44 protein-coding genes (2 of these 44 cut by a window edge) are annotated in these 57671 nt (G+C 46.2%); 22 read left to right on the top strand and 22 right to left on the bottom strand.

What is annotated here, in order from left to right:
* Positions 1-1047, top strand: partial view of an ApeA N-terminal domain 1-containing protein gene (locus tag AC1XUF_RS24705; RefSeq protein ID WP_483344531.1) — the 3' portion only. Its footprint begins 219 nt before the window's first position; 1047 of the gene's 1266 nt are visible here — the last part of the coding sequence; its start codon lies off the left edge, out of view; its stop codon occupies positions 1045-1047.
* Between the two features lie 152 nt (positions 1048-1199).
* Here AC1XUF_RS24705 and AC1XUF_RS24700 read toward each other — a convergent pair whose 3' ends face one another.
* Positions 1200-1481 (bottom strand): DUF4143 domain-containing protein, encoded by a 282-nt coding sequence (locus tag AC1XUF_RS24700; protein ID WP_483344530.1) that lies wholly within the window; start codon positions 1479-1481, stop codon positions 1200-1202.
* A gap of 16 nt (positions 1482-1497) precedes the next feature.
* Complete coding sequence (locus AC1XUF_RS24695; RefSeq protein ID WP_483344674.1) at positions 1498-1722, bottom strand: AAA family ATPase; 225 nt, start codon at positions 1720-1722, stop codon at positions 1498-1500.
* A 544-nt stretch (positions 1723-2266) separates the two neighbouring features.
* Here AC1XUF_RS24695 and AC1XUF_RS24690 point away from each other — a divergent pair.
* The 3 genes from AC1XUF_RS24690 to AC1XUF_RS24680 all read left to right on the top strand — a co-directional run bounded on the left by AC1XUF_RS24690 (position 2267) and on the right by AC1XUF_RS24680 (position 5080).
* Positions 2267-3007 (top strand): hypothetical protein, encoded by a 741-nt coding sequence (locus AC1XUF_RS24690; protein ID WP_483344529.1) that lies wholly within the window; start codon positions 2267-2269, stop codon positions 3005-3007.
* 292 nt (positions 3008-3299) lie between these two features.
* Positions 3300-4022: a hypothetical protein gene (locus AC1XUF_RS24685; protein WP_483344528.1), complete on the top strand. Its 723-nt coding sequence runs from the start codon at positions 3300-3302 to the stop codon at positions 4020-4022.
* A gap of 299 nt (positions 4023-4321) precedes the next feature.
* Positions 4322-5080, top strand: coding sequence for a hypothetical protein (locus AC1XUF_RS24680; protein ID WP_483344527.1), 759 nt, complete (start codon positions 4322-4324; stop codon positions 5078-5080).
* A 94-nt stretch (positions 5081-5174) separates the two neighbouring features.
* On the opposite strand, the gene AC1XUF_RS24675 is transcribed toward AC1XUF_RS24680, so the two are convergent.
* A complete protein-coding gene (locus AC1XUF_RS24675; protein WP_483344526.1) occupies positions 5175-7658 on the bottom strand; it encodes a glutaminase family protein in 2484 nt (827 codons plus the stop codon).
* A gap of 233 nt (positions 7659-7891) precedes the next feature.
* Positions 7892-9994, bottom strand: coding sequence for a protein-disulfide reductase DsbD family protein (locus tag AC1XUF_RS24670; protein WP_483344525.1), 2103 nt, complete (start codon positions 9992-9994; stop codon positions 7892-7894).
* A 141-nt stretch (positions 9995-10135) separates the two neighbouring features.
* Between AC1XUF_RS24670 and argB the strand changes: the two genes are divergently transcribed.
* Both argB and AC1XUF_RS24660 read left to right on the top strand, forming a co-directional pair.
* Positions 10136-10921 carry an acetylglutamate kinase gene (argB, locus tag AC1XUF_RS24665; RefSeq protein WP_483344524.1) on the top strand — a complete coding sequence of 262 codons (786 nt, stop codon included), beginning with the start codon at positions 10136-10138 and terminating at the stop codon, positions 10919-10921.
* 98 nt (positions 10922-11019) lie between these two features.
* A complete protein-coding gene (locus tag AC1XUF_RS24660) occupies positions 11020-11472 on the top strand; it encodes a response regulator (protein WP_483344523.1) in 453 nt (150 codons plus the stop codon).
* Here AC1XUF_RS24660 and AC1XUF_RS24655 read toward each other — a convergent pair.
* Positions 11438-11842 (bottom strand): hypothetical protein, encoded by a 405-nt coding sequence (locus AC1XUF_RS24655; RefSeq protein ID WP_483344522.1) that lies wholly within the window; start codon positions 11840-11842, stop codon positions 11438-11440. The two genes, AC1XUF_RS24660 and AC1XUF_RS24655, sit on opposite strands and share 35 nt — an antisense overlap.
* 65 nt (positions 11843-11907) lie before the next feature.
* Between AC1XUF_RS24655 and AC1XUF_RS24650 the strand changes: the two genes are divergently transcribed.
* From AC1XUF_RS24650 to AC1XUF_RS24630, 5 genes are all read left to right on the top strand, one after another.
* Complete coding sequence (locus AC1XUF_RS24650; RefSeq protein WP_483344521.1) at positions 11908-13236, top strand: cytochrome c; 1329 nt, start codon at positions 11908-11910, stop codon at positions 13234-13236.
* A 29-nt stretch (positions 13237-13265) separates the two neighbouring features.
* On the top strand, positions 13266-16610 hold the full coding sequence (locus AC1XUF_RS24645) for a VCBS repeat-containing protein (RefSeq protein ID WP_483344520.1): 3345 nt from the start codon (positions 13266-13268) through the stop codon (positions 16608-16610).
* The gene (locus tag AC1XUF_RS24640; protein WP_483344519.1) at positions 16607-17932 is read left to right on the top strand and encodes a vanadium-dependent haloperoxidase; all 1326 of its coding nucleotides are present in this window, start codon (positions 16607-16609) and stop codon (positions 17930-17932) included. The genes AC1XUF_RS24645 and AC1XUF_RS24640 overlap by 4 nt, the downstream gene beginning before the upstream one ends.
* Positions 17933-18062: 130 nt before the next feature.
* A complete protein-coding gene (locus tag AC1XUF_RS24635) occupies positions 18063-21395 on the top strand; it encodes a SusC/RagA family TonB-linked outer membrane protein (RefSeq protein WP_483344518.1) in 3333 nt (1110 codons plus the stop codon).
* A 42-nt stretch (positions 21396-21437) separates the two neighbouring features.
* The gene (locus AC1XUF_RS24630) at positions 21438-23135 is read left to right on the top strand and encodes a SusD/RagB family nutrient-binding outer membrane lipoprotein (RefSeq protein WP_483344517.1); all 1698 of its coding nucleotides are present in this window, start codon (positions 21438-21440) and stop codon (positions 23133-23135) included.
* A 120-nt stretch (positions 23136-23255) separates the two neighbouring features.
* On the opposite strand, the gene AC1XUF_RS24625 is transcribed toward AC1XUF_RS24630, so the two are convergent.
* From AC1XUF_RS24625 to argH, 4 genes are all read right to left on the bottom strand, one after another.
* Positions 23256-23978: a hypothetical protein gene (locus tag AC1XUF_RS24625; protein WP_483344516.1), complete on the bottom strand. Its 723-nt coding sequence runs from the start codon at positions 23976-23978 to the stop codon at positions 23256-23258.
* 94 nt (positions 23979-24072) lie between these two features.
* Positions 24073-24591 (bottom strand): redoxin family protein, encoded by a 519-nt coding sequence (locus AC1XUF_RS24620; protein ID WP_483344515.1) that lies wholly within the window; start codon positions 24589-24591, stop codon positions 24073-24075.
* 97 nt (positions 24592-24688) lie between these two features.
* Positions 24689-25297, bottom strand: coding sequence for a hypothetical protein (locus AC1XUF_RS24615; RefSeq protein ID WP_483344514.1), 609 nt, complete (start codon positions 25295-25297; stop codon positions 24689-24691).
* Positions 25298-25692: 395 nt separating this feature from the next.
* A complete protein-coding gene (argH, locus tag AC1XUF_RS24610; RefSeq protein ID WP_483344513.1) occupies positions 25693-27030 on the bottom strand; it encodes an argininosuccinate lyase in 1338 nt (445 codons plus the stop codon).
* Between the two features lie 231 nt (positions 27031-27261).
* On the opposite strand from argH, the gene tnpA reads away from it, so the two are divergent.
* Positions 27262-27696, top strand: coding sequence for an IS200/IS605 family transposase (tnpA, locus tag AC1XUF_RS24605; protein ID WP_483344512.1), 435 nt, complete (start codon positions 27262-27264; stop codon positions 27694-27696).
* A gap of 33 nt (positions 27697-27729) precedes the next feature.
* On the opposite strand, the gene AC1XUF_RS24600 is transcribed toward tnpA, so the two are convergent.
* The gene (locus AC1XUF_RS24600; RefSeq protein ID WP_483344511.1) at positions 27730-28263 is read right to left on the bottom strand and encodes a C40 family peptidase; all 534 of its coding nucleotides are present in this window, start codon (positions 28261-28263) and stop codon (positions 27730-27732) included.
* Positions 28264-28519: 256 nt separating this feature from the next.
* On the opposite strand from AC1XUF_RS24600, the gene AC1XUF_RS24595 reads away from it, so the two are divergent.
* From AC1XUF_RS24595 to AC1XUF_RS24575, 5 genes are all read left to right on the top strand, one after another.
* On the top strand, positions 28520-29686 hold the full coding sequence (locus AC1XUF_RS24595) for an AIR synthase related protein (RefSeq protein ID WP_483344510.1): 1167 nt from the start codon (positions 28520-28522) through the stop codon (positions 29684-29686).
* A gap of 151 nt (positions 29687-29837) precedes the next feature.
* On the top strand, positions 29838-31577 hold the full coding sequence (locus AC1XUF_RS24590; RefSeq protein WP_483344509.1) for a PQQ-dependent sugar dehydrogenase: 1740 nt from the start codon (positions 29838-29840) through the stop codon (positions 31575-31577).
* Between the two features lie 107 nt (positions 31578-31684).
* Positions 31685-33337: a T9SS type A sorting domain-containing protein gene (locus AC1XUF_RS24585; RefSeq protein WP_483344508.1), complete on the top strand. Its 1653-nt coding sequence runs from the start codon at positions 31685-31687 to the stop codon at positions 33335-33337.
* A gap of 96 nt (positions 33338-33433) precedes the next feature.
* On the top strand, positions 33434-35689 hold the full coding sequence (locus AC1XUF_RS24580) for an ATP-binding protein (RefSeq protein ID WP_483344507.1): 2256 nt from the start codon (positions 33434-33436) through the stop codon (positions 35687-35689).
* An 8-nt stretch (positions 35690-35697) separates the two neighbouring features.
* The gene (locus AC1XUF_RS24575; protein ID WP_483344673.1) at positions 35698-36327 is read left to right on the top strand and encodes a response regulator; all 630 of its coding nucleotides are present in this window, start codon (positions 35698-35700) and stop codon (positions 36325-36327) included.
* Positions 36328-36405: 78 nt separating this feature from the next.
* Here the strand turns inward: AC1XUF_RS24575 and AC1XUF_RS24570 are convergent, their stop codons facing one another.
* Both AC1XUF_RS24570 and AC1XUF_RS24565 read right to left on the bottom strand, forming a co-directional pair.
* On the bottom strand, positions 36406-37230 hold the full coding sequence (locus AC1XUF_RS24570) for a hypothetical protein (RefSeq protein ID WP_483344506.1): 825 nt from the start codon (positions 37228-37230) through the stop codon (positions 36406-36408).
* A 1-nt stretch (position 37231) separates the two neighbouring features.
* Positions 37232-38116, bottom strand: coding sequence for a DUF488 domain-containing protein (locus AC1XUF_RS24565; protein ID WP_483344505.1), 885 nt, complete (start codon positions 38114-38116; stop codon positions 37232-37234).
* A gap of 359 nt (positions 38117-38475) precedes the next feature.
* Between AC1XUF_RS24565 and AC1XUF_RS24560 the strand changes: the two genes are divergently transcribed.
* The gene (locus AC1XUF_RS24560) at positions 38476-38634 is read left to right on the top strand and encodes a hypothetical protein (RefSeq protein WP_483344504.1); all 159 of its coding nucleotides are present in this window, start codon (positions 38476-38478) and stop codon (positions 38632-38634) included.
* Positions 38635-38641: 7 nt separating this feature from the next.
* On the opposite strand, the gene AC1XUF_RS24555 is transcribed toward AC1XUF_RS24560, so the two are convergent.
* The 4 genes from AC1XUF_RS24555 to AC1XUF_RS24540 form a co-directional block, all read right to left on the bottom strand.
* Positions 38642-39139 (bottom strand): molybdopterin-dependent oxidoreductase, encoded by a 498-nt coding sequence (locus tag AC1XUF_RS24555; RefSeq protein WP_483344503.1) that lies wholly within the window; start codon positions 39137-39139, stop codon positions 38642-38644.
* Position 39140: 1 nt separating this feature from the next.
* Entirely contained in the window at positions 39141-40214 is a 1074-nt protein-coding gene (locus AC1XUF_RS24550; protein ID WP_483344502.1) for a cytochrome-c peroxidase, read from the bottom strand.
* Complete coding sequence (locus tag AC1XUF_RS24545) at positions 40211-42199, bottom strand: TonB-dependent receptor plug domain-containing protein (protein ID WP_483344501.1); 1989 nt, start codon at positions 42197-42199, stop codon at positions 40211-40213. The genes AC1XUF_RS24550 and AC1XUF_RS24545 overlap by 4 nt, the downstream gene beginning before the upstream one ends.
* 71 nt (positions 42200-42270) lie before the next feature.
* Positions 42271-42615: a winged helix-turn-helix domain-containing protein gene (locus tag AC1XUF_RS24540; RefSeq protein WP_483344500.1), complete on the bottom strand. Its 345-nt coding sequence runs from the start codon at positions 42613-42615 to the stop codon at positions 42271-42273.
* A 292-nt stretch (positions 42616-42907) separates the two neighbouring features.
* Between AC1XUF_RS24540 and AC1XUF_RS24535 the strand changes: the two genes are divergently transcribed.
* Positions 42908-45097: an ArnT family glycosyltransferase gene (locus AC1XUF_RS24535; RefSeq protein WP_483344499.1), complete on the top strand. Its 2190-nt coding sequence runs from the start codon at positions 42908-42910 to the stop codon at positions 45095-45097.
* Positions 45098-45202: 105 nt separating this feature from the next.
* Here the strand turns inward: AC1XUF_RS24535 and AC1XUF_RS24530 are convergent, their stop codons facing one another.
* Entirely contained in the window at positions 45203-46114 is a 912-nt protein-coding gene (locus AC1XUF_RS24530; protein ID WP_483344498.1) for an RHS repeat domain-containing protein, read from the bottom strand.
* A gap of 214 nt (positions 46115-46328) precedes the next feature.
* On the opposite strand from AC1XUF_RS24530, the gene AC1XUF_RS24525 reads away from it, so the two are divergent.
* Together AC1XUF_RS24525 and AC1XUF_RS24520 are read left to right on the top strand one after the other, a co-directional pair.
* A complete protein-coding gene (locus AC1XUF_RS24525; protein WP_483344497.1) occupies positions 46329-47360 on the top strand; it encodes an SGNH/GDSL hydrolase family protein in 1032 nt (343 codons plus the stop codon).
* A gap of 177 nt (positions 47361-47537) precedes the next feature.
* Positions 47538-49019, top strand: a complete 1482-nt coding sequence (locus AC1XUF_RS24520; RefSeq protein ID WP_483344496.1) for a glycoside hydrolase family 130 protein — start codon at positions 47538-47540, stop codon at positions 49017-49019.
* On the opposite strand, the gene AC1XUF_RS24515 is transcribed toward AC1XUF_RS24520, so the two are convergent.
* The 3 genes from AC1XUF_RS24515 to AC1XUF_RS24505 all read right to left on the bottom strand — a co-directional run bounded on the left by AC1XUF_RS24515 (position 49008) and on the right by AC1XUF_RS24505 (position 55237).
* Positions 49008-50018, bottom strand: a complete 1011-nt coding sequence (locus AC1XUF_RS24515) for a glycosyltransferase family 4 protein (RefSeq protein ID WP_483344495.1) — start codon at positions 50016-50018, stop codon at positions 49008-49010. The two genes, AC1XUF_RS24520 and AC1XUF_RS24515, sit on opposite strands and share 12 nt — an antisense overlap.
* Entirely contained in the window at positions 50015-52258 is a 2244-nt protein-coding gene (locus AC1XUF_RS24510; protein WP_483344494.1) for a glycosyltransferase family 4 protein, read from the bottom strand. Before AC1XUF_RS24510 ends, AC1XUF_RS24515 begins: the two co-directional genes overlap by 4 nt.
* Positions 52259-52531: 273 nt before the next feature.
* Positions 52532-55237 carry a 3-keto-alpha-glucoside-1,2-lyase-like domain-containing protein gene (locus AC1XUF_RS24505; RefSeq protein WP_483344493.1) on the bottom strand — a complete coding sequence of 902 codons (2706 nt, stop codon included), beginning with the start codon at positions 55235-55237 and terminating at the stop codon, positions 52532-52534.
* A gap of 109 nt (positions 55238-55346) precedes the next feature.
* Here AC1XUF_RS24505 and AC1XUF_RS24500 point away from each other — a divergent pair, with 109 nt between their 5' ends.
* Entirely contained in the window at positions 55347-56324 is a 978-nt protein-coding gene (locus AC1XUF_RS24500) for a GntR family transcriptional regulator (protein ID WP_483344492.1), read from the top strand.
* Positions 56325-56372: 48 nt separating this feature from the next.
* Here AC1XUF_RS24500 and AC1XUF_RS24495 read toward each other — a convergent pair whose 3' ends face one another.
* Both AC1XUF_RS24495 and AC1XUF_RS24490 read right to left on the bottom strand, forming a co-directional pair.
* Complete coding sequence (locus AC1XUF_RS24495; RefSeq protein ID WP_483344491.1) at positions 56373-57344, bottom strand: hypothetical protein; 972 nt, start codon at positions 57342-57344, stop codon at positions 56373-56375.
* Positions 57345-57574: 230 nt separating this feature from the next.
* A protein-coding gene (locus AC1XUF_RS24490; RefSeq protein WP_483344490.1) for a hypothetical protein crosses the window boundary here: on the bottom strand, positions 57575-57671 show its 3' end. The gene runs 290 nt beyond the window's last position; the window shows 97 of its 387 coding nt (coding positions 291-387); its start codon lies beyond the right edge, outside the window; the stop codon is at positions 57575-57577.

Genomic DNA, 57671 nt, shown 5'->3' with positions numbered 1-57671 from the left:
ACTTCGATTAGGACTGATTCGAAGACGCAAGTGAAGTGCGTGATAAGATTTATTTTGATAGGAGTTCATGTAGATACTATTGAACATCTAAAATTTAATAAGGTTACAGCAGGTATCTACAATCTTGCGGAGTGGGTGGGAGTAACTGGCTTGAATGTACAAGATGAAGTATTAGATAATCGGAAAATAAGAGTGGACTATTCTGCTCCGAAAAATATAACATTTGAAATAGATCAATCCACTCAAGGAAGTTTATCCTTCGACCGTGAGAATATTAGCAGACATAAAGCGCCCTTTGAAATTAACTTAGTGCACACAACTCGACTGGAAATCGTTTGTAATGAACAATTGACCCTGAAAGAAATTCTCAGAAAGGTAACTGCATTTCAGAATTTTATGATCTTGGGATTATATCATCCCACTTATATTACTCAGATATTTATTGGGGGTTTAGATTTTGTGAGGCATTACGAAGGCTTTGGAGACATGCCTAAACAGATTGAAGTTCTTGCTGCCAGTCAGTATCGTGTTGATTCTTTTAAAGCTAAGCGGGACAAATATGAAGTTTTATTCTTATTTGCAGATATCCGAGAACAATTTCCAAATATGATACGAATATGGTATGAGAAGTATGAATTACTTGATCATATTATGTATTTGCTATTTCAACAGTTTTACACTCACCGAAATTTTTCAGATGATTCTTTCCTAAATTTAGCAAGAGCGATTGAGTCCTACCATGAAAGGACTCGCGGCCTGACTAAGATGCCGGAGGCGGATTATAGGAAGTTGAAAGAGGATTTACTGATTTCGTCTGATAACCAGTATCATGATTGGCTTACTGGCGTTTTTGCATTTGGAAATTCGGTGTCACTACATATGCGTTTGGAAGATCTTCTCTCAATATTTGAGAATTCAAGCTTAAAATGGATAGTAATGGATCGAGAACGTTTTATCAAGGAGGTGAAATGGTCTAGAAACTATTACACCCATCTAGGGAAGGCCTTAGAGAAGAAGGCGCTCAAGGGATACGCCTTGTATAAATAAGTTTGAGATTGAAATTAATCTTAGTTGTCACATTTTTGCTTGAGATGGAAATTGATTTGAAAACTATATCAAAGTGGATTGGAAGCAGAACTCATAAATTTATCTAGTCAAAAACCGGAAGATTAGGTGTTGCTTATCTTAAATTTTAAATCCTAACTTTCCCTAATTATCTTCTGAATCACCCCCATCATCTCCCTCAACGGAACAACCTTCACATCCCCGGAAATCACATAACTACTCTTCCCCGGAAAAACAAAATACTTATGCGTGGCCTGGATATCTTCGCAGCCAATACTGAAACCTTTGGTAACAACGGGAGTCAGGGATCTTTTGATTTCGATCGCAATTCTTGTCTGGTGATTGATTTCCAGGACAAGGTCAATTTCTGCTCCGGCTGCGGTGCGATAATAATAGGGGATAACCCAGTCAGGCAAAACCGAAAGCAGGTTTTCAACCCAGGATCAAAAACTGCCCCGATTTTTGACCTGCTCTTCTTCGCCGGTCGATAACTCCTCTTAGCACCGTAAATATTTCCGGCGTTCGCTGAATTTCGTCGAGAATAATGGTTCGGTCTGAATGCGAATCAAAATAAAGTTCTGGTTCACTCAGTTGAGCAATATCGGAAGGTGATTCAAGGTCGAGGTAAATGGGTTCAGGAGAAATCTTTTCGGTAATCTGAAAGGCAAGTGTCGTTTTGCCAATTTGCCGTGGCCCGAAAATGCCTACAGCAGGAAATTGTTTCTAAAGATCAAAAATCTCATTTTTTGCCTCACGCTCTATCATCCTTGTAAATTTAATGTCGAGCGTTAAATTTACAAGGATAAATAAAAGTTCTGTGGATATCGGGTTTAATATTTCTCCCACTTCTCCAAACGTTCATCCCATAACCCCCCATGACCAACGGGTAATGCACTGTCTTGCCCTGATCCTATTGAATATTGAATCCGAATAAATAACACGCTAACCAACCTCCAGATTAGTAATAATTGTAAGCTTTGTCGCTTACTTTTCAAGACTACCTCGTAACATTTAAAGCTAAATCGAAAGAAGTATTAGTAATACCTCCTATTCGAAATTTACTATTCGGTCAAGTTCTCTTCCTTTTTGCCGAGGAATAAACGAAGTCTTCCTTACAGTCATTTTCGAGGATTTTGAGCCGCTTAACGCATTGTTTTGTAGCCTGCAACAAAACAAATGTTTAACTACAAAATCCAGAAAAATGAAATTAGTACAAAAATTATCTATTGGCCTGAGCTTCGCTTGTTTAATGATGATGAGCAGCTGTTCGAAGGAAGATGTGCAAACACCTGAACCAAAAGTGGAGAGCGAGAATACGAATTCGAATCTGAAGACGGAAGCGCTTCCTTGGATTCCGCCGACGAAGGCGTTCACAGGTATCAATATTTTCCCGAACTTCTGGGAAATACGTACGCTCGACAGTGGCGATCCCAACAAATACCCGTCGGGAACCTCCAACTTTTCGCGGCCATGGGGGAATATCTCATTACAATGGAAGGAATCATTTCCGGTCCTTCCTGGTCAACCCTGGAACACATTTGTTACGGTTACATCTTCTACAACGGATAAATCGAATAAAAGTAAGCTGGCCAAAGTTGGAACAACCATACGCTTCCTCAAACCGGGAGCTTATTACTACCTTACATTTTATGTTGCTTCCGCCCGTCCTCAATTGGACGGATCCGGCAAGCTCCCAACTTTTGTCGGCAATTGTAATATTGCTATAAAGAGTCCAAATTCCGGACAAGTTGCGGCTTCTCAATATTTCGATATCAATATGCTGGCGTTCTCACCAAATGTCTGGATTAAAAAGACTATCCTATTTAGGGCATCTAACGAGGAAATGAGGTTTGATTTCAGTGCGACGTCTATTCAGGACGGAAAAACAGCATACGCACACCTTTTTATTGGCCAGGACGCAATTTGGGAGAAAGGGTTTTAGAAGATTTAACTTTGAAGCTCAATATCACAAAGGCCGCCTCAGATTTTCGAGGCGGCCTTTGTTTTTGCGGGGCTAATCTACAATGAATTCTCTTTGGCAATTGCGAGGTAATTCGCACGATCAATCTGTAATAAGTACAATTACCTATCACCCATCTCTATGCCAAAAAGCGGGCACCTCCGAAGAATAAATGAGCCCCTCCGCAGGCTCAATTTAATGGTTATCTTCTTTTTAGCCGACCTTTCTTGTGGTCTATAAAGGAAATGAATGTTTAATTAAAATTTGTAAGAAAATGAGTTTAGTACAAAAATTACCCATCGGTCTGAGCCTGGTTTGCGCCATTATAATGGCCAGCTGCTCCAAGGAAGATGTTCAGACACCGGCACCCAAAGTGGAGAGCACGAGTACAAATTCCAGCCTCAAGGTAGATGCTACTGCTGCACCCTTTCTGGCACCAACAAAGTGGTATATGGGGGTCGATATTCTTCCCGTAAACTGGATCAGGAATAACGTCGGATTTTCTAGCGATATGGTTAAATATCCGACGGGCGTTTCAAGCATGTCGAAGTTATGGGGGGATCCTTCATTACCGTTTGTGCAAAGCTTGCCCCTTATTCCATGGGCTCCATCTACCACCACCTTTATTACGGTGACCACTTCTGGTACCTGGGATAAAACAAGAAAAGCTTCCGTAAAAACCATCATCAAGAATCTGACGCCCGGGAAAAAATATGCTTTTACCGTGTATGTGGCTTCGTCTCTTCCCAAAGCGGTTGCCAATATGCCTGTTGCCACTTTCGCCAAATCATGCCTGATAAGTGTGGGAAAGGTGGCACCTCAGGAGACTGTGGTGGACCTGACCAATTACAAAAACTGCTGGCTTCAGAAAATCATCACTTTCACAGCACTCGGCTCAGAAGTGGATGTTGCATTCTCCGCATCACCTAGCCAGAACGGCCCGTATTCCTACGCGCATCTTTTAGTTGGTGACAATGCGCTCAAAGAAGTGAATTAGTGAAGGTTTGCTGATTGTATTCAAAGCAAATGCCGCACCGGATATTCCAGGGCGGCATTTTTTATTGACCGGTGCGGTCGGTACCAAAAGTAATGATTACCCATCAATCGAAATAACTCTCAAAGCTATTTTTAGTAATAGCTGCTAGGCAAAAAGTACTATTTCACAGTCGGATTCTCTCCCATGCCGCAAAATAACCGCAATTGTCCACAGGCTCATTACATACGCTTTATTCGTCTTGCAAGAGCTTGCTTTGTGGTAAATGAAAAGTAATGTTTAACTAAAAAAAACAGGAAAAAATGAAATTAGTACAAAAATTGCCGATCGGCCTGAGCCTGGCTTGTATTATGATCATGAGCAGTTGCTCGAAGGAAGATATACAGGTACCAGTGTCGCAGAGGGAAGTAAATAATAGTTCTAATTTGAGACAAGGAGGTGTTATAATTCCTTTGCCGCAGATAGCTCCTACAAATAGCGTAGCTGGTATGGACGTTTTTGCGCCAGGTTGGACCAAAAATTTTGGAAGCCTGCCTGCTGACCCCGAGGTTTTGCCGTCCGGAACTTCCACTTCGACAAACTTATGGGGTAATGCGTCACTTCCATGGGCTACGCCTATATCCTCGGCACCAGGTGTTTCTAGTAACTCCGGTATTGTAACCATCACGTCTAACTGGGATGTAACATCAACGAAATCGTCGATTGCCGAAACTACTTTGAAGTATTTGAAGCCAGGAAAAAAATATACAGTAACCTATTACTTGGCAACTACTATTCGAAACGAATCTTTGGGACAGCTGACACCAGCTTATCCCAATAAAGTAATGGTAATTCTGTCAAAGGTTAAGTCAGATCTATGGACTGAAGGTGTCGAAAACATAGTTGAAACAAAGTATTTTCACTTTGCAGATCAGCAAGCAACGTGGGTTAAAGAGACGTTAGATTTTACAGCACCTAGTAGCCAATTAACCCTTAATTTCTGGGCTAAGAGTCCGCAGCCAGATCAATATGGATATTTGAATATTTATATTGATAAGACCTCTTTGGTGGAAGTTAACTAGAATGATATAAAATATCTCCGAGCTCTGTATTTCGAAAAAGGCCGTCTCAGAATATCTAAGGCGGCCTTTGTGTTTATATTTTCACGTTAACACCCTACTTCCACCTCTCCCCCAAAACCTTCATCCAAATCCCACCCACAACCGACCGCGCCCTAAACCCAACCGACTTTCCATCCACCGTCTCATGCCAATCCGAGAGCGGAATGCGGTCCGGGGTTTCCATGGCGTATTTGTAAATCGGCTTGATCAATGCTTCGAAATCTTTTGGATCTTTCGCTAATGTTGCGGTCCATACAATCCAGTCGGATTTGGAGTAGGTTTTGCGGCTGTCGAGCGGGAGGCCGAAGGGCTGCTGTTTGGTGAGGTAGTATTTGATTTCCTTTTCGGCGACGGTTTTTGGGAATACGTTGAGCTTTAAAAGTTCGTCCCACACCATGTTGTACTTCTGGCTCCACGAATTTTTGTTGTCGAACGTCAGCGCATAGTGATCGCCGCTGTCGGCCAGCTCCATCCACTTTTTAGCGAAATCCTTTACCAATGCATTGACGTCTGTGGCCTTTTTGGTATCCCCAAGCTGCTCGGCCATTTTCGCATAAGACGCCAAACCCATGATCGCTTTGATCGACAAGTTGGCGTTGCGTGCCAGGTGACCGGCAAAGTCATCGGTACAAAGCTGGTTAGCAGGATCGAAACCTTCTTTTTTCAGGTAGTTAGCCCAGACAGATAACGTTTTCCAATGCTTTTTGGCGAATTCAATGTTGTTCTCGGCCTTGCAAATGGCATAAGTCAAAGTAAGCATGTTACCGGATTCTTCCACAGGCATATCCTCGCCGTAAGTTTGCCCATTGGCGAGCGGGTAAGTGCCTACATCATGGGCGGCGAAAGGTTTGGTCCATTTTCCGCTTTCTGAATAATAGAAAATCGGTTCCAGCATTCCTTTCAGCAAAACAGGATTGTAAAGCAGAAATAATGGCGCGGAAGGATAAGTTACATCGACAGTTCCAATCGAACCGTTACTGAAATTTTCTTTGGATAAAAACAGCGGCGTGCCCTGCGGATCAGCCACCAGTTTATGCGCTGCGATCGCCTGCCGGTAAGCCAATACGCAAAGCTCGGCGTACTGTTTCCCGCCCGCTTTTAGTGCATCCTGGGAAATCATTTCGTCTGTCGCTTCGCATTCTTTCAGGATTTTGGCAAAGTCGGTTTCCGCATTTTTCAGCTCGCTTTGAATGGTCTTGTTCCCATCCTTATTCCACCACGGCCGGAGGTTTTGGCCAAAATATTGAACCGAATAACCATCATCGTAACCGAGCATGGCATGCAGCGACTGCGTTTCTGTACCTACGCTTTTGGAAGCAAGTATAACAGCCATTGATTTGGCATCAGCATTGGAGGCGTCCGTCTGGTTGGCCGGTACCGATCCGGTTTTCGAAAATGATGGGATCAATTCGGTGGGCGAGCCTAATCCGGAGCTTTTCACGGCCGAGGCGGGAGCAGACAGGTAAGCCTGGCCCCAGTCAATGCGGACGTCATCACCTTTCCGGCCCAGTAATTTTTGCTCGGCGTTTCCGAGAGAAACCAGCACAAGCCCATCCCGGTTCTCTTTTTTGCCGATCACCTTCTGTCCAGCATCATTTACCGCCCAAAGCCCTGAAACTGCATTTAGGATCTCTACCTGGTGTGTTTTTCCATCTGTAGATTTCAAATCATAAATCATATAATTGATTGGACGTGAAACCATATTCAGGTCTTTCAAAATTAACGGTGCCACAAAACGTGCTTTCAGCTGCACCGGGCCCGCTTCAAAATCATAAATTGTTTGCGTAGGTTTCATTTCAAAACCAGTCTGCTTTGCTACTTCGATCACGTCGGCACCTTTTGGCGCGATTTCGTCTACCAGACCCATGTCGATATAACCCGGGCCAGCGCCGTTTTTGCAATAGGCGGCCAGCAGGTTTTTGCCTTTTTTAAGCGCTTTACGTGCTGATGCGCTAATCGGCTTGAATTCATAATCGCCTGTAAAGCAGGGGCCACAATCAAATGCGGGAACGCCGTTAATGTAAACCTGCACATCATCGTCATGGAAGATATTCAGGGTTGGTTTTTCAAAATCGACTGCTGTCAATGTGAACTCGCGGCGGTACCAAACCTCCTGCTGAAATTCGGTGCCGCCTTTCAGCATGGCATCATTACGGTCTTTTGTACCAAATGGTGCCGGAGCTTGCTTCCAGTTGGTCACATTGTATCCTTCTTTGTACCACCATTCCGGGTCAGGTTTTACGGTCGTGAACCTGGCCAGATAGCCTGCTTGCTTGGCGGTAGGCAAAATGGTTTTCATCACCGGCGTCGGCGCGCCCATGAAACGGTACGTTTTGCCGTCTACCCGGATTAGGCCGTCCAATGGTTGCGGCTTGCCTGTCCAATGTTTGGTTACCGAGCCATTGAGCTGGTCCCCGAAAGACCAGACACTTGTGTAGGGGTCGATGGTGATGAGCGGAACTGCGGGGGGGCGGAAGGTTTGGGCGGAAAGAGAGTATGTAAGTAGCGTCAGGAGCGCAACAGACCAATATTTAATCATGAACAAGTTGAGTTTTTGGAAGAGACAAGGATAGAAATTCTTTCAATGATAGGAAATATCGTTGAAAGAATGGCAACCGTCAACTGAAGGAGACGGGAATTGACTAAGGTGGGATTCAATAACCGTCTGCTTCAGCTGACGGAAAAAAGGGCAGTTGTGGGTCAAAAGTTGGAAAATTGGCTCACAAGTCTCAATAACCATCTGCTTCAGCTGACGGAGAGAACCGAAAGAAATCACTTACCAAATGCTGCCTTCCCGCTGTCCAGAAACGCTGCAAAATTCGCAGGGTTCAAATCGTAATTCTTAGGCTTTACCAACAAGTTGCCGTCATGATCCACCAGACAATAGTGTGGCTGTGCATTGTTATTGTACTTCACGATCTGCAAATCGGCATTCTGCGCGCCAATGGTTTTTTTGACTTTATTGTCATATTTGGAAGTATACCAGGCCGATTCGGGCAATTCGGTTTTATCATCCACGTAGAGGGCCACGATCACGAAATCGTTACGCAGGCGTTGTAATACAGATGGATCTACCCAAACCCTCGCTTCCATTTCCCGGCAGTTGACGCAGCCGTGGCCTGTGAAGTCAATGAAAACCGGTTTGTTGACTTTTTTAGCATAAGCCAGCGCATCCTTATAATCGAAAAAACCTTCCAGTTCGTGAGGCAAGTGGAAGAGGTCCGAGTATTTCCTTATTTCGCCCGGTGGGATTGTTGAGGCGGCTCCGGCAGTTCTTTTGCTCAGATCGAAATCCAACGTGGATTGCGGAGGGAGGTAACCCGCCAGTGCCTTCAAAGGGGCCCCCCACATCCCGGGAATCATGTATACGACAAATGTGAGCGTCACGATAGATAGCAGTAACCTTGGGACACTTACTTTTTCAAGCGGAGAATCGTGAGGAGTCCTGATTTTGCCTAAAAGATAAAAACCCAACAAGCCGAAGATCACAATCCAGAAAGCTAAATAGATTTCTCTGTCCAGCAGGCGCCAATGGTAAACCTGATCGGCAATGCTGAAAAATTTCAATGCGAGCGCCAGTTCCAGAAAGCCTAATACGACTTTTACAGTGTTCAACCAGCCGCCGGATTTTGGTAAAGATTTTAGCCATTGCGGAAAAAGGGCAAATAATGTAAACGGTATCGCAAATGCAGCCGAAAAGGAAGCCATACCGATAATGGGTTTTACCACTTCGCCACCCGCCGAAGCTACCAGCAAACTTCCGACGATCGGGCCGGTGCACGAAAATGAAACCAATACCAGTGTGAACGCCATAAAGAAAACACCCGCATATCCACCCTGATCTGCCTTCTGGTCCATTTTGTTCACAAAGCCGCTGGGCAATACGATTTCAAAAAGACCAAGAAACGACAGCCCAAAAACAAAGAAAATGGCGAAGAACAGCAGGTTTGGAATCCAGTGCGTACTGAGGAAGTTGGCGAATGCCGGACCGTTTAACCTTGAAACAACAGTACCTATTAATGTATAGATCAAAACAATGGAAATACCGTAGATGAATGCTTTCAGTTTTCCTTTTTCCTGATGGGTGAAGTAGCTCACCGTCATTGGAATAATTGGGAAAACACAGGGTGTAAGCAATGCAACCAGACCGGACAGGAATGCTGCCAACGCAAAACCCCAAAGCGATTTGCCAGCCGCAGGGTCTTCAGACGTCAATGATTGGGATATTGCTGGGGCGGGTCCCGATTTGGGGGAATGATCAGGCTCGTCCGAACTGGCGGCGACGGCGGAGTCCGCAGACTTGTCAGTGTGGTTAGTGGCAATATTGGATAAAGAATCATTGGTTGTCGTGGTAGCCGCGCCGGCCACCGGCTGGGTGTCATTTGTTGCAGCGCTGGCTGTTACCTTCAATCCTTTGAATTCAAAATCGTCGTTACCCGGAATGCAGAGGCCGGTAACGTGGCTGCAGGTCTGATATTCGGAAGTTCCTTTTATGACGGGGTTATCTTCAAGCACCTTAATGGTCTGTTTAAAAACGGCTTTCCCTTCGAAATAACGAACTTTGCCATTCCAGACTTCTTCAAATTTGGTCTTTGGATTTTGCGGCTTGAGTTTGCCTATGAGTTCAAATGATTTATTCTTCTCAAAAGTAAAACTGGTCAGCATAGGCCCCAGGTCGGGATCGAAATCGGACGAATACATGTACCAGTCTTTGTCGATCGCAGCACTGAAAATCAGGTCCACTGTTTCGCCCCTTTTTACTTCGGGCTTTGAAAACGCATAGGTCCAATGCGCTTTTGCCTTCTGTAACTGTGCAACGGCATCGAAATGAAGGAAAAGACAAATGCTTAAAAAGAAGAGAATACGCCGTTTCATATTTTTGATGAGAATACTAAGTGCCTTTGTTAGGCAACGTAATTTTGTTAAAAAAATTCATCAATTAAAATTACGTTACCCGGCTATAGTCGTTTCTGCTACCTTTGCAGCCTCGACCCTTCATGCTAAAACCCCTTTGGAATGTCCCAGACCCTATATATCGTAAAAATAGGAGGCAATGTCATCGATAATCCCGAAGCCTGCTCCGCTTTTTTGAACGACTTTGTCAAACTTGACGCGCCGAAAATACTGGTGCACGGCGGAGGAAAAGTAGCAACCCAGATCGCCGCGAAGCTTCAGATCGAAACCCAGATGGTCGATGGCCGCAGGATTACAGATAAGCCCATGCTGGATGTCGTAACAATGGTATACGGGGGGTTGGTAAACAAAGACCTGGTAGCGCAATTACAAGCCGGCGGATGCAATGCAATTGGCCTTACCGGGGCCGATGGTGGGATTATCCGGTCGGTGAAACGGCCTGTGAAAACCATCGACTATGGTTTTGTCGGAGACATTGAAGCCGTTAATGACCAGCAAATCAAGGCTTTAATAAATAGCAATCTCATTCCTGTGATCGCGCCGCTCACATACAGCTCCGAGGGGCTTTTGCTCAATACCAACGCCGATACAATGGCGTCGGCAACCGCAGTAGCAATGGCGGTTCATTACGAGGTCAATCTGATATATTGCTTTGAGAAAAAAGGCGTACTCTCGGATCCCGATGACGATCATGCGGTGATCCCATTTCTTAATCCGGGGACTTATGCCGATTACAAAGCCTCGGGTGTAATTAACAAAGGGATGATACCGAAGCTGGATAACGCGTTTGCAGCACTGAACGCCGGCGTTGACCGGGTAACAATTTGTCATGCAAACGACCTGATTGCTTCTTCAAAAGGCCAGGCAGGTACGGTAATCTCAATATAGCGCTGTGAACTTTATTTCCCAGTTTACCAAAATATGCCCGCAGGCAAGTTGGTATGAATTTTTATTCTTATTTTATTTAAGATTCTATTAGTTGCTCTATGTCAAATTTTTCCGATTCGCCCGTGCAAGATTCAGAAGGTAAACTAGTGTATCTGGTGGATGATGACGAAGACGATTGCTTTATTTTTGAACAGGCTTTTTCGGAAGGTTTCCCCCAATGTAAGGTCAAAATATTTTCCAACGGATTGGTGATGTTGGAAATCATGGCAGACCCTGCCAATCATCCCAACCTGATCTTTCTCGATCTGCACATGCCTTATCCCGATGGGCTGGAGTTGCTGATGAATTTGAAGATAAATAATCAATGGTCGCATATCCCCGTGATCATCCTGACAGGCAGCAGCGACCCCAATAAAGTGAGACTGGCTTACCAGATGGGTGCCCAAACGGTGATCCAAAAACCTGGTCACTACGACCAGCTACTCGAAATCGTCAAGGCGATCCGTCATTATTGGTTCAAATTGGCCCATCTTCCGACGGCGATGGGCTGAGGTTATGCTGTTCTTCAATACTCTTCAAGGTGCTGATATAACCTAGCAGGTCACTTTCAGACTTAAATAGCTTGGGTTCTTTGACGGGCAGCGTGAGGCTTAGCGGCATCCTGACCAGGTCGGCATACTTCCCTGTCGGCTTCAACTCATATACTACCGTTTTTATTTCCAGCTCGTAAGAATCCAGGGGTTCCGATATTACGGTCAGTTCTTCCAGGCGCCCGTCAAAATAAATGCGGACGATTTCGGCTTCGAAATAAGGAAACCTCGGGCCTGTTTTTCCAGGCAGACGTTCGCCGTGTTCCTGGTTAACAAAAACTACATCACCGACTTTGAACGGCAGACGGATGGTCGTAAAAGTGATTTCCATTTATTAAATTTTTTTAAAATTAACTTTCTGTTACTAAATTGCGCGGATCAAACCCACTCATTACCATGCCGTTTCGTAAAGGACTTTCTTTAGCGCTTGTGTTGCTATGCAACTTATGTGCAGGCCAGGTCCCGGAATTTTATAGAGATGTACAGCCCATTATTCACACGAATTGTGTTCCCTGCCATCGTCCAGGAGAGGCAGCCCCGTTTCCGTTGATCACTTTTGAAGATGTTACCAAACGCTCTAAATTCATCAAACAGGTAGTCAGTTCACGCTATATGCCGCCCTGGAAGGCTGATAACCATTTCAATTCTTTTGCAAATGACCGGTCGCTAAGTGATAAGGATATCAAAACGATTACTGCCTGGATCAGCGGCGGGGCACCCAAAGGTAAACAAAATCTGAAAGCTGAACAGGATTTACAGGAGCGTGTAAATGCGGGAACTGCCTATAAAAGAAAACCGGATCTCAGTCTCAAAATCAAGGAAGCATTTCAGTTGAAAGGCGATGCCACGGAAAGGTTTGTGATGTTCAAAATACCTTTTGAACTTGGGCAGGAAGCCAATGTCGAGGCAATCGAATTTACCTCAAACAATAAGAAACTGATACACCACGCCAATTTCGCAATCCACCCGGTTGCCGATATGACGGTTGACCTTCATAACACCGTAGATGTAGTAGACCTGAGCGGTTCGTCGGCTGAAAAATATTACGAATGGCTCAAGTATAAAAAGGAAATGACCTACTATGGTGGTTGGATTCCGGGAACTACAGTTGAAACTTACCCTGCGGATATGGGCTGGATCATGCCCAAACGGGGCGTCGTTTTGGTGACTGTTCATTTTGGGCCATCCTCCCTGGACGCAGAGAGCATCGATGGAGTGAACATTTTCTTTAAACAAACACCGATCCGACGTAAGGTGAAGGTCATTAGTTTGGGTTCCGGCGGAATTGGGGAAAGAGACATTAGTCCGCCTTTCATGATTTTTGCGGACGAGGTGAAAAGTTTCAGGCTGAGGGTTGCGAGCAACCAGCCCGACGTTTCATTGCTATATGCCTGGCCTCACATGCATTACCTTGGGAAAGAGTTTAAGGCTTATGCGGTCAACGCTCCCGGGGATACGGCTAAGCTGGTGCATATCCCTGCCTGGGATTTTCGGTGGCAGGAGATTTATAAATACAAAAAGCCGGTTCTGTTAAAGAAAGGCACTGTTATTCATATAGAAGGTGTTTATGATAACACTGCGGCCAACCCTGCCAACCCGAATAATCCGCCTAAACTGGTGATATCGACAGGAAATATGAGAAGCGACCAGGAAATGCTGACACTCATCCTGATGTATGTGGAGCGCGAAGCCGGTGACGACGATCTTGTTTTTAAATGGAATTAGAATTTTACTGGAGTATTTAACCGAGCCGCATGGGTAAACTTTACATTGCATTCCTCTTGCTGATCACTTCACATGTTTTTTCGCAGGCCGTTTTCACCCGTCTTTCCCCTGCGGATACGAAGGTGAGCTTCGTGAATAAAATTGAAGAGAATGATTCTCTGCACATTTTCCGATACGAATACCTGTACAATGGCAATGGGGTCGGGATCGGGGATTTCGATAACGACGGCTCTCCCGACCTCTTTATTTCGGGGAATACGGTTGCCAACAAACTATACCTCAACAAGTCGGAAAAAGGAAAAATCGGCTTTGAGGACGTGAGTAAAAAGGCAAAAATAGAAGGCAACGGGACCTGGTCCACGGGCGTAAGTGTGGCAGATATCAATGGTGATGGCCTGCTGGATATTTATGTTTGCCATTCCGGATTTTACAGAAAGCTATCGGATCGCAATAACGAACTGTTTATTAATCAGGGTATCAAGAATGGTGTCCCCGTTTTTAAAGAAATGGCGGTGGAGAGCGGCCTGCATGCTATTGGTTCCCAATCGACCCAAGCCGCATTTTTCGATTATGATAAGGACGGCGACCTGGACATGTTCCTGCTTAATCATTCCAATCATAGTGTTAACCCTTTCCTGAATACGCGCGAAATGCGCTCGACACCCAATCCCTACTTTGGGAACAGGCTTTTTGAAAATATCAGTGGGGATGGGAAACTGAAATTTAAAGACGTCACCCAAAAAGCGGGCATCATCAATAATGCATTGAATTTTGGTTTGAGCGTGATTGTCGCGGATATCAATCAAGACGGCTGGCCGGATCTCTACACGACGAGCGATTATACCGAAGTAGATTGTTATTATGTGAATAATCGCAATGGAACTTTCACAGAATCACTGAAGAAATCGTTTGCCCACGTTTCCAAATTTTCAATGGGCGCTGATGTAAGCGATTTTAACAACGACGGAAAACCCGACGTGCTGACGCTGGATATGCTTCCGGAAGACAATTACCGACAGAAGTTACTTAAGGGGCCGGACATTTACGACCAATATCACTTGCTGCTCGACAGCGGCTATTACCATCAGAATATGCGGAACATGCTGCATCTTAACAGGGGTGTAGATGATGCCGGAAATGTTAGGTTTAGCGAGATTGGTCAGTTGGCCGGGGTTTCCAATACAGATTGGAGTTGGGCAGGGCTGATCGCCGACCTGGATAACGACGGCTGGAAAGACATGCTGATCACCAATGGTTATCTGCGGGATTTTACCAATATGGATTTTCTCAAATATACCGTCGCGGACGAGCAAATGAAGGAAGTCGCAAAAGGAAACCTCAACTTTAAGACCTATAACCTGGTTAAGAAGATGCCTTCCAACAAGCTGAGAAATTATTTGTTCCGGAACCAGGCTTTAACGGGGAAATATGTATTTGACGACGTATCGAAAAAATGGGGCTTTACCGATGAGGCAGTTTCCAATGCAGCGGCTTACGCGGATTTTGACGGTGACGGCGACTTGGATCTTGTGATTTCCAATATCAATGATCCGGTTTCGATTTACCAAAATAATGTAAATCAGGGAGGTTTGACCGTTAAGCTGATTGGATGGGGTAAGAACACGCAGGCATTCGGCAGTAAAGTGTGGGTTTATACCAAGGGCGTAACCCAATATGCAGAACTGTACCCTGTAAGGGGTTATCAATCTACGGTGACCACGGATTTGCATTTTGGCTTGGGTAAAAATGCGAATGCCGATTCAGTAAAGATTTTATGGCCATCGGGCAAAACGACATTTCTTGTCAAACCAGAACAAAACATCCTAATCCTGAAAGAAGCCGATGCGCGGGAAGAGGCATCAAAAGAACCGGCAGTTTCCGGGAAATGGTTCCGGAAAATCGCTACGGATAGCATAGGAATTGATTTTGTGCATCATGAAAATGATTTTGTCGATTTTAAGGTAGAAGTACTGTTGCCCTACCAATTATCGAAACTTGGTCCGGCTTTGGCCAGCGGCGATGTAAATGGAGATGGGCTGGACGACGTTTTCTTTGGCGGAGCTTCCAATCAGTCTGGAGTGCTTTACCTGCAAAAATCCGACGGTACATTTACCGGCGCGGCTGCCCAACCCTGGCGGAACAATGCAGCCTGTGAAGAAGTAAGTGCCTTATTTTTTGATGCTGACAAAGATGGAGATTTGGATTTGTACGTCGCCAGCGGCGGAAATGAATTCGAGGAGGACGCCCCGGAATACCGCGATCATCTGTATGTCAATGACGGAAAGGGCTTTTTTCATGAAGAAGTGCTCGCTTTGCCTTCTATGAAAAGTCCCAAGCAATGCATCGCCGGCTCTGACATTGATGGCGACGGTGACCTGGATCTTTTCATTGGCGGCAGGGCCATTCCGGGATCCTTTCCAATGTCCGCACGGAGTTATCTTTTAAGGAACGACAGCAATAGTCACAATTTAAAATTCACTGATATCACTCAACAGTGGAGCAAGGATCTGCTGAGTCCGGGGATGATCACAGCGGCTGTTTTTACAGACTTTAACCACGACAAAAAGCCTGACCTGATGCTGGCGGGCGACTGGATGCCCATCAAATTGTATCAAAACTCAGGAACAGCCTTCGAAGAGAAGCTGGTGCCGGAACTGAAAGATACCGATGGAATGTGGGCTGCAATTGCGGCGGTGGACCTGGATCGGGATGGGGATATGGATTTTGTATTGGGGAATAGCGGGCTCAACAGTCAATATAAAGCATCCCCTGACAAACCAGTGACGATTTATTACGATGATTTCGATAAAAATGGCATCATAGACCCGGTCTGTACCTATTATGTCGGTGAAAAAAGCTATCCTATGTTTTCACGGGATGAAATGTTGGACCAGATGGTTTTCCTGAAAAGGAAATACACCAGCTATGAGCTGTATGCGAATGCGACGATAGAGGATATTTTTGGGAAAGAAGCGGTTGACCGGAGCAAAAAGGTTTATTGTAAACAGTTGGAAAGCATTGTCCTTGAAAATAAAGGCGATTTCAAATTTGAAATACACATACTTCCCCAGGAAGCCCAGATTTCGAGACTAAGCGGCATTATTCCTTATGATTCAAATCGGGACGAAAGGGCAGGCCTGATATTGGCCGGTAATTTTGCACCTTACCGCGTACAACTTGGCCCATGCGACGCGTCGGTCGGGACGGTGCTGCGACAAGTGGCGCCATTTTCCTTTGAACCTGTCCCCGCTGGTCAAAGCGGCTTTTGGGCAGCAGGTGATGTCCGCGGAATAACAGTCCTCAATGGAAAGCGTATATTGTGTGCCGTTAATGACGGAAAGCCGATTATTTTTGAAATTTTAAAACAGCAATGAAAGATTTTAAAACCCTCCGGAAAATTTTGAGAGGGGCGCTCTTCGTACCTGGAGGGATATTTTGTTTGAACAGCAATGCCTCCCCAGTTCCCCCGACCGCGTTATTTCACCGTGCTGAGAAAAACCTGACGAGCGCTATTGTGCATGATATTTTTTCACCTCCGGTGGCGAGCCGCATCTACCTGTATGCCAATGCATCGGCCTATGAAGCACTGGCTTTGGGCAATAACCAATACCAAAGCATGCATGGGCAAATGGCAGGATTTCCAAATATCCCGGCAATCGCGAATGAAGGAAAGGTTAATTATCCCCTTGCAGCGATATATGCTTTCTTTAAAACAGGGAGTAAGCTTGTTTTTTCAGAACATCTTTTAAAGGACAGCATTGCAGTGATCCTGGCTGGATTTAAGGAACTGGATCCAGTGGTTTACCAAAATTCCCTAAGGCTCGGCGATACCGTAAGCGATAGCATTATGAGCTGGTCGGCAAAGGATAACTATGCTTTGACGAGGAAAAAAAGAAGATATACTTACAGCAAAGAAAAAGGCAAATGGGCACCCACACCGCCTGGTTATATCGATGCCATTGAGCCGTACTGGGGCCACATCAGGCCCGTTGTTCTGGATTCGGCCGGGCAATTCAAACCTGCACCGCCACCCGCATACAGCACCGAAAACACGAGCCAGTTCATGAAAGAAGTGCTTGAAGTTTATAACACAGGAAAGCAGCTTTCCCGCGAACAGGTCCTGATTGCAAGCTTTTGGGACTGCAATCCCTTTTACCTCAATACGCAGGGCCATCTTAATTTCGCTACCAAGAAACTGTCGCCCGGAGGTCACTGGATCTCGATCGTTGGCCAGGCAACGGAAAGCGCGGGGAAAAACTGGATCGAAACGTCGTCTGCTTACCTGCTGACGTCCATTGCCTTATTCGACGGCTTCATCAGTTGCTGGAAAGAAAAATACCGGAGCCAGCTCATTCGTCCGGAAACGATGATCAATGCTTATATAGATGAGAAATGGAGGCCGCTTTTACAAACACCTCCATTTCCGGAATATACCAGCGGGCATAGCGTGATTTCCACGGCAGCAGCTGTTGTGTTGACCCATTTTCTGGGGGATCAATTTGCTTACGACGACCATACGGAAACGGATTACGGGCTCCCCGTGCGGCATTTCAATTCTTTCAGGGCAGCGTCCGATGAGGCCGCGATCAGCCGGCTTTACGGCGGGATACATTACCGCGCCGCCATCGAACAAGGGCAGATCCAGGGTGAAAAAGTAGGGCTATACGTTCTTCAAAAAATTGTGTTAAAACGTTAAAATTGCCAAATAGTCTACTGGATTTGTCTATTAATTATTAATTTTTTTTAATAAATATTATTTTATTGTTAATAAAACTATTTATTTTTGGTTTTGCATATCACTTAAATACTCAATTTAACTATTTACCATGGGACAAAAGTTTACAACTTTATCACGTCTGGTAACATTGCTACTTCTTCTTACGGGAAGCACTTGGAGCATGGCCCAGGACAGAAAAACCGTTAACGGAACCGTGTACGACAAGGATCAAAATCCTCTGCCGGGCGTTTCCTACCTGATTAAAGGCGGTACGGCGGGTGGCGCAACGGACGCCAATGGAAAGTTTACAGTGAGTGTTCCTTCGAATACTTCTGTGCTTGTTTTTTCATCCATTGGGTTCATCAGCAAGGAAGTAGAAGTAGGAAATGCAAGCCAACTGACAGTGAATCTTGAAGAAGACAACAAGACGCTGAACGAGGTGGTTATTACCGGTTTCGGTATGTCGACAGAAGCCAGGAAGCTGGCGTTTGCGGTGCAAACCGTACAGGGAAATGATATTACCAGAACTGCAAACGCCAACATGGTGAATGCACTTCAAGGTAAGGTTGCGGGGGTGATGATCAATCAGGGAACGGGTGGTCCGATGTCTTCATCCCGTATCCGTATCCGGGGTAATGCTTCCTTGAGCCCTAATACCCAGCCTCTCTTCGTAGTGGATGGTGTTTTGATCCGCCCTGGAACAACAGGTGCTGACTCCTGGGGAGCTGGACAGGATTTTGGTAACATCATGAAAAACATCAATCCGGATAACATTGAGTCGATGACCGTATTGAAAGGATCCGCTGCAAGCTCTCTTTACGGATCTGAGGCATTGAACGGCGTGGTGGTTGTTCAGACTAAAAAAGGCCGCCAGGATAAGGGATTGGGAGTGAGTTACAACCTGACCACTACTTTCGAAAATGCTTACAAATTCCTTGACCTGCAAAACCAGTTCGGAGCGGGTTTGAGCTCCGAATTCAACAAAGGTACCGACGGCGTGGACGAAGTGGACCGGGCGAATTTTCCATGGTCTTATGGTCCTGAATTTAAAGGCCAGCAAGTACGCGACCTGGATGGAAGAATGGTGGAATGGAAAGCGAATGACCCATTGAAATTTTTCCAGACCGGTAAATACGTCAACCATAACGTGGTAGTAGAAGGTGGCAACGATCGCAGCTCTTTCCGCGCGTCGTTCTCGACCCTGAAAAATACGTCGATCATGCCTGCGGGTACTGAGTTGAAACGTAACAACTTCAACATCAGAGGTACTCAGAAAATCGGTAAGATCCTTAATCTGGATATCAGCGCCGATTATACAGACAATGACATGGTTAATCCGATCCGTCAGGGAGGTAACTATAACCCCGTATTCCGTTTCGTGTACAACCGTCCACGTTCCATGGATATCGATTACTGGTCTAAAAACTACCTGGATCCTGTTAACGGCGGGCGTCGCCAGGGCACTGCCGATCCTTACAACATTACCGACTTTATGTTTGAAACATTTCAGTTCAGACAATTCCGTAATGAAAAAGTGTTCCGTGGAAACATTGACCTTACCGGAAACATCACCAGTTGGCTGACATTCCTGATTCGTGGAAACGTTCAGAATGAGCTATACACTGGCAATAACAAGGACCGTGGTAAAGGTGTGGCATTCGCCGGCGGTGAATATGGCGAGTACTCGGAGAACAAAACGCAAAGCCGTTTTCAGGGATTGGTAACTGCAAACCGTCAGTTCGGCGATTTCACGATGAGCCTTTCGGCGGGTGGAGAAACCAACAGATTGATCGGTGGCCGTTATTTCAGGGCCAGAACAGATGGCGGGTTGCGTGTGCCGGATATTTTCTCTTTGTCCAACACCACCAACCCATTGCAGTTCACCAACACATTGTCGCCTTCGAAGCGTATCGACGCACTTTACGCTTACGGTGACGTGACTTACAAAGACGCGTTAACGCTTTCTGCAAGTTTCCGTAACGACTGGTCTTCAACATTGACCTATGCTGACGGAAGTGGTGATTACACTTATTCTTATCCTTCGGTGGGTCTGTCATGGATTGCAACCGAATCTTTGACGAATCTTCCAACCTGGTTGTCATTCGGGAAACTTCGCGCCAGCTTAGGTTACACAGGTGGTGATACAGAAGCATGGTCTACCAACCAGACTGGTATTTACGAACCAAAAGGAACTTACACCCAGGCTGACGGATCCCTGGTGAACCTATCGGGTTTCCGTGACAACGTTCTGCCTAACTACGGACTTAAAAACCGTCTGGCACGAGAAATCGAATTTGGTGCCGACATTCGTTTCTTCAATAACAGACTGGGGATTGACGCGACCGTTTACAATAAGATCACCAAAAACGAAATCCTTAGCCTTGCTACCACGACGGAATCTGGCGTGAGCAGCAAAGTAGTAAACGCAGGTAGGATACAGAACAAAGGAGTAGAGCTTTTGATCACCGCAACTCCGGTAAAAACAGGTAAGTTCGAGTGGAACACCAGCCTGAACTTCTCACGTAACCGTAACAAAGTTCTGGAACTGGTAGACGGTACAGATACTTATACGCTGGCCCTTGGTTTCGGAGCGGATATGTCTTCTGTTGCCCGTGTTGGAAAAGACTATGGTACGATTATCACGTCTTACGCCTTCGCAACTTACCAGGGTGATCCGGGTAACCCATCCAACGGCAAGCGCGTAATTGGCGCGAACAGTTCTGCCGAGGGAGGTATCACATATCTGAGAAGCGGCGCTTACCAGGGTCAAGGTTCAAAAGAACTGGGCACCGTGATGGAGAAATTCCTGACCAGCAACGTGAACTCGCTCCGTTATGGCAACTTCACTGCAACCGTTCAGGCTGACGCTAAAATCGGTGGTATCATGTCTTCTGCGACACACCAGTATGGCTCTTCTACCGGTGCATTTGCATTCACTCTGCCAGGACGTAACACCCAATTGGGCGGCGTGTCTTACACAGATGCCGAGGGCAATGCGAAAACAGACGGTATCATTCCTGACGGTGTTCTTGCAGACGGATATCAGGTGAATGTAAATAATCAGTTGATCGACCTGGGTGGGATGCCTTATGCAGAGGCTGTGGAAAAAGGTTATCTGAAACCGATCCCTGCTTACGCTTACTATTACAACCTTACCCAATGGGGATCCGGAATTCGCGAGTATTCTACATTTGAAAACTCATGGGTATCGCTTCGCGAAGTTTCAATCGGATACAACGTTCCTGCTTCATTATTGGGTAAAGCAAAAATCCAGTCATTACGCGTAAGCCTGGTTGGTCGTAATCTTGGTTACCTGTACAAAACGGCGAAAGACGGAATCAACCCGGAAGGACTTTACAGCAACAAAGCGGGTGAATTTATGGAATATGGTGGTTTGCCATTGTCACGTAACGTGGGTGTTTCAGTTAACATCGGATTGTAATTCGGGATCATTTCGATCAGTTTAAAAACAGAAATTATTATCATGAAATTTTTAAAGCATAAATTAATATTACTGGCGGCGGCAGGATTTCTTTATTCCTGCGAAAAGCAAGCTTTCGTTGATGTCAACAAAAATCCGGATGCACTGACTGTGGTACCGCCGCAGAACCAGTTTCTGAATGCGACGATCAGCACGCATAGCGTTGACTTTGAGCATTACTACGACATTTACCGTCGTATCATGCCTTGGATGCAGTATAACACCGACCAAAATGGTAACCAGGGTGCGTTTACGCAAAACTGGGACAACTTCTCTCAGCGATATGGCCGGTTATACAACGGGGTTGGTGACAGGCTTTATGACCTGGAGCAACTGGTGCTCAAGCTGGAAGCAGATGACCAGCCGCGTTATGTCCACATGGTCCAGATGGCGCACATCCTGAAAGCCAACTATGCCTTTTACGTATCGGATATTTATGGCAGCATTCCTTATTCTGAGGCGTTCCAAGGCCGTTATGGCGGGACTATGCAGCCTAAGTATGATACGCAGCAGGAGATTTTTGCCAAACTGGATGCGGAGCTGAAAAGCGCTATTTCCATATTGAAAACTGCTCAGCCTGTGGCGCAGTTTGCGTTGGGCAACTATGATCAGTATTACAATGGCGACGCTCAAAAATGGGTTAAAGCCGCCAATGCATTGCGCGTGAAAATTGCCATGCGCGTTCAGAAGGCAGACGCTGCCGCTGGAAACGCCATTTTGACCGAAGTACTTGCTTCGCCAGCTGCCGATTTGATGAGCTCCAATGCAGATGCGTGGGTTTTCAAGGCAACCGCCGCATTCACCGGAACAGGTGATGGAGGGAACTGGAATCCCGGCACTTTGCGTGCCGCAAAACCGATGGTTGATTTCATGTGGGATAACAAAGATCCGCGCATCGACGCATTTTTTGCACCAAACCAATACTCGCAAACGACCATCGATGTCCTGATCAAGGATGGCGTTTTGCCAGCAGGAACGAAGGAGGGAAGACGTTACGTAGGTAGCTTCCCAAGCCCTGATGACGCAAAGGTAACTGCGAACATTCAGCGTTATTATACGCCGAAAATCATTCCTTCGACCAAGGCGACCGTAGATACTTTATCTTATCTGCAGCCCCGCCTGTTCAGTGCCGGACGTTCCGATGAAGCTGGAAACGCAGGAACGGGTGCTTCTTACCTGCCGGTGATCACTTACGCGGAGTTTTGCTTTACACGTGCCGAACTGGCCTTGAAAGGTATTGGTACAGGTACTGCGAAAGATTGGTATGAAGCAGGTATTAAAAGCTCTATCCAATGGTACGACGAAGTGGGTACAGGCAGCAAGCTAAGCAACTACACGCCGGTTACGGCTGCTGAGGTGACGGCATATCTGGCACAACCAGCTGTTGCTTACGACGCAACCAAAGCATTGGACCAGATCACCAGCCAGGCATATCTGAACTTCATGAAACAGCCTGCAGAAGGCTGGGACCTTTGGAAACGTACAGGATATCCTAACGCTACCTCAACCGTACCTCTGGTGCCTGTGAAAAACCTGAATGTCGTATTGACCATCCCTCGTCGTGCCCCGCTCGGGCTGATTAGTGACACCGATCCTAATGTGGCGAACAAAAAGGCTGCTTACGCTGCCATGGCGGCCATTCCAGGTTTTGGAACAAGCCCACAGGATGCTACCGGCCGGGTTTGGTGGGACAAACTTTAATTTTATATTTAGTTAAAAATGAAAAAGGTAGGCATTGTTGCCTACCTTTTTCATTTTTAAACCTGGCAGTAATGATCTTGCACAAACAAGAATATTCAGCAGGTAAGCTCTTTTTCGCAATTAAATTTCCCGAAGTTTCTGTACAAATAAAATATTCTGTCTTTGCAACTCTTTGAAACAAGCAGCCATATCATTGCTGACATCTGAATCAGAATCACTAGACTGAAATTGGGAGATCACTTTATTGTATTCCTCGTTAAATGCTTCATGATTCTCAATTGCTTTTGCAGCAGAACTTTTAATCCTTTTTGCCGGCCATTGATCTTTCAATGTTTGAAAGGCGTAATACATGATTCCCGGGCTATATGTTTCTTCTTCCAATAGTATTGTTGTATAGTTCTCCAGCACCTTTTTGGCATCGTCTGACTTATCACGTAACAAGTCTGTCCTGGTAATCATTCTAACGGCACATTCTTGTCGGTACAGAAAACTGTTGCTGTCGCTTTTAACATCATCCAAAAAACTTAGGACTTTTAAATTTTCGACTTTCCAGTCCAGTAGAGGAATATCTGAGACATCTCTATTCAATAATGTTCCGTTGGATGGAAGAAACAACTTGCTTTTGTTCATCCGAGCAAAAAAAATTACCGCCAACTCGTCCGTTCCATTTAAACCCCGAAAGTTCAGGACATAAGGGAGATAGCTTAAATTTTTGCTTTCAAAGCCTCCTTGAAGATTGACCAAGGATTTGTATTCAGGAGGAGAATTAAATTGTTGTTTTTCTCCGGCACAGCCGAACATTAGGATGGCTAATATCCAAATGGTGAGTTTTTTTTTCATCATGTTCTCAGTTATTCGTTTATCCAACTTTCCAATCATATAATATTGCCTGGAATTACTTGCGACTGATGTATTTAACGGTATGGAAGGGCTACCCTCAAAGATTGATTAAACAGCCAAAAGCCTCGGCCCGGCTTTTTAGTACCGTATTGCCATTCAGCGTAGCATCGATAGCGTTCCGCAAATAAAATTCAGTTGGCTTTATCCTGCTTTTACCCAGGCCATAGTACCAGTTATCGATCGATCCTTTATAAATGGTCAGCCCCAAATTATTCACTAAAATGACTTCAGGCATTACTGTCGCCTGATAACGTTTTGAGATTTTCAATCCTGGGTCTTTAATTCCGGGAAACTGGATATGATATCGTTTTAAAAACCGATCAATTTCATTGGTAGTAATGGTTTGCGTTGGAAAAATGGCTTGGAAATCGACTCCTTTTTTATTGTAATCGGCGTGCAGCTTTTTTATTTCCAGCATATAAGAATTGGTTATAGGGCAGTCTGGATCGAGAAAAAGAAGCACTTTCAAAACTGGATTTTTGCGAAATTCGGCAGCATGTTTTGTTAAAGGTGCTGCTGGCAAAAAGAAGCAAAAAAGAATCACGAAGGATTTCATATACCATTCAATCAATTGGTGTTGACTAAATTAACACAAGTTCTGACACTTTGAGCCAGAACTGTGTAAGATCGATATGATATTGTCTAACATCTTTTCACGGATGTGGAGCACGGATTAAATAAAAGTTGTCATCCGAGAAAATGGGTGAAGAAGCAGTCGGTGAGATTTGCTCAGCTATCAGCCAACCTTCTGTACCTGTTCCTTTAATCTGTGCAGTGAAATTGAATGTGGCAGTAGTTCCGGGGCCTACGATTATTCTTGCGCCACCATACCCCAAATAGTCTGTATAAGCTGGAACGTTGTCCCAGGTGTAATCCCAGGTACAAGTGCCGCTGCCGCCTGAGCAAGATAAAGAGCCGCTCGGAATATTCAGTTGCCCCGTAATGGCCATTACTATAGGGAAACTATTTCCATTATAAATATATACACTCGCAGAACGCGAGTATGCTGAGTAAGAGCCAGTGTATTGGTACCCATATTCGGTAAAGTACCAAGTTGCACTGCCGTATGTCCGCGCACTGGAGGCTGCATTACTTTTGGTAATATTTGATTCAATAATCTTTTTGATCCGAGCTGTTGCCTCAGGGTTTGGATCAATTTGCTTGGAGTTTTCTAATTGTGAAGTCTCTACTTTGTCATCTTTACACGCAGAGATCAATACCGTCGCTAAAAAAAATAATGAAGCAAAAATTACGTGTCTCATAGCATTTGTTTTTCGTAAGTGAATAGTTTTTGTACTCAATACTACAAAATTATTTTTCACCCAATACAAATTGGTAGTTATTTTTCTATACTATATGTAAATTAAATTAATGTCGGTAATTGGAAGCCGCCGGTGTGAGAAGTCTTTAACGACATGGCGGGCGAAATCCGCGACTTTGAAAGCTGACTATTAAACTACAGGGAAATGATTTAATTTTTACGGAGTACACTTTCGTAATAGATAAAAACAAAAACACGGAATCGATTGAAATCGATTCCGTGAAAAAATAATTATGAACACTCTAAACACTTTGATTGTAAATCAATATGCTCTAAAAAGGTAATGTTTGAAAGTGCCCGGATAAAAAAGAGGTTAACAAATCCGTCTTGAAATAACTATTCTCCGATCAACTTTTGCAGAGCCGTCTGTACTTTATCATATCCGAATACCGCAATTTCCTGCTGCATCCTTTTACGGATCTCGGCGGTCTGCAAATTCCCTATGCTTCCTTCATGGGAATGTTTCAGCTCCCTTGGTGCATGATAGCTTCCGTCGCCGATTTCGGTGCCCACTTGTTTATAAGCGTCCCTGAAAGGCACGCCGTTGATCACCAGTTCGTTCACGCGCTCCACGCTGAAAAGCAGATCATATTTAGGATCATCTAACAAATTCTGTTTGACTTTCATATGTTCCAGCATAAAAGCAGCAATGTCCAGACAATCCAATATTTCGTCAAATGCTGGCATCAAAATCTCCTTCAGCAGCTGCATATCCCGATGGTAGCCAGACGGGAGATTGCTTAAAACCATAGTCACTTCCATCGGTAAGGCTTTCATCCGGTTGGTTTTGGCCCGAAGTAACTCAGCCACATCCGGATTTTTCTTGTGCGGCATGATGCTGCTGCCGGTCGTCAGGTCATCGGGGAGAATGATAAAGCCGAAGTTCTGGCTGTTATACAAACAAACGTCCATCGCCAGTCGGGAAACCGTAGCCGCAAGTGACGCGATCGCAGTTAACGCAGCCTGTTCCGTGCGTCCCCGGCTCATCTGCGCGTAAACCACATTATGGTGCATGCCTTCAAAACCAAGCAAATCTGTAGTAAGCTGGCGGTTCAGCGGAAAAGAAGAACCATAACCGGCACCAGAACCCAAAGGGTTACGATTGGCAAGGCGGTAGGCAGCATTTAATTGGATAATATCATCAATAAGTCCTTCGGCATAAGCGCCAAACCATAAGCCAAAAGACGACGGCATGGCGATCTGTAAATGCGTATAACCGGGCAGCAGGTCGTGTTGATGTGCTTCCGATTTCTGTGCCAAAACTTGAAAAAGCTTTTCGGTTGCCTGTACCACCTCGAAAAGTCGTGCGCGGGTGTAAAGCTTCATATCCACCAGCACCTGGTCGTTGCGCGAGCGGCCGCTATGGATTTTTTTGCCGGTATCTCCAAGCTTCCTGGTCAGCATCAGCTCCACTTGCGAATGAACGTCTTCCACGCCGTCTTCAATGGTGAATTCGCCCTGCTGAATCTGGGCATAAATCACTTTGAGTTCGGCTTTCAGGGCCTTCAGCTCTTCGGAAGTGAGCAGGCCAATTGTTTCGAGCATGGTCGCATGCGCAATATTTCCCAGCACGTCGAACTCGGCCAGGTGGAGGTCCATTTCACGGTCTTTGCCAACCGTAAATGTTTCAATTTTTTCAGAGGTAACCGTATTTTCCTTTTGCCAGAGTTTCAAGATGCAATACCATTAATGATTGATCCGGCAAATTTACGGGACATCCGCATGATACCGTCATTTGAAAATGATGGAAAATGAAATTTTCCCGGGGAGATCTTTCTCCTGGAAAATTATCTTCGAAATGGCGTGACCGAATTGAGGTATTGACGTCTAATTGGGATAGGGAGAAAGTTGGAAGCGATCATTTTCATTCACCTTTTTCCCATTCACCCTTCACCGCTAATTTCTATGAGTTGGACAAGCATCTGGATACATATGGTTTTTTGTACGAAGTATCGGAAGCCCTATCTGAATGATAAAATAAGGCATAAGGTATTTTTCCATATTAAAGAAAATGCGGCACGGAAAGAGATCTGGCTTGATGTCGTCAATGGTCATAAAGACCATGCACATTGTCTTTTCGTACTAGGCAGAGATCAGACTTTGGCAAATATAGCGCGGCTTATGAAGGGAGAATCCTCTTATTGGATAAATCAGAATAAACTGACCTCCGAGAAATTTGTCTGGCAGGACGATTATTGGGCAGTGAGTGTCAGTGAGAGACATATCGCGCGGGTGCGACAATATATCTTAAACCAGGAGGCGCATCACGCTAAAAAGACTTTCAAAGAAGAAATAGATCGCTTCGAGAAAAAATACGGCTGGCAACGACTCAATCGCTGACCGTCAGCTTAAGCTGACGGCTAAGGGCGGCACCTACCGCTCCACCAACCGCTTAATCGCCACAAAACGCTTGGAGTAATAACTCGCATTGAGCAGATCATAACGGATGCCTCCCTTAAATGCGGAATGGATGAACTTGACGTAGCCTGGCGCTACTTCCGTGATAATTCCTACGTGCCCGATGCGGCTGCTTTTTGAACTTTCGCCCTTGAAGAAGATCAGGTCTCCCGGCTTAGCGTCGTCCAATGCTACCGTTTCGCCATGTTGTGCTTGTGCGGCGCTGGAATGGGGAAGCGACACATTGAGCTTACTGAAGCAGTACCTCACGAAACCGGAGCAGTCGAAGCCCCTTTTGGAAGACCCGCCTGAGCGGTATGGGACATGTAAATGTTTTGTGGCAAATGAAACCAGAGACAGGATGGTCCCGGTGCTGTCTGTTGCTGTAGACTCATAGACCAATCCCTTCGAAGCAGTAGCTTCCAAAGCCTTAGCCTCGGAAATATGGCAGAAAGCGGAAACAATGAGCAGGAAGGCGGATGTAACTATTGAACGAATCAAAAAACGCATGAACTGATTGTGGGTTCGGGTCTTTAACTTATAAACAATAGATTCTATGGTTTCGGATCTTGAAAACCCTAGGATTGTAAAGCTAAAAACTTTTTTGCATAATCAGATTTTAACAAATTATTAATTTTTGAAATATTTTGTAACTTATTGAAACTACGTCGCAAAGGACTGTTTTCGTTAAACTAAAGGTTTAAAGCCCTTTTTACCTACTTTTGTGGCTTAGTAGGACTGCTGTAAAAAATCCAAAAACATTCAGATGAAAACAACCGACCGTTATCTCCAGCGCGGTGTATCGGCTTCAAAAGAAGATGTGCATAAGGCCATTGAAAAGATAGATAAAGGCATTTTTCCCAAAGCTTTTTGCAAAATCGTCCCTGATACCCTGGCCGGCGATCCCGATTATTGCACCATCATGCATGCGGACGGCGCGGGGACCAAGACATCCCTTGCTTATTTGTATTGGAAGGAAACCGGCGACATCTCCGTCTGGAAAGGCATTGCACAGGATGCTATTGTGATGAACACGGACGATTTGTTGTGTGTCGGCGCGACAGGTCCGATGCTGTATTCATCCACCATTGACAGGAATAAAAACCGTATTCCCGGTGAAGTGATCGCCGAAGTTATTAACGGTGCGGAGGAAGTATTGGACATGTTGCGCAGCTATGGCGTGGAGATTTACAGCACAGGCGGAGAAACGGCGGATGTGGGTGATCTGGTGAGGACAGTAACTGTTAACAGTACCGTGATCGCCCGGATGAAGCGTTCGGAAGTGATAGATAATGCTAATATCCAGGCAGGGGACGTCATCGTTGGGCTGGCGTCGTACGGACAGGCCAATTATGAAACTGGTTACAACGGTGGCATGGGAAGTAACGGGCTTACGTCTGCCCGTCACGATATCCTGAGTAAATACCTGAGCAAGTACTCCGAAAGCTTTGATCCCGAAGTGAGCGAGGACCTGATTTACAGCGGGAGCAAGAAACTGACAGATAACGTAGAAGGAGCGCCGTTGGACGTGGGGCAGCTCATTCTTTCGCCCACGCGCACTTACGCCCCGGTAGCTAAGGCGCTCCTGGACGAGATGAGGCCACATATTCATGGCATGGTACATTGCAGCGGCGGCGCCCAGACAAAAATTCTACATTTTGTTGATAACCTTCACATTATCAAAGACAACCTGCTTCCTATCCCTCCCTTGTTCAGGTTAATCCAGGAAGAAAGCGGTACCAGCTGGCAGGAAATGTATAAGGTGTTCAATATGGGGCACAGGCTGGAAATTTACCTGCCTGAAGCATTTGCCGAACGCGTGGTTGCCGTTTCCAGATCATTTGGCATCGAAGCGCAGGTGGTGGGACGGGTTGAAGAGTCTAAAGACAAAAAACTTACCATCAGATCAGAATTCGGCGAATTTATTTATTAAAGCATTCTGGAAAGCATTTAAAGGCCTTTCAGTTGATTGAACTGGAAGGCTTTATTTTTTCAAATAAAAGGTAGGTGGATCCGGGCATGTGAATTGTAGTAACAATTCTTAAAATATTATAGAATTTATTGCATTCATCAAATGACCGACTATGAGAAATTTTGCCCCATCGAAAGCCGTAGCTGAATTTGCAATGCTACTCATTTGTGCCTTGTCTCTCACAGGGACGTCTGCCCAGAGTCCCGATGTGAAAATCGATACAACGAATCAGGGATTTATCAAGAATTTGTCGCTGGCCATGCAGCTGGTGCACGCCGGCGACGGGTCGAAACGCATTTTTATCGCGGAAAGAGGAGGTACTATTAGGGTTTTTCTGCCCGGCGCCCCCGGAACGCCTGCCACATTTCTTGATATGAACAGCGGCGGACAGATTGTTGGAAGTGGCGGGGAAAGAGGTTTACTGAGCATCGCCTTTCATCCTAACTATGCCGCCAATGGCTATTTTTACGCCTTTTACACCGATGTCGCGGGTAGCCTGGTGTTGGCAAGGTACACGGCTACAACACCTTCCGGTAATTCCGCAGATGTATCCAGCTATCTTAAAATACTAGAAATCCCACATCCCGGGCAATCCAACCACAATGGCGGGGAACTCCACTTCGGTTACGACGACGGATATCTTTATATGTCGACCGGAGACGGTGGCGGTGCCAATGACAACCCTACCCAGCCCATTGGCAATGCGCAGAGTACCACATCATTATTGGGGAAACTGCTTCGTATAGATATGGACGTTCCATCGGGCTCGCCTACACCTTACGAAATACCGGCGGATAACCCTATCACGGGCTCCCTGATTTATGCACGTGGCTTGCGAAATCCTTTCCGATGGAGTTTCGACAGGCTCACCCATGCGATATGGATTGGCGATGTGGGACAAAATACAAGAGAGGAAATCGACTACGTCCCGGCGGGCAGCCTCTCCGGGGCTAATTTTGGCTGGCGCTGTTTTGAGGGCGAGCTTGTTACACCGAATATTGCCGATCGCACCGGTTGTCCGGTACAGTCGGCCACTGTTTCCCCTGTTTATACCTATCCAACCGGCGCTGAAAGGGGAAGGTCCGTGATTGGCGGAGTGGTTTATCGTGGAAGTGCATCGCCGCTGATGTATGGTTACTACATTGGCATGGATTATTCTTCAGGACAGATCCATAAGATCAAGAGTGGCGGCGCCCCGGATGCTTACCAGACTTCTCCGATCACGGGTATAGTTGATATCGGGGAAGACGAAGACGGCGAGATTTACGCGGTGACTGATGGCGCTGTGTACCGGATCTTTACAGAAAACGCTCTGCCTGTTACACTGATCAGCTTTTCGGGTGTGCCAGGAAATGAAGGGATAAAACTGTCGTGGCAGACCTCAACGGAGGAGAACTCCCGCGCATTTGAAATTGAATATAGCCGGGACGCCGTCGGATTTGAAAAGATCGGAACCATACCGTCCCAGAATTCAATTTCGGGAGGCAGTTATGGCTTTACGCACACAACCAATCAGACTGGAATCAACTATTACCGTCTGAAAATGATCGATACCGACGATAGCTTCCAATATTCCAGGATCGTTGCGGTTGACAACGGACCCGAAAGCCCGACAGATCATTTTATCCGGCCCTCGCTGATTACCAATCATACCATGAACCTGGTGCTTGACCAGCCGTTTCAATGGGTCGAGCTGGTTGGTGTAGGCGGTCATGTCTTCTTAAAACAAGAGATTACCGGCAGGAGCGGGGCAGTGAGTATTCCGCTGAGTGCCACTTCCTCAGGGATTTACGTGGTACGGCTGTCGGACCATGACCGGGTTGTTCAGCAAAAAGTGCTGGTTATGGAATGACAGGCTGATGGTTTTTTTGAAATAGTTAGAACTAAGTATTTCTAAGGGTAACGAATGTAAAGAGTTTTGTAAGCCAGGATTGGCTTTCACTCTTTCATCCGTTTTCTATGAAAATCATTACCAAATTCTCCCTCTTTCTCTTTTCTGCATTAGCCTGCCAGACGGTTTTTGCACAATGGACAGCCGTGGGTAATGCAGGGTTTTCAGCTGGTTTTTCTTTTCAAAGCAGTATCGCTTTTGATTCACAGAAAAAACCTTACATCGCTTACTCCTCCGGGGGCAGTCAGCAGGTGACGGTCAAAAAGCTGGTCGGGAATATTTGGACTAGCATTGGCAACGAGAATTTTGCCGGCGGCCAGGGCGGCCAGGCCTGTTCCCTGGCATTGAATTCCGCCGATATCCCCTATGTCGCTGTCATCAGCGGTTCCGATTTGCAGGCATCCGTTTGGAAGCTGACCGGCGCGGTCTGGGAAAAAGTGGGTTTAGATGTGTCGGAGGAAATGGCGGGAAGTGTCGAAATCGCTATCAACAGTCATGATGAGCCTTATTTGTTTTATCGTGATCAAAAAGCCTACCATGGAATTCAGGGAAGGGCTACTGTCAAAAAATTCAATGGGACTGTCTGGGAGGTAGTGGGTTCAACCGGCTTTTCCGATGATTTTATCCAATCCATGGATTTTGCCATTGACGGCAATGATGTACCCTATGTAGCATATGAAGATGGGGGAAGTTCGCTGAAAGCTACGGTCAAAAAATTTGACGGAACGGAGTGGGTGAACGTGGGTACGACTGGTTTTAGCCCCGGTATCGTCAAGTTCATGTGCCTGGCGATCAACAGCAGTAATGTCCCCTACGTGGCTTTTCGCAACTCGGAATCGGGTGCCAGGGCCAGTTGCATGAAATTCAATGGAACAGCCTGGGAGTTCGTCGGGACGCAAAGCATATCCCCCGATGTCTGCTCATACATTTCTCTGGCCATCGATAAGGACAATGTTCCATTTATCGGTTACAGACTGGAAGCAAGCCCTTTTTCAGTCAGTGTCAAAAATTTCAACGGTACCGGGTGGGATTTCGTCGGCGCTCCCAATTTCACAGGCAATGTCGCAGGTTTCGTGACCCTTGCCATGGATCCCTATGGCAATCCCTATGTAGGGTACCAGGATGCCAATAATGGCTCCCGGCAGACTGTCTCTGCATTTATCATTCATGATCCTTTGCCGGTCAGGCTGGCCACATTTGAAGGTAAATTTTCGGAAGCGGAGCAAGCGGTATTGCTCGATTGGACAACTGCCCAGGAAATCAATAACGACCGCTTTGAAATTCAGGCAGGAGATTCGCCGGCGACGTTGAAGAAAATCGGGGAAATAAAAGGAACGGGAAACAGCAGCGACAATGCTTTTTACAGTTTTGCCGACAGGGTTTCCAGGGGCAGCATTGTGTATTACAGACTTAAACAGGTCGACTACGACGGGACTTTTTACTATTCAAAGATCATCAGCGTGCATAAACCCGAAACCAGGGATTTGTTCATTTTGGGAAATCCGGTGCGCGGCAACTTGCTGCGTATTCATACGAGCGGCAACTCATCCCGGAATGCGCAGGTGAAGTTATTCAGTTCCAATGGAAAAGCGCTCGGGCAATGGGAGTTTACGCAGCAGGAGCAATTGGAGATCGATGTCAAAAATCTGGTTTATGGCATGTATATTCTTCAATATGAAGATGTTAATGGGGTGCAAAGACGGAAATTTGTCAGGGAATAAAACAATTTGTTGCTTTCCATATCCGAATCATTTTTGTTCTCTATATTTAATTAGCTGTCAGTAATTGATGACCTGCCTCCCGAAACCATGAGCTGTATGAGGTTCCGTTTCTCACTCGTTTGTTTTTTTGTTTTACTATCTGTCGGTGGTTATTCGGAAACCTACACGCCACAGGAGGGCAGGGCGGCCTGGCACAGGCTGAAAAAATTGCCGGTTACAGACCAGTCCTTCCGCGAAGCTTGCGACCTGATCCAGGATATAGGGAAAAATAACCTGAATGTTGCTTACGAGTTCCTTGCCGAATACCTTCCCATCGTTCAGAAAACGGGCGACAAAAAGAAAGCGCATGTCATTTTGATGAGCTGGGCAAAAGCCAAAGAGTCTTTGCACTTTTTTGAAGAAGCCGAAAAGCTTTATGCAAAAGCAAGGCAGAACGCACAGGGAACCGGCCGGATGTACCGTGAGGCATTGGCTTTGACCGTGTTGCTTTACGGCGAATGGGAAAATCCGGACTCTTCCCAAAAATACATTGCTTTGGGAGAGAAAGTATGCCTTCAGGCTAAGGATAATGAAAACCTCTCTTTCATCTATACCTTTAAAGCCATTTCGAATCCCGTGGATACAGCTTTTATGCACAGGTATCTCAGCAAGGCAATTGCCCTTGCGGCTGGTGTGAAGGATAAGAATGCGCTTTTCACGGCGCGCTACAACTATGCCAATATTTTCCTGCAATACAATCCTCAGAAACAGGTAGAAGAGTTTGAGTCGCTGCTGGAGCTGGCACAGGATTCGTCTTTGTACCGCTTCCCGAGAAAACTGTATGAGCGTACCGCATTTACATTCCGCAATCCCAGGCCGAGCGTCTATTATCAGCTCATGCAGCTCAACCTCCTATTGACAGATTTTGAAAACGCCGGGAAATTCGGGGAGCTTTTCTATAATTCAAGCATTAAACCCAATCCTAACGGTGCCCAGGCAGCCTATTTCAATGCAGAAATGGCCGTGGTAAAAGCTTGTCAGCAGGAGTTCGCGAATGCGGCTGAATTTCTTGACAAAAGCAGGGAGCAGTTTAATTTACCGGAAGAAAAAATACCTTATATCAGTTATTTTATTGCTGCGGGCCTTTTGGCGGAGCATCGTAAGGAATATGTCAAAGCAGAAGAATATTATAAGAAATTTGCGGCGACAGACAGTTATTCCAAGGGTTTCCATGTGCTGCCGGTTGAGCTGTATTATGCCCATATCCTGACACTGAACAAAAAATATGACCAGGCCGAAAAGATTTTCAATTTTTTTCGTGAGGCATTGACCAATAAAAAATACTCCGCTACCGGGTATTACTACAACCGGTTTTATGCGGATTTTTTGAAGGCAAGAGGTGACTATCCTGGATATATGCAGTCTCTGGAGACTTATTATGACATCAAAGATTCACTGACAAACCTGAATAAATACCGGGCGATCCAGGAGGTGCTTGCCAAAGTCAGGATCCAGGATAAAGAACAGCAAATTGCAAAGCTTAACGAGGAAAGCCTTTACCGTAACCGGGAAATCAAAAAAGAGCGGGCATTCTATAGTGTCGTCATAGGCCTTTCCATCCTGGCGATCGGCTTGCTGATCGTGAACTCGCGCAACCGGACAATCAGGAACCGGCAGAAGGAAGCTTTGCAGGAAAGCGAAATCGAAAAGATCCAGAAGCAGCGTCATATCGATCTGATGCGCGGCGTCATGGAAGCAGAAGAAAAGGAGCGTCGCAAGATTGCCGATCAGCTGCACGACGAGGTCAGCTCGATGCTCGCGCTGGCTTCGTTGTCTGTCTCTTCGACCCTGGAAAAAGGGAGGAACGATGAGCAGGGGGAACAAAAGCTGCAGAAAACGCAGGAAATTCTTTCTTCCGTTTCCAGCACGATACGTGATCTGAGCCACCAGCTCAATCCGTTGGTTATTGAGCGGTACGGGTTTCGGAAAGCTGTCCTGGATTCTGCCGAGATCATTAATTTATCCTGCAAAATAGCCCTCGAAACGGTTGTGGTGGGTTTTGAAGATACAGGAAACTACAACCTTCCTTTTTTAAATGACTTGTACCGGATTATCCAGGAACTGCTGCACAACGTACTCAAACACGCCAGGGCCAGCAAGGCTTCCCTCGAGGTAATTGAGCACGCCGATACCGTTTCCATGATTGTCGAGGACAACGGGGTAGGGCTGAGGGACATGTCACAGGTGGAAGGGCAGGGATTGAGTACGATCCGCTCCCGGGTGGCTTATCTGAACGGGAAAATGGAAATCAGCAACAAACAGGACGGAGGGGTACTTGTAGTGATTGAAATTTATTTGGTAAAACAGGTTTGAAATTGAAGATGCCGATTAAAGTGATCATAGCGGACGATCATCCCCTGCTGGTAGACGGCATATTGGGCGTGATACGGGAAATCGATATGGTGGAGCTGGCAGATTCTGCGTCGAATGGAAAGCATTTGATTTCAAAACTGAAACAATTTCCCTTTGACCTGGTCCTGCTCGATCTGAATATGCCGCATATGGACGGCATTGAAACCCTCAAAGTGATCAGGAGAGATTTTGGCAGAGTGAAGGTCATCGTTTTTACAAGTTACGGCCAGCCGGAGCTTTTGAGGGAAATCAAAAAGCTGGGTGCCGAGGGTTATCTGATCAAAGATTGCAGCTCCGTTGAACTGAAGGAAGCGGTGATCACCGTTGCCAGCGGCGGGAAGTGGTTTCAGGGCATCCTGTCCGACGACATGTCGCCTCCCTTTCAACTTGACGATTTTTTGAAAAAATACCAGATCACACCACGAGAAGTGGAAATCCTGCGGCACATCGCAGACGGCCTTACCAGCAGGGAAATCGGGGAGAAACTCTTTATCAGCGAATTCACGATCAATGCGCACCGGAGAAACATTTGCCGGAAGCTGAATATTTACACTTCGGTAGGCCTGCTGAATTTTGTGAGGAAAAACAGGTTGATGTAGGGGCTGGACATCATTGAGACTTGCAAAAAATATTTCGTTTCAGGGAAGAGTGACAATGTGATTTCCGGGAGTTATATATCAGAATAAATCCAACTGCGTCGTTTTCATCGGATGAAATGTCCCGATGATTACAAATGGGTTTGGTGCAATCATATGAAATTCTCGCGTTGTGCCTAGAAACAAATATAAATCTTTCGTTTTCGCAAAGTCATCAAAATATTTCCTTTTGACGTCGGCACAAGCTTTTGACTCATTCCCTTCGTGGCGTTTCAAACAATTCCAGTATAACATTCCAATTTCCCAATCTTCGATCATCATTGTTCTCTCAATACCATCCTCACTGGTAAATTTGTAGGAAAATTTATACGGTAATTTTTGAACAACTTCAAAAGGGTTGTCTGAATTTTTGAAGAGATTTAACTGGCTTGCATTTGCCTTTAGTATATCTAATTTCTTTTTGTCCCAGTCACGCTCTACTTTTTCAATTTTAAAATCAAGTATTGATTTTGGCTTGAAGACAGCAAGTGAGGTATACAATTTACTGTCCTTTGCACTTGCAATCAGCGCTGTCATGTTAGTATGAACGTTTTGAAGCACAATCTCTTTTCTAAGCCTCCAAGTGCCTTTTTCGGATTCGATATTACCAACGATTCTAAATGGTGAATCAATCGATCTCGGTTTATAGCTCTCAAAACGAAAGTCGGAACTATTCTTTTCAATGTCTATTTCAATCCAATCATATTTGCTGTATTGCTTGTCATATTCAAGCTTTCTAAACGGAATTGGGTAGATTCTAATCCAACTTCCATCTTCGAGAAAACCTGCTGTACAAACTAACTCATCATATTTATTTGATAGTGTGGGGTAAGTTTTGACTGCAATCAAAACCTTTGTTAGTGCCATTCTAGATATGTTTTAGTTCAAAATTCCACTCGGGAAGTTTTATAATTGCCTCTGCTAGATGCTTTCTGTGACATTGACAAATGTTTGCTTCAAAGCAAGTCAATGCAACCCGCTTGCTTTTTTTCAGCAGGTGCAGGATTTGTTCCTGCTGACCTATGGTATTACGTAAGTTCTGCTTTTTGTAGACTTCAAAAAGATTATCGTAGTCGGTCTGCGTTTTAAGTTCTTGTCTTTGGTCAGATTGAATTCCGACTTCCGGAATATGTAAATAGTTAATCCCTAAATTTTCACAAAAAGTCTTTAATTGCTTTTTTGAAAACCCGAATTTCATACTTAAAGGATTACATCTAACATCAATCAAGATTTTTATATCATTTTTAATAAGTCGATTGAGATATTCTTCCAGAGAAATTCCCTCGTATCCAATGGTATATAAAATTGTATTGTGATTAACAGGCTTTGCGTTTAAAACATGCTGATATTGTTCATCACTAAGAATTTCCTTAGCCTTGACACTATTGATTGAGTAATATTGATAATTTAAATAGGTCAGTTTAATAAGTGAGTCTATTGATAAATTGCCGTAAGAGTTTTTAATATCAATCAGAATTTTTTTATCCTTTTCATTCAGCAACTTAATGTAGTTCTCGGACCCGATCTTGGTGTAGCTGACCTGGTCTTCCGATAACTGGTTGTGCCCCACCATCGCTATTAAGTCCGCATTGGCTGAAAAAGAATAACAACCGTATTTATAGGGCACAAAATCGTAATCTCGTTTGGATTGCCTTTCAGTAAAAAGGAAAAGCAGCTTTTGAAGGGCAATTTTTGGCAAATTTCCTCCGAAGTCTTGAAGTAGCGCGAGTATTATTTTTCTTCTGTAAAACATGAGACAAAGGTAGATAAATAGTCTTAAATGCCACCGAACGGTACCACGTACCGTTAGAAAAATGCCCCTGACTTATTTTGCATTCCCCCAAACCTCTTCCGAATACTCGCATTCCCAATTAAATGCATACAAAATAAAAATCGAGTGAACATTGCCCTGTTATGGTGTGGATCAAGCGAAAGCTCCTGGGCGCCTTTGTATGGGCGCGGGACACCTAAGACAGGGCATTTTTAATTTTTCCCATCCCAAATAACATGCAAATGAACAACCAACAACATTCAGACGAGTCTCCGGACTTGTCGCAACCGAATTATGCTTAGCTCGTTCAGGAGCTATTCGAGCTTAACAAGCCCGGCGAAATGGTGGAGCATCTTTGGGAAGTTTATAGTGTCTTTCAGGTGTATGACCAGCAAGCGGGCTACAACCCCTGCAAGCTGGACATTTTCTACACCGTTCGCGACCTGGTGTTTTTTTGCCAGAATATGGCGGCAATGAAAGCAGCGTTAATGTCAGGTTGACATTAAATCAATCCTTAACAAAAGCCACTTTAATCTCCCTTACCTCCCGCACCCAGCGCGCTGGCTTCTTGTCATTGGGTGCGATCATTCTAAATGGTCCTTCGCCGTTTGGCAGCGGCTGGCCGTCTTTTTCAAATGCGAGTATGATCACCTGGCTGGTGAATTCAGGATCAACTTCGGCCAGGGAGTAGATGACTTCGTAGCCGTCGGCGGCTTTGATGAGTACCAGCTTGGTCAGGTTTTCGCCGCGGAGCTTGCTGCCGGTGGTGACGCCTGCTTTTTCAAGGATTTCGATCAATGCCACGCCTTTGAACTCGTGTTCTTTGCCGTCGCGGTCTTTTATTTTTTGGCTGACGGGCTTGTAGCTGGCAAAATCCTCTTTTTTCAATGTCAGCGGCGTGGCTACTTCGCCGCTCACGCTGATTGTCTGAGCGATGGAGATCTGGAGCAGGAAAACAGACAATGCTGCGGTGATAGTGATACGGGATAAAAGTGATTTCAGCATTTCAAGGGAGCTTTAAAGGTTGATGGGGATCTGAAAATTCTGGATTGGTGATGAATGTCGAGTCGGTGAGCATGTGCAGGAAAGCCAGCAGCTGGCCTTTTTCCTGTTTGGTCAGATTGAGCTTTTTGCCATTTGGATCATTGGAAACATTCACCAGGAAGCTGCTCAATGTAGCACTTTCGCGGAGGTGTTCACTGTAATGATCTACCACTTCTTCCAGGGTCGCGAACCGGCCGTCGTGCATGTAAGGCGCGGTGAGCGCAATGTTACGCAGCGACGGCACGCGGAACCGGCCGCGGTCGGAAGCGTCGCGGGTGAAATTTTCCCGGCCCTGATCGGCGGCAATGCTGTCAAGCCCGTTGTTGTGAAAAAGCTCCTTGAATGTTTTCGGGCCGCCGTGGCAATGTTCGCAATTTGCGCCGCGGATGCCTTTTTGTGGGTCCGGCGCACTGCTGAAAAGCTGCATGCCGCTCATTTCTTCCGCCGTCGGCTGGTATGTTCCGGCGAGGTATTTATCATAATTCGAGTTCGCGGAAATCAAGGTTCTTTCAAATTGGGAGAGCGTTTTCACAATGTTGGCCTCGGATATAGAATCGGTACCGAAGGCTTTTTGGAACAAAGACGGGTAAGTTTTGAGCGCCCGCAATTTTTCTGCGGATACCTTCAATGTCTGCCCCATTTCGTGGGCGTCGGTCAGCGGGAAAATGGCCTGCGCTTCCAGGCCAGCTGCCCTGCCGTCCCAGAAGAAATTCCGCACCCAAAGCAGGTTCGCCAGCGACATGGAATTCCTCGGGGTCGGCGTGTTATCTACTCCCAGACTGAATCTTTTTCCGTCTGTAAATGCCCGGTTTTGCTGGTGACAAGTTGCGCAGGAAACTGCATTGTTGGCAGAAAGCCGCTTTTCATAAAACAACATTCTGCCGAGGTATACCCCTTCCACGGTCGTCGGGTTATCGGCGGGCACCACATATCTCCCGCCAAAATTCGCCGGGTGGCGAAGCGGGTAAGGCTTTGGTTTACTGCCGGCCGACAGTAAAATGATCCCTGAAATGACCAGAAGGACTAGGCCTTTCATTTTTTGGATAAATAATTGAAAACCAGGTTCACGAAGAAATTACGCCCCGCCTCCGGGAAACCTTCGACCAATGTATAATTCCTGTCGAAAATGTTGTTGATACCACCCTCGGCGGAGATGAATTTATACAACTTCACCGAAACCTTCGAGTTCACCAGCGTGTAAGCTTTGGCTTTGGTACCGTAGCTGGTGCTGTACCGGTCGCTGTTGTGTTCCACGCTGACGAGGATTTCGGCGCGTTTCAGGAATGCATAATCAATGTAGCCAAATACCTTATGCTCAGGAACATTGGTGAAGAGAATGGCCGGGTTGGTTTTGTTTTTTCTTTTGATAAAAGAATAATTGGTACCCAGTTTCAAGCCGCTGATAATATTGTAGTCAAAACCTGCCTCGGCTCCATAGAAACGTGCGTCGCCGGCATTCTGCAACTGAAAACGTCCCGGCTGCACATTGTCGACCTGCTGGATAATGTCGCTGATGGCACTGTTGAAAATGCTGGCCTGCAGGCCCAGTTTGTCGGCGACTTTGCCCGAATAACTCAGGTCAATGTTCATGGCTACTTCTGCACCTAAGTCAGGATTTGGTATTGCCTGGCCCATGCGGTATGAGTATCGGTCTTTGATTGTCGCGAAGCGTGTTTTTCTTGTCACGGATCCACGAAGCGAATGATTGGGGTCAATGTCCCAGAAAAGCCCGATCTGCGCATTTACTGCATTGTTTTTACTGGCGGCAAAGTTTGTCAGCTCTTTGGAAGTAGCATTGTATTCCTGCGCTTTTTCGGCATGTCGCGCATTGAAACCGATACCCGGCACCAATGCCAGTGTTGGTAAAATCTGATAAGTATTTTCCGCACCGATCGAAACCGTATTGTCGATGTAAGCCTGAACCGGTTCGCCGAGATCGTGCTCGCGGTGGACGTCGCGTTTGTACTGCACATTGAGCTTGAAAATATTCCTGGCCAATGCCCTCGATTCGAATTCGGCATTGCCGCCCACCGTGTAATCGTCGTAGTAGCTCTGGAATGCGTAACCTTTTGTTTGCTTGGTGTAAGTCGTATCGTCGTAGCTGAAAAGCGAGTTCACAAATGTGTCGTAATACAACCTGGTTTTGATCTGACTGGTACTTCCTACCGCAGTTTTGGAAATAAAGTAAAGGCTCTGCTTATTCCACTCCGGCCATTTCCAGAAGCGGGTCGTGATTTTGGAATCGTCGCCGACATACGGCGGGTTGCCTTTTTCGCCTTTCTGGAAGGCATATCCGATCGCATATTCGTCGGTCGCATTAGGAGTAAAACCGATTTTGGCGCTGATCTTGCGATCATTGCGGTAGGAATTCTCGCGGTCCCCGGTAGTTTGGTATTTTCTCGGTTTATAATCTGCCGAGAGTGGGGACGAATCCTGTTTGAGCTGTGACGCGCCGATCTGGTAAAAGAATTTCCCCAGCCTAGAACCCACATTCACATTCCAGCGATACCCATTTCCACTGTAAATCCCGGCGCGACCATTGATCTCGAATTTCTCGACAGGCTTGCGCGACACGAGGTTAATTGCCCCGCCCATCGTATTGGCCCCATATAAAATCGACGCAAATCCTTTGGAAACATTCACCTCCGCCAGATCGAAAGTCGTGAAGCGGCCCATATCCACATAGCCATCGTAAGGTACGTATACCGGCACCCCGTCTATAAAAACCGGCACCTGGCGCAGATCAAAACCTCTCACATAAACCACCGATTCATTCCGCGGACCCACATTGGCAATACTCACGCCCGGAAGCAGGTTCAACGCATTGGAAAGATCATTGCGGTTGAACTTTTCGATGCGCGCGTAAGTCAGTCGCTGGCTGCTGTCGGCATTGCCTTTGCCCGAAATGTTCACTTCGCCGAGTTGAAAAGTGCGGTCGGGCAGATTCTGCGGCTCGTCTTGCGCCGCTACTTTTAAGGAAGAAATAAAAAGGATACTCAGGAAAGGAAAGATCTTGTTCATTTGCCAAGCGATATGTACGTACGGATATATCGCAAAGATAGGCAGTCATCATTTAAATCAATACCGGAAAATCAGATTAATGCTTGGAGCTCGTTTTCAGCGGAAATTACTTCCTGCAACCTCGCGTCCAGCTTTTTATAAGCTGCGATGACAGCTTTTGCAGTGTCGGTCAGCTCGGTGCCGCCGCCTTGCTGCCCGCCTTTGTGCGTGATCACATAAGGGTGCTTCCCGTGCGTATTCATGTGACCAACCATTGCCCAGGCTTTTTTATAGGACATTCCCATGGCTTTGGCCGCCTGTACAATGGAGCCGGTGTCCTGAATGCGTTCCAGCAATTCGAGCCGGCCCGGGCCGAAAAATTTCATTTGATCCACAAAAACCCAATGCCGGAATTTAATCTCAATGCTTTTGTCCATAGCGTCTTTTTGATCTTCATTACACGATCAAAAATATAGACTTTACCGGCAAAAAGAGAAACACCCTGCGAACACTGTCCGCAGGGTGTTTTAACATAACAACCTTAACCCAATTTGATGTGCAAGTCGAAAATTGAACAATACAAATATATTGGAAATAATCCATAAAAAGGGAATTAATCCGAATTTAAATTTTTGGTTTGCCTGGGCCTGCTGCTTTTTGCTTTTTCGCCTAAATTGCGGCTAAAATGCCTGTCTATCAATTGTCAACACATAATCTTGTTTATCGACAATGCCTCTTTTACACCACACTATTGGTTTTAGCCTGTTGCTTTTTTCCGTCGTCCTTATTTTCAGCGTTTTTTTCCTGAGGTACTCGGAGCCGGGTGTTTATACTCAAGTGCGCCAGTCTTTGATCCTCTCGCTGATCACCAATGCGATCATCGTATTGCTTTACAATGAGCTTTTCTCTGCTTTCGATGCAATCGGTCAGGCCTCGGCCCTTGTTTTCTGGGGAATGGAGAATGTGCTGGTGATCGGTTTGCTCATTTACCAGGGGCGAACGGGTCGGCTGCAGCTTTCACGGCTGGGATTGCTGAAAAACGCAGTTAAGCTGACGGGCCTGAGCAGGACCAACAAAAGGATAATCATTTTCGGGGCGCTGGTTTACATCCTGCCTCTGTTATTCCTGGCGATATACGCCGCGCCCAATAACTTCGATTCACACAGCTATCACCTCAATCGCATACTCTACTGGGTCAATGACCGTAATCTTGATCATTTTCCCACCGTGCATATGCAGCAATTGTACCTGAACGTTTTTGCCGAGTACCTGGTGCTGGATACGGTGCTACTTTCCGGTTCGGACCAATTGGCGGGGCTCGTCCAGTTCGGGTCATTTATAGGTTCCCTGGCGGGTATCAGCCTCATCGCCAGGCGTTTTGGGGTGAAGCAGGATGGGCAGCTACTGGCAGCGGTATTTCTGCTCACTTTACCGATCAGCATCTTCGAAAGTACCAGCACGCAGGTAGACTACTGTGCTTGTTTTTTCTTTATTTCGTTCGTCTACTTCGGGTTTGAACTGCTGGAAAGGAGATCGGCAATTACCCTGGGAGCATTCATCCTGTCGCTCTGTTTCGGTGGTTTTTCCAAATACACCATTTTCATTTTCGGGCTGCCGTTCACGGTGTATTTCGCGATCGGGATCCTCGTGCGATACCGTATCGTATACGCAATGAAGGTTTTATTGCTAGCAGTCATTTTCATGGCCATCACTTTCGGTCCGTTTTTTCATCGCAATTATGCGCTGTTCGGGCATGTCATGCATCCGTTGAGAGGGACGGCTTTTGCCTCGGAAGAATTGCCAGTGGACAAGTATTCCCCCATCTACACCCTTTCCGGCGTCATCAAAAATGCCGGGTTGAACCTCGGCTTGCCCGACACGCGGTTTAATCAATGGATGGAAGATCAGATCAGGGGTATTCACCGGGCAATAGGCGTGGATATTGATGATCTGGGGCTTCGTCTGGATGCTTTCTCGGTGAAGTATTCTGTCCATGAGGATATGGTCCCCAATACAGTCCATTTCTGGCTGATGATTCTGGCGGGCGTTCTGGCGCTATTCATTACCGGGGGCCGGGATATTAAATGGCTCTGGACGTGCGCAGTATTGGGTTTTGTGCTTTTCAGCACGTTAATGAAATTTCAATCGTGGAGTACGCGCACACAAATGCCTTTTTTCGCCATGGGATCGATTTTGGTTGCTTACGTGTATTCGTTCAGGCTCCGATGGAATGCCATCTGGCTCATTGGGCCGTTGATGCTGCTTTCCCTTCCCTTTGTATACGGCAATCCAAGTAAGGAGCTCATTTCGATCAATTTCTTAGCCCGGAAAGTGCTTGCGCATATCCCAATAGCCATTTGCGAAACCGGCGGCGAGCAGGCAGACCGTTATGAGAAAAACCTCGGTGCTTACTACGAATTCCCTGGGAGGGCCCATTGCCATCCGTTAAAAAATTGGCCGTCTTACCAGGAGAGGGCCAGGATTTTCGGACTGTTGGAAAAGGTCGGTTATTACGACCTGGACCGTTCTTCCAATATCTTTAGCATGGGTCGCGACCGTGCCTATTTTCTAAGCCATCCCGACAATTACACGAACTTTAAGCCATTGCTGGATCATATTCAAGGCGACAATAAGAACATCGGGGTCTTTTTTAACAAAGGAAATGGCTTCTACCATTATTGGAGCGCGATAGCAAGCAAAATAGACAAGCCTGGAAAAATGGAATACATCCTTTTCCGGAAAGAATTCATGACATTGAAAAACGCACAAAGGGAATTCTGCTACGATTACATTTTGTCCGACAGTCCTGCGCTGCTATCCCATTTTGTCAGAAAGGAAAATATCGACTCCGTATATAGTACCCGGTTATTCCAGTTAGTGAAGTTGAAAAACAGGAGTTGCGAACGGAGCCTTTATTGACACCTGGATAAAATTTCATCACGCTGCGATCCTGTGAGACCATACCTGATCCCCATGGCCTTGCAGGGCAATGTGCCTTGTCCTGAAATTGCCGGACTGGAAAGGTTATTTTTTCTGATATTCGTATCGGGTCATACCAAATTCGGCGAAACCCCATTCGGGCGAATACCTTATTTCTTCGCGAAGCAGTGAACCGAAATATTTCCTTTTGTTGAATATATTAGTTCCCATGTTGGTCTGGATAGGGTTGCCAAAAATATCCAGATTGTAAGTGCGGCCTTGGGTCACATTTCCTGCGGCGTCCAGGTAGATTTCTTCAGATGGTGATGTGTAATTTCCCGGATACACGGCCTTCATGACCCACTCAAGCACATTCAGATGATTGAAATGTTCCGTTTTGATCCTGCGATTCAATGCGTCGTACTCGTATTTTTCGGTTGATTCCAGCTCGTTGTTGTACATGTAGGCCTCCTGGCTGATCATATTGCCGCGGGCATCATAGAAGTTTTTATAATCGTGATGTTTTCCCAGCGACTCGTTCAGCTTGTAGGTTTCGGTAAGCCGGCGATTGACATAAACGTAATGGGTTGAATAGACCAGTGAGCCGTCACGGTTGACGATTTCCTCTTTTGATATCAGATTATCCTGGTAAGTGTAGCGGTATGTGGTCGACAACGTAAGTGCGTTGACTAGTCCATCGTAAACCTGCATCCTGGTGAGCAGGCCATTCTCGAACGTATAAGTTTTATAGGTAGTAAGCAGGTCGGGATAGCCGATGAGCGATTCCCTGGCCAGGTTGCCCCTGGAATCGTAACTATATTCTACGGAGTTGTAAGGTTTTTCGGAATTGGAATTACTGAAATTCAAAATCCTGGTAAGGCGATAATTGCGCGCATTATAGATTGCAGTATCGCCCTCATTCGGGCCTGGAACTCCTTCAAAAGCGACGATGTCTTTTTCTTTTTTGCAGGAGACCAGTAAAATCAATGCAACGAAAAAGCAGAGTGATTTTTTCATATTAGCAAAAGGTTGAGTACAGTTACGGATCAGACGGGAATGTGACGGAAAGAGTTGGAAGGTTTTTGTTATGAATGCGGGAAGTTAGAAAAGGGCGGGGCGAGAACACGAATACCATCCGATCGTACCCAGTTCGGGCAGATCCATTCCTGACATCGGGTGGAATGATAATTGTTAGAGAATACGGGAAAGATACTCACAGTTCTCTAACAGAATGATCAAAGACACTCACACTAAATCCGGCACCGATGGACGCCGCAGCCTGTTAAGCCGCAGGCGTTTTTTTTTCCAATCTGGGGCCGCCGTGCTAACCACCACATTCCTGACATCCTGTAGCGGATTACTGGACGATATCCTCCCTTCAAAGAATAAGGGGGAAGAGCCAAAGGGTGACCAGACTTTGGCCTTTTTCGGGGACAGTCTTACCATTGGAGCGGCAGCTACTGCCCCTTATGGGAACCTGGTAGGATCGGCCTTATCCGGGCGGCCGGTAGTCAGCGATGGTATTATGGGGCAAATCGCGCTTTCTATAGCGATCAGGCAGGGAGGTGTCCCGCTGAAAATATCTGTCGAGGGGGATAAGTTCGACGGTACGAAGTCGCTCAAAGTGACCAAACTGAATAATGAATTTTTGTCCACGCCGATCAAAAATGACACATACAGCAGGTCCGGCACGCTCGCCGGGGTGAAATGTATCATTACCAGGAAGGTGACGGACGAAGGTGTAGAAAGCTACACGATTGAGCCACAGTCTGCCAGCACCGACGAAATTCCCCCAGACGCTGTATTCGAACTCGACGATGCTGTGAAACTCAGGACAGCCACTCAGATTTTGTGGTATGGCCGCAACAATATCGGGAACGTGACTGCAGAAGATGATATTCTTTCAGCAGTCGACAGTTCGGTTGCTTATATTGCTGACCCGAGGAGATTCCTCGTGTTGGGTGTGCTGGTCGCGGTCCCGGAGATCAAAGGGACAGAAAATTATGAGCAGGTAATCGCGATCAACAATAAGCTTTCGGCCAGGTATGGACCAAACTATGTGGCGATGACACCGCCCACGGATTCGGAAATGCAGGAGATCGGTTACACGCCCAGCGCGCAGGACAGGACCGATCTGGAAAACCAGAACTTCCCGACCGGCATGAGGGACCCTGATACGACGGACGAAATACATCTGAACGACAAGGGTTATCAAATCGTCGCCAACAGGGTCGTGAAAAAGTTGAAAGAACTGAAATATTAGATCACAGCTAAATCATGGTAATGGGCCGGCGAATGCATGCAATGAGAGCCCCTGGGATGTATCGGAAAGTTTTTTGGCGACGGATACACGAATCAGCCCTGACGTCGGGGGACTGCAGCCGGGCATTAGGACCTTGTTAATACGGGATTAATAGCTCATCTTGTTCGAAAATGTAAAATGTCAATCAACATCATTCGGAAGGACATTGTCTTTCAGCCCGATTCCAGTCGCGTTATTGCACGGTTTCTGTTCAGCAGCGAGGAAAGGGCCAGGCAATTGATATCCCTGATCCTCCACCTTTCGGAACAGGAACAAAAGCAGGAGCTCAGCAATGTTTTTCGTAAATACGCCAAACGTCACCGGAACATTCTAAGGGTTTTTGAAAGACATTTTCATCGGCTAAATCACATACTTAAGTTGATGGACATTGATCCCGGCGCGCTGGGTACGACCGAAAAAATGCTGATCGGCTCCTATTTTACGATGGAGTATTCGATCGAAGCCGCCGCTTTTTTTAATCCTTCCATCGTGGAAGACCCCGATCAGTCGCGAACGGGCTTTGAGGAGCGAAGGGTTATCCTGAGTTTCAGGGCGACTGGCGAGGGACATATCTCTTCCATTGTGTTCAGGTCGGCCGTTATTGACCGGAACAACCTGATTACTGTTGAACCTCCCGGCCGGATGCTGGATTCTCCTGAACATGTCCGGAATCACGTATACAATAAGCGTTCGTTCCTCGCCAAGCTAGGTGAGATGCAAAATCTGGAAAACGCCGCTTTTCCTGTCATTGAACAAAAGCTGACCGAAACCTTCACCTATGAAGAGCTGAAACGTTACGTAGACGAAACCAACAAAGCCATTGAAATGGACGAGCCAAGCCATATTTTTCTCAGGGAAACCATGTGGCTCGCTTCTTCGCATTATGAAATGGATTTTTCATTGGATACAGATATTTCGGAGCGGGTCATTTTCCCGATTGCAGATACGGAAAAAAGAGGTATTGAAGACGCCAGGTTCGTGAAATTCAGTCAGGACAACAGCGAGCCGGTCTACTACGCTACCTATACCGCCTACGACGGGATTTCGATCCTGCCGAAGCTGCTGATGACGAAAGATTTCTATCATTTCGAAGTGCTCCCTATTCACGGGGAAATAGCTCAGAACAAAGGAATGGCACTTTTCCCGCGGAAAATCAACGGTAAGTATGCCATGCTCTGCCGGATCGACGGCGTGAATAACTACATTGCTTTTTCGGACAATATCAGCGTCTGGCGCCACGCGGAAATGATCCAGTCGCCGAAGTATCCCTGGGAGTTTGTCCAAATCGGAAACTGCGGCTCCCCATTGGAAACAGAGGCTGGATGGCTGGTACTGACCCACGGTGTCGGGCCTATGCGCGAATATGTTTTAGGGGCCTCCCTTTTCGAGCTAGAAAATCCTCAAAATGAAATCGGGCGGCTCAGCCAACCTTTATTGATACCCAACCGAAACGAGCGCGAGGGTTACGTCCCGAATGTGGTATATTCCTGCGGCGCATTGATCCACAACGACAGCCTGGTGATTCCCTATGCGATCTCGGATTACGCATCGACTTATGCGGTGGTCAATCTTAAAGAGCTGCTGGAGGAACTGACCCGAAGCGCGGGCTCATTGGCGTAAAATCTTTTCATAAACCCGGAGGTATCCTTCCACCATTTTTTCTTTTGAAAACATCGATGTGGCCCATAGGCAGCAATCCATTCGCCCGATATCCTTGACCGACTCCACAGCCTGAACGGCCTCGTCGACTGAAGTTACCAAAAAACCGGTTTTGCCGTGCTGTATCAGTTCGGGCATAGATCCCCGGTTAAAGGCGATCACGGGCGTCCCGCAAAGCATGGACTCCGCGACGCTTAATCCGAAAGGTTCTTCAAACCCGATCGGGTGCAACATAGCATAAGCCATGCCCAGCAATGTCTGCCTTTTTTCCGGACCTACGTTACCACAGTAAAAAACGGATTTCGAATCAATATGCGGTTTCACTTCCTTTTCAAAGTAGGCTTCGTCCTGGATCAGTCCGGCGATCAGCAGCTTTCTTCCGCTCTTGCGGGCGATCCGAATGGCCTCGCTTGCGCCTTTATCGGGATGAATCCTTCCAAAAAATAAAAGGTAGTCGTCAGGCACACTCACAAAGGGAAATGCATCCGTGTCGATGCCATTATAGACCGTCGCCATATAGCTTAGGCCCGGGTCCCGATCGGCGTTACTGATCGAAACATAATGTGTGTGTGCGTCGTACTTTCGGTATACCTCCTTGATCTTAGGCGACGAAAAGCCGTGAATGGTCGTAACGACCGGCGTTTTGATCAGTCTCGAGTAAGTGAGCGGCAAAAAGTCGAAGTGGTTATGGATGAGGTCAAACTGATCCGATTTTTCCATCAGATTGCTGATATGGAGACATTCTGCGACCTTAGGATCAACGTTTGGGTCTTCTGCGTAGGGAACTTCACAGGTTGCATCCAGCTTGCCATTTGTGATTGAATCGGAGGTAGCAAATAAGGTAACGTCAATACCTTTTTCGACGAGGCCTTCTGCCAGGTACGACGCTACCTGCTCCCACGGCCCATACTTTCGGGGTGGCGTCCGCCAGGCAATGGACGAAAGGATGGCGACCCTCATAAAGGCGCTGCTTCCAGCTTCGTCAGTTCTTCAAATGCTTCCAGAACGCTCAGATGCGATATCAGATAGGCCAATGTGCTCTCTGCTCCCTGGTTGCGGTTCACGCCATAGCTTTCGAGGCCGTCACAGCAGCCTTTTGTTTCAAAATCATAGAGGCTGATCCGAAGGTCGTTTTCACCCAGGAACCACATAAAACTGGTGTAAAGCTGTTTCACATACGCCTGGTCGCCGGTCAGACGGAATGCCTGGTGGAACATCAGCACCATGGCCAGGGCATCGAGGGGTTGTTGAGCAAACATCGAACTTTCCCCGTCTTTTTTATACCATTTTTCATTGCCGACAATAGAAAGGTAGCCGTTCTTGAGGGTAATCCCCGAAAGAAAATCCATGCTTTCCAGAGCCACCCGGTTCACTTTTTCGTTGTTTAAAAACTCCGCGGCGTGCAGCATGGCAAGTGGCAAAAATGCATTGTCATAAGCGAGAAGGGATTCGTACCAATGCCAGTTATCGGTGCGGTTCAGTTCGTAATCGGCCATAAGCCGGTTGGCCAGCTGCCTGAGGACTTCGATCATCCCCTCGTCCATGGGGTTGCTTTTCAGATAGTGGCAAATCCCCACCATGGTGTTTGCAATGCTTCTGATCGATCTGAGCTGCACGAAATTGGGCATCGCATCAAAGAAGATTTCCCGGCCCGTTTGGTAATACGCATCATTCGGGGCATTTCCGAGCAGATAGCCCAATGACCAGATCGTCCTGCCGAAAGAATCCTCCGAGCCGACTTCATCGAGAAAATTCCTGTTGAAGCTCAGGAAGTTCCGGAATGTGCCGTCCGGGTTCTGCATGTAATTGATGTAGCTGAGATAAGTAGGGGATAATCTCAATGCCAGGGGATGCTTGTTTCGTTTGTAGGTCATCAGCACCATCAAAAGCGCCCTCGCGTTATCATCAAGGCAGTACCCTTCTTTCAAATTCGGGATTCCGTATTTGGCGTGCTGGATAATCCCGGTATCGTCTGTCAGGCGCTGCACATGGTCCAGCAAAAAAGGCGGCAGCGCCAGGAGGTCCAGGATCGTTTCCGTTTCCACCAGCACATCGGGTTGCTGTACAATGATTTTTTCGGCAAGCTGCGTATATTTTTCGCCAATTTTCGGCCAGGTGATCTCCCTGCCGTAATTGTAGGCATTGGTCCGAAGCGTTTTTAATGTCCCGGGGTTGTCCAGCAGGTCTAGGAAAATGTCACTCAAAGCCTGTACATCATTGAATGGGAACAACCTGCCGCGATCTTCCGAAAGCAACTCGGCTGCATGCCAGTAGGGTGTTGAGATTACTGCCGAAGCGGCACCAATGGCATAGGATAAAGTCCCGCTCGTGATTTGGGCCTCATTGGTATACGGGGTAATGTAAATATCCGACGCCGAGAGGTATTTGAAGAGCTCGGTCTGGTCTATAAATTCGTTCAGGAAAATGACATGTTTTTCGATACCCAGCTTTTTGACCAGCCCCATCAGAAAAATGCGGTATTCTTCGCCCGAATGCCTGATCACGTTCGGATGTGTTTTGCCCAGAACGATGTAAACCAGCTGCGGATATTTGGCAACGACAGCCGGGAGCGCCTTTAACACGACTTCGATACCCTTGTTTCTTCCGATAAATCCGAAAGTGAGCAGTACATGTTTGGACGAAAGCTTGAATTCTTTTTTCGCGGCCAGCTGGTCAAATTGAATATCCGGGACCCCGTGGGCAATCTGTTCGATTTTGTTTTCAGGGACACCGTATTCCTCCATCAGCATCTCCACCGCCGTCCGGCTCATGACAACCACGCTTTGGGCAATTTTACAGATCTCGATCATAACCGCCCGCTCGTTGTAAGAGGGCTGTTTCAGGACTGTATGCAGCGTAACGATCAGCGGAATCTTCAGCCGGTAGAGCAGCGGAAGAATATAAATGCCGTTCTGACCGCCGAAAATCCCGAATTCATGCTGTAATACGCAAATATCGGCACCGCTGATATTGATGAAGCTCGCCGCTTCCAGGTAATCGGCCTGTTCCTCCTGCCTGATTGTGAGTTTTACTTCTTTGGGATAATCATAATGCTGCCCATTGTCGTCGATCGCGACAACGATCGCCCTGTTCGGACCGTCTGTCCCCGGTGCCGCGGTTACAGCATCATATAAGTTTTTGGTAAAAGTGCCAATTCCGCACTCCCTTGGCGGGAATGTTCCTATAAACGAGATCTTCATAAAACGCGGAGTTGATTTCTTCTAAGTTAACCTTATTATCCCGCATTGTCGTTTATTTTCTCACATAGGCGGCCGATCGCCCAAATAGCCGTGTAGCATTCAATTTAAGTTGAATGTCCATTTTAAAGGCTTATCTTACAATAAATCCAACATCAATATGTCAAAAGAAAAGGGTGCGCAGAAAGGTGACAAAAAGAAGGCAGAGAAAAACCTCAAAGAAAAAAGAGCAGATAAAAAGGAGAAAAGAGACACCAAATCCCAGGAATCCTGATCTCATCTGCTGAATTTCATGATTGTATAAGATTGGGCGGGGAAATCATACGATAGCTCATTTCCTGCAAGCGTCAGTTTGGAGGGTTGCGGCTGATATCGATCTGGCTGTGCGGGCGTATTTCGTGCGGTCAGGTCGCCCGAAAGCGTAAGAAGCTCTACTTCCGGCTTGCGGCCCTCGAATCCTTTCAGATTTACGCCTGTACTTACAAGGCCAGTCCCGGTGTTGACTACGTGCAATATCAGGGTCTTCCCGTCCTCGCTGCGTGCGGCAGTGACATCCAGATTACCCTCTACCAGACTCTCGACCCGCAGCGGCAAGTGATTTTCCGCCTGCATTTTCTGTGAATAAAAGGGCGGCATACCCCAAACCTGGTCTGGGGTGAAGAATATCTGTCCCTGGTCCCAGTCGTTGTCGTTTTGCAAATAAGGTTGCAGTGCATTGGCCGGACTTGAGGTGAGGACATGTTCACTGTGTCTGCGGATCGCATTGAGGTTCGTAGCATGACCCAGTGCGCGCTGCATGCCGTGTTTGCTCCCATTCTCTTCAAAAAGTGCGATTTTCATTTTTGTTTCCGGATCCCATTGTTTGAACATCCGGAGCATTTCTGTGATCTGCTTATCCGTTTCCAGGCCGGCATCGGGGTTATCTCCTCCCACGTGCAGGTCCCAGTAATCGGCCTTCCCGTTCAGTTGTTTGAAAACATATTCCATGTGAGGAGAGGCAGGCCGCCACCAGGCAGAATGGACGATTTTCAGCGCACTGTCTTTTTGTTTCATGGCCGCGTATAAGAGATTGAACCGCGTCACGTACTCTTCGTAAGCTTCCTTTTTATCTCCGTTAAAAAGGGCCTCTTCATTCCCGATCTCAATGTATTTTACGCCATAAGGTTTCGGATGCCCGTTTTTTGCGCGGATCGCCCCCCACTTTGTCGATGTGTCGCCATTCAGGTATTCGATCATATCGGCCATATCCTGGGGCGTTTCGTAGATATTGACGGCAAAGCAGGAGCTCATGGAAGTCGCTTCGCAAAATTGGAGGAATTCTTCAATACCAAACCCATTGGTACTGTACCGGTTCCAGTGCCCGTGATAAGGTGGCCGCTTGTCGGGATCACCGATCATATCTTTGAAACGATATTCCGGTGAATTCACCATCGTGCCCGCATAACGCAGGAAAGTCAGCCCTTGCTTGACCAGCATTTTCCCGATATCGGCCCGGACAGGCAGGCCTTTGAACCGGTCTTCTCCAGTGCCCGTCAGTACGACTTGGTCTACCCATAGCTTACCTGTCGAGGTAATATATATGGCTAGTCTGGCATTTTTGTCGGCTGTATTCGAAGTCAATGTAAATGGAAATTTCTTCCATGAACTGCCAACGCCATTCAGTCTCACAACTGCGTAAGTTTTGCTGCCGTCGGCACTTTCCAATGCAACATGCACCGGACCTTTTAACTTTTCGGCTTTCAGATACAACCTGCCCTGAAAAACCTGGTTTTCACGCGTGGCTATACCCCATCGATTGAGCCCCTTATTCATAATACCTGCCTTGCCGGAACCAGCTGTAAAGTTGATAACCTGCGAATGCTTTCCGTTGAACGCCTTGGTGCTGTCCAGATCGAAAACCGCCCTGGCTTCTCCTGCCAGCAAAACATCCCAGTTGTAACTGATCCGTTCATTTTCCGGCAGCCCCAACGTCAGCGGTTCCATTTTCCCGTCTTGTTCTGCCACCACATTCCTGAACTCTAAACCTGATTTCCAGGTACGCAGGCCAATTTTTCCACTCAATAGCGGAGCATTGTCATCTTTGAAAGAAAGCACCTGATTTCCGTTCAGGAAAACGATCATTTCGGGGCCGTGGAGTGTAACTTTTACCGTATTCCATGATTCCGGATCAAAGCTGACGGCTGCTTCTTTGAGCAGCTTAAAGTTTTGCACGTGCTTGCCCAGCATCAGTTTCTTTCCATCCCTGTTCAGACTGATCTCGTATCCGTCGAAAACGTCGCTGCCAACCCCGGCATGAGCCACGCGCACCAGAAACGATCCGCTTTCGCCTTTTCCGATAAAGCGCATGTCGGTCTGGAAAGTACCGTTTGAATATACTTTGGGTTGATAAATCAGTTTCGCGCTGATGTCGGCTTCCATACCCAGCGGAAAAGTGTCGATCATCACCACGTCACTGGTCGTATTTCGGCCGGGAATAATGGATACCACACCGTTTCTAACTGCCCAATAGCCGCTGTATTTGCTCCATTTTACGAAATCCACGCCCGCTACCGGCTCTTCAAAACTTTCGCCAAATATCCGCTGATCGTAAAAGCCGCCATAAATTTCATGGTTCACGTCTTCGATATTTGATCCGTAAATCAGCGGGCTGATCTTGTTTTGGACCTTCGCGGCATCGACCGTAATATGCGCGGTTTTTTGCATCCAGACCTTATACCCTTTCCCGTCCCGGTGACCTGCCACATCATAAGGGATTGCCGAAAAGACCTCTTTGCCGTCACCCAGGGTAGGGCGGGCACTGGCCATTGCGATGGCACCTTCGTATTTCCGGCCCGTCGTCCATTGCTCCGGTTTTTCGCTTTCCCCTGCAAACCCAATTGGATACCCGGCAGAGTGGGACAAATGCTTTTTATTGTCAGTCTGTGCCAGGGCAGAGATCGAGAGAAGTATCGAAATACCAATAAGTAAACCGTGTTTTTTCATGTGATGAGCTTAGTGGTTCAAATATAAAAACGTTTTCCAGCTGGTACGAACTGGTCTGGTTTTATTTATTTTTGCCATACCAGCATTTGGAATCAGGCATTCTTTCAAAATGAAAAGAAATAACTCAAAATATAACCTGATTATCAGCCATGTGACAGAACGTATTCAATCCGGAGCATATCGGCAGGGTGATCGGATCCAGTCTATCAATGAATTCAGGCGCATCTACAATTTGTCGCGGGATACCGTGTTCGCAGGCCTGCGCGAGTTGATTAAAAAGGGGATCATTGCATCCAACCACGGTGTAGGCTATTTTATAACAAGCACCAAGGTAGAGTCGGGGCACCATATCTTCCTGCTCTTTAACGAATACAACGGATTTAAGGAAGTGCTTTTCAACTCATTCGCGGAGTCACTGAATGATGGCGATACGGTGGACCTCTATTTTCACAACTATAATAAAAAAGTTTTTGAGACGCTGGTGAAAGAAGCCAATGGGAAATACACGGATTATATCCTGATGTCGGACAAATTTCGGGGGATCGAACCGTTACTTGAATCACTTTCGGGCCGGGTGTTCCTGCTGGATCATTTTCACTTTGAGCTGAAGGGGAAATACTCGGCGGTATTCCAGGATTTCGAAAAACACACCTACGAGGCGCTCGTATCCGGAAAGGAGCTGATCAGTAAATACAAACGGGTTTTGATGGTCCAAAAAGAGGCAAAGGAGCCCGAAGAAAGGTACGACGGGTTGAAAGCATTCTGCGCCGAACAGCATATGGAACATGATTATATTGCGCATACGGCCGGCCGGGAAATCCGGGAAGGTGAATTATTCATGGTGGTAAAAGACGAAGACCTGGCCGAGCTGATCAAGCAGGCGTCCATTCAACAATTGTCCCCAGGGATCGATTTTGGCATAATTTCTTATAACGACACGCCGCTGAAAGAAGTCCTGGCCGGAGGAATCACCACACTTTCGACCGATTTCAAGCTCATGGGCGAAACCATGGCCAAGGTCATCAACATCAAAGCGATCTGTACGATCGAAAATCCCTGGCGGCTGAATGTGCGGAAGTCGCTGTGATACGATCACTGATTTTTGGCCCAATACATTGAGCTTTCCAGCACTGAACTATTTGTCTTTCTGGAATTTCAAATTGATCAGATAATGCAGGCTAATTCTTGGAGGAGTCAAGAACCGGGTTCCTGTAATGGCAGAATTGAAATTTACGAAATGCCCGATTTCCAGATTGAACCGGCGGTTGTAGCTGATTCCCGCCTGCAATCCAAGAAAATCAAAACGATAATCGTGAGATACCCCGCTATAATGAAAGCCAATATAGGGACGTACTTTTCCTGACCCGCAATAACTTCCCACTGCTACTTCCCATGTTTTCAGGGAGATATTATGGTAACTGCTTGAATCATATCCTGTCAATACATTAGGGGTGATAAATAAATTGACTTTGAGATAACGATTCTGAAATTTTAACGGGAAATTCATTCTCAAACCAAAGCCATATGTAAATTTATGATGTATAATTAATGGCACTTCATTCCAATTTTCCAGGCCAGTATTGACATCGAGGTCAAATGTCAGCCTTTTGTCTGCCGATTCATATATCTCACTTTTGTCAGAAAAAGACTTGTTATAATTTTCAATGTATTGCTTCAAATGCGGTTCCTGATAAGGAGGTATGGTGTCATTAAATCCGTGAGAATCCTGAGATAAATTCGTAAGCTGATTTTTATATTCATCGAGAGTTAGGAGATATGTTTTGTTATCAATCCTTTTGTAGAACGGGTAATTATATAGCTCTTTTAACAGCCCCTCTTTTTCAACAAAGTAATGAGATCTTTCTAGCGGGTCGAGGTATACATAAAGAGATGCTTTTGTACCCGCCACTATTTCCTGTAAAAATATCTGGATCGAATCTTTAGCCTCTAAAGAAGGGGCGGAAGTATATTGTTCAGACAATGTTATATTCAGCAAGCCTATTTTTTTGCTTTTATATATTTCGTTGGAAGAAATAATACTGAATCCTCTGGCCTCTGTTGCTAAAATGGTTTTTATCGGCTCATCATTAATTTTAAACCGAATCATTTTGGGGCTTCCAGTCCAGTCTTCATCTTTGATGAGGCCATTTATGGTATCATTTTGATTGTTGATAATGTAGCCTCGGGATAGTTTACCCTAGGCTTGGATATATGAGAAGGAAGTTAAATGAATGATAGTTGATAAGAAAATTACTTTGATCAATTCTGTCATAGGTTTGTTGTGCATGTTTGTAAATGAATTTTTCCGATTTATGTTAGTTTGAAAATACAAGTACTTTAATCACAGGACCATTTTATATCAAAATGACCAAAGCCATCGTCGCTTACTTGATCACCATTATATACGACTTTGTATTGTGATTCCGAAGGCGAC

The organism is Dyadobacter sp. HNCC25DJ185 (genome assembly GCF_056895195.1).
The sequence above is the reverse complement of the archived record's forward strand: the minus strand, read 5'-3'. Positions and strand labels throughout refer to the sequence as shown.

Excerpts from the sequence above, each read along its gene's own strand:
- AC1XUF_RS24685 (WP_483344528.1), top strand. The coding sequence starts at position 3,300 with ATGAGTTTAGTACAAAAATTACCCATCGGTCTGAGCCTGGTTTGCGCC.
- AC1XUF_RS24505 (WP_483344493.1), bottom strand. The coding sequence starts at position 55,237 with ATGAAAAAACACGGTTTACTTATTGGTATTTCGATACTTCTCTCGATC.
- AC1XUF_RS24500 (WP_483344492.1), top strand. The coding sequence starts at position 55,347 with ATGAAAAGAAATAACTCAAAATATAACCTGATTATCAGCCATGTGACA.
- AC1XUF_RS24650 (WP_483344521.1), top strand. The coding sequence starts at position 11,908 with ATGCCGTTTCGTAAAGGACTTTCTTTAGCGCTTGTGTTGCTATGCAAC.
- AC1XUF_RS24620 (WP_483344515.1), bottom strand. The coding sequence starts at position 24,591 with ATGAAATCCTTCGTGATTCTTTTTTGCTTCTTTTTGCCAGCAGCACCT.
- AC1XUF_RS24680 (WP_483344527.1), top strand. The coding sequence starts at position 4,322 with ATGAAATTAGTACAAAAATTGCCGATCGGCCTGAGCCTGGCTTGTATT.
- AC1XUF_RS24670 (WP_483344525.1), bottom strand. The coding sequence starts at position 9,994 with ATGAAACGGCGTATTCTCTTCTTTTTAAGCATTTGTCTTTTCCTTCAT.
- AC1XUF_RS24545 (WP_483344501.1), bottom strand. The coding sequence starts at position 42,199 with ATGAACAAGATCTTTCCTTTCCTGAGTATCCTTTTTATTTCTTCCTTA.
- AC1XUF_RS24615 (WP_483344514.1), bottom strand. The coding sequence starts at position 25,297 with ATGAGACACGTAATTTTTGCTTCATTATTTTTTTTAGCGACGGTATTG.
- AC1XUF_RS24550 (WP_483344502.1), bottom strand. The coding sequence starts at position 40,214 with ATGAAAGGCCTAGTCCTTCTGGTCATTTCAGGGATCATTTTACTGTCG.
- AC1XUF_RS24530 (WP_483344498.1), bottom strand. The coding sequence starts at position 46,114 with ATGAAAAAATCACTCTGCTTTTTCGTTGCATTGATTTTACTGGTCTCC.
- AC1XUF_RS24565 (WP_483344505.1), bottom strand. The coding sequence starts at position 38,116 with ATGTTTTACAGAAGAAAAATAATACTCGCGCTACTTCAAGACTTCGGA.
- AC1XUF_RS24640 (WP_483344519.1), top strand. The coding sequence starts at position 16,607 with ATGAAAGATTTTAAAACCCTCCGGAAAATTTTGAGAGGGGCGCTCTTC.
- AC1XUF_RS24515 (WP_483344495.1), bottom strand. The coding sequence starts at position 50,018 with ATGAGGGTCGCCATCCTTTCGTCCATTGCCTGGCGGACGCCACCCCGA.
- AC1XUF_RS24535 (WP_483344499.1), top strand. The coding sequence starts at position 42,908 with ATGCCTCTTTTACACCACACTATTGGTTTTAGCCTGTTGCTTTTTTCC.
- AC1XUF_RS24595 (WP_483344510.1), top strand. The coding sequence starts at position 28,520 with ATGAAAACAACCGACCGTTATCTCCAGCGCGGTGTATCGGCTTCAAAA.
- AC1XUF_RS24655 (WP_483344522.1), bottom strand. The coding sequence starts at position 11,842 with ATGGAAATCACTTTTACGACCATCCGTCTGCCGTTCAAAGTCGGTGAT.
- AC1XUF_RS24625 (WP_483344516.1), bottom strand. The coding sequence starts at position 23,978 with ATGATGAAAAAAAAACTCACCATTTGGATATTAGCCATCCTAATGTTC.
- AC1XUF_RS24540 (WP_483344500.1), bottom strand. The coding sequence starts at position 42,615 with ATGGACAAAAGCATTGAGATTAAATTCCGGCATTGGGTTTTTGTGGAT.
- AC1XUF_RS24510 (WP_483344494.1), bottom strand. The coding sequence starts at position 52,258 with ATGAAGATCTCGTTTATAGGAACATTCCCGCCAAGGGAGTGCGGAATT.
- AC1XUF_RS24575 (WP_483344673.1), top strand. The coding sequence starts at position 35,698 with ATGCCGATTAAAGTGATCATAGCGGACGATCATCCCCTGCTGGTAGAC.
- AC1XUF_RS24635 (WP_483344518.1), top strand. The coding sequence starts at position 18,063 with ATGGGACAAAAGTTTACAACTTTATCACGTCTGGTAACATTGCTACTT.
- AC1XUF_RS24645 (WP_483344520.1), top strand. The coding sequence starts at position 13,266 with ATGGGTAAACTTTACATTGCATTCCTCTTGCTGATCACTTCACATGTT.
- AC1XUF_RS24630 (WP_483344517.1), top strand. The coding sequence starts at position 21,438 with ATGAAATTTTTAAAGCATAAATTAATATTACTGGCGGCGGCAGGATTT.
- AC1XUF_RS24560 (WP_483344504.1), top strand. The coding sequence starts at position 38,476 with ATGGTGGAGCATCTTTGGGAAGTTTATAGTGTCTTTCAGGTGTATGAC.
- AC1XUF_RS24600 (WP_483344511.1), bottom strand. The coding sequence starts at position 28,263 with ATGCGTTTTTTGATTCGTTCAATAGTTACATCCGCCTTCCTGCTCATT.
- AC1XUF_RS24570 (WP_483344506.1), bottom strand. The coding sequence starts at position 37,230 with ATGGCACTAACAAAGGTTTTGATTGCAGTCAAAACTTACCCCACACTA.
- AC1XUF_RS24675 (WP_483344526.1), bottom strand. The coding sequence starts at position 7,658 with ATGATTAAATATTGGTCTGTTGCGCTCCTGACGCTACTTACATACTCT.
- AC1XUF_RS24580 (WP_483344507.1), top strand. The coding sequence starts at position 33,434 with ATGAGGTTCCGTTTCTCACTCGTTTGTTTTTTTGTTTTACTATCTGTC.
- AC1XUF_RS24690 (WP_483344529.1), top strand. The coding sequence starts at position 2,267 with ATGAAATTAGTACAAAAATTATCTATTGGCCTGAGCTTCGCTTGTTTA.
- tnpA (WP_483344512.1), top strand. The coding sequence starts at position 27,262 with ATGAGTTGGACAAGCATCTGGATACATATGGTTTTTTGTACGAAGTAT.
- AC1XUF_RS24585 (WP_483344508.1), top strand. The coding sequence starts at position 31,685 with ATGAAAATCATTACCAAATTCTCCCTCTTTCTCTTTTCTGCATTAGCC.
- AC1XUF_RS24660 (WP_483344523.1), top strand. The coding sequence starts at position 11,020 with ATGTCAAATTTTTCCGATTCGCCCGTGCAAGATTCAGAAGGTAAACTA.
- argB (WP_483344524.1), top strand. The coding sequence starts at position 10,136 with ATGTCCCAGACCCTATATATCGTAAAAATAGGAGGCAATGTCATCGAT.
- AC1XUF_RS24520 (WP_483344496.1), top strand. The coding sequence starts at position 47,538 with ATGTCAATCAACATCATTCGGAAGGACATTGTCTTTCAGCCCGATTCC.
- AC1XUF_RS24525 (WP_483344497.1), top strand. The coding sequence starts at position 46,329 with ATGATCAAAGACACTCACACTAAATCCGGCACCGATGGACGCCGCAGC.
- AC1XUF_RS24555 (WP_483344503.1), bottom strand. The coding sequence starts at position 39,139 with ATGCTGAAATCACTTTTATCCCGTATCACTATCACCGCAGCATTGTCT.
- AC1XUF_RS24590 (WP_483344509.1), top strand. The coding sequence starts at position 29,838 with ATGAGAAATTTTGCCCCATCGAAAGCCGTAGCTGAATTTGCAATGCTA.
- AC1XUF_RS24495 (WP_483344491.1), bottom strand. The coding sequence starts at position 57,344 with ATGATTCGGTTTAAAATTAATGATGAGCCGATAAAAACCATTTTAGCA.